Origin of the sequence: Teichococcus aestuarii, assembly GCF_042651065.1 — a bacterium.
In the GTDB taxonomy this organism is placed as follows: domain Bacteria; phylum Pseudomonadota; class Alphaproteobacteria; order Acetobacterales; family Acetobacteraceae; genus Pseudoroseomonas; species Pseudoroseomonas aestuarii.
Genome location: NZ_JBHSCH010000002.1, coordinates 54,931 through 109,431, shown reverse-complemented (window position 1 = coordinate 109,431; position 54,501 = coordinate 54,931). Strand labels below are relative to the sequence as shown.

General features: G+C 72.3%; 52 protein-coding genes (2 of these 52 cut by a window edge). 19 read left to right on the top strand and 33 right to left on the bottom strand.

Going from position 1 to position 54,501, the window contains the following annotated elements:
* The 4 genes from pgsA to ACFOY6_RS01735 all read right to left on the bottom strand — a co-directional run.
* On the bottom strand, positions 1-94 hold the beginning of the coding sequence (gene pgsA, locus ACFOY6_RS01750) for a CDP-diacylglycerol--glycerol-3-phosphate 3-phosphatidyltransferase (RefSeq protein ID WP_379648570.1). The gene continues 524 nt to the left of window position 1, outside the view; 94 of the gene's 618 nt are visible here — the first part of the coding sequence; the start codon lies at positions 92-94; the stop codon falls past the left edge of the window.
* Positions 95-113: 19 nt separating this feature from the next.
* Positions 114-2,378: an excinuclease ABC subunit UvrC gene (uvrC, locus tag ACFOY6_RS01745; protein ID WP_408904552.1), complete on the bottom strand. Its 2,265-nt coding sequence runs from the start codon at positions 2,376-2,378 to the stop codon at positions 114-116.
* A 658-nt stretch (positions 2,379-3,036) separates the two neighbouring features.
* Complete coding sequence (locus tag ACFOY6_RS01740) at positions 3,037-3,468, bottom strand: dihydroneopterin aldolase (protein ID WP_379633732.1); 432 nt, start codon at positions 3,466-3,468, stop codon at positions 3,037-3,039.
* Complete coding sequence (locus ACFOY6_RS01735) at positions 3,465-4,250, bottom strand: SDR family oxidoreductase (RefSeq protein ID WP_379633734.1); 786 nt, start codon at positions 4,248-4,250, stop codon at positions 3,465-3,467. Before ACFOY6_RS01735 ends, ACFOY6_RS01740 begins: the two co-directional genes overlap by 4 nt.
* Positions 4,251-4,393: 143 nt before the next feature.
* Here ACFOY6_RS01735 and ACFOY6_RS01730 point away from each other — a divergent pair, with 143 nt between their 5' ends.
* The gene (locus ACFOY6_RS01730) at positions 4,394-4,603 is read left to right on the top strand and encodes a DUF1289 domain-containing protein (RefSeq protein WP_379633736.1); all 210 of its coding nucleotides are present in this window, start codon (positions 4,394-4,396) and stop codon (positions 4,601-4,603) included.
* A 31-nt stretch (positions 4,604-4,634) separates the two neighbouring features.
* Here ACFOY6_RS01730 and ACFOY6_RS01725 read toward each other — a convergent pair whose 3' ends face one another.
* Positions 4,635-5,426 carry an ABC transporter ATP-binding protein gene (locus ACFOY6_RS01725; protein ID WP_379633738.1) on the bottom strand — a complete coding sequence of 264 codons (792 nt, stop codon included), beginning with the start codon at positions 5,424-5,426 and terminating at the stop codon, positions 4,635-4,637.
* 32 nt (positions 5,427-5,458) lie between these two features.
* On the bottom strand, positions 5,459-6,232 hold the full coding sequence (locus tag ACFOY6_RS01720; RefSeq protein WP_379633740.1) for an ABC transporter permease: 774 nt from the start codon (positions 6,230-6,232) through the stop codon (positions 5,459-5,461).
* A gap of 210 nt (positions 6,233-6,442) precedes the next feature.
* On the opposite strand from ACFOY6_RS01720, the gene ACFOY6_RS01715 reads away from it, so the two are divergent.
* Complete coding sequence (locus tag ACFOY6_RS01715) at positions 6,443-7,681, top strand: hypothetical protein (protein WP_181378188.1); 1,239 nt, start codon at positions 6,443-6,445, stop codon at positions 7,679-7,681.
* An 80-nt stretch (positions 7,682-7,761) separates the two neighbouring features.
* Here ACFOY6_RS01715 and ACFOY6_RS01710 read toward each other — a convergent pair whose 3' ends face one another.
* On the bottom strand, positions 7,762-8,712 hold the full coding sequence (locus ACFOY6_RS01710; protein ID WP_379633744.1) for an ABC transporter substrate-binding protein: 951 nt from the start codon (positions 8,710-8,712) through the stop codon (positions 7,762-7,764).
* An 81-nt stretch (positions 8,713-8,793) separates the two neighbouring features.
* Complete coding sequence (locus tag ACFOY6_RS01705; RefSeq protein ID WP_379633746.1) at positions 8,794-9,483, bottom strand: ABC transporter permease; 690 nt, start codon at positions 9,481-9,483, stop codon at positions 8,794-8,796.
* A 192-nt stretch (positions 9,484-9,675) separates the two neighbouring features.
* Here ACFOY6_RS01705 and ACFOY6_RS01700 point away from each other — a divergent pair, with 192 nt between their 5' ends.
* Entirely contained in the window at positions 9,676-10,185 is a 510-nt protein-coding gene (locus tag ACFOY6_RS01700) for a DUF4347 domain-containing protein (protein ID WP_379648567.1), read from the top strand.
* Positions 10,186-10,285: 100 nt separating this feature from the next.
* On the opposite strand, the gene ACFOY6_RS01695 is transcribed toward ACFOY6_RS01700, so the two are convergent.
* Positions 10,286-10,678 (bottom strand): PRC-barrel domain-containing protein, encoded by a 393-nt coding sequence (locus tag ACFOY6_RS01695; protein ID WP_109517839.1) that lies wholly within the window; start codon positions 10,676-10,678, stop codon positions 10,286-10,288.
* Between the two features lie 197 nt (positions 10,679-10,875).
* Between ACFOY6_RS01695 and ACFOY6_RS01690 the strand changes: the two genes are divergently transcribed.
* The 5 genes from ACFOY6_RS01690 to arsH all read left to right on the top strand — a co-directional run bounded on the left by ACFOY6_RS01690 (position 10,876) and on the right by arsH (position 15,041).
* Positions 10,876-11,229, top strand: a complete 354-nt coding sequence (locus ACFOY6_RS01690; protein ID WP_379633754.1) for an ArsR/SmtB family transcription factor — start codon at positions 10,876-10,878, stop codon at positions 11,227-11,229.
* A 121-nt stretch (positions 11,230-11,350) separates the two neighbouring features.
* On the top strand, positions 11,351-11,773 hold the full coding sequence (gene arsC, locus ACFOY6_RS01685) for an arsenate reductase (glutaredoxin) (RefSeq protein WP_379633756.1): 423 nt from the start codon (positions 11,351-11,353) through the stop codon (positions 11,771-11,773).
* Between the two features lie 105 nt (positions 11,774-11,878).
* The gene (locus ACFOY6_RS01680; protein ID WP_109517842.1) at positions 11,879-13,192 is read left to right on the top strand and encodes an arsenic transporter; all 1,314 of its coding nucleotides are present in this window, start codon (positions 11,879-11,881) and stop codon (positions 13,190-13,192) included.
* Complete coding sequence (locus ACFOY6_RS01675) at positions 13,189-14,259, top strand: ArsO family NAD(P)H-dependent flavin-containing monooxygenase (RefSeq protein ID WP_379648564.1); 1,071 nt, start codon at positions 13,189-13,191, stop codon at positions 14,257-14,259. The genes ACFOY6_RS01680 and ACFOY6_RS01675 overlap by 4 nt, the downstream gene beginning before the upstream one ends.
* A complete protein-coding gene (arsH, locus tag ACFOY6_RS01670) occupies positions 14,259-15,041 on the top strand; it encodes an arsenical resistance protein ArsH (RefSeq protein ID WP_379648562.1) in 783 nt (260 codons plus the stop codon). Before ACFOY6_RS01675 ends, arsH begins: the two co-directional genes overlap by 1 nt.
* A 12-nt stretch (positions 15,042-15,053) precedes the next feature.
* On the opposite strand, the gene parE is transcribed toward arsH, so the two are convergent.
* The 7 genes from parE to ACFOY6_RS01635 form a co-directional block, all read right to left on the bottom strand.
* Entirely contained in the window at positions 15,054-17,027 is a 1,974-nt protein-coding gene (gene parE / locus ACFOY6_RS01665; protein ID WP_379633758.1) for a DNA topoisomerase IV subunit B, read from the bottom strand.
* Positions 17,028-17,197: 170 nt separating this feature from the next.
* Positions 17,198-17,680: a DNA starvation/stationary phase protection protein Dps gene (gene dps / locus ACFOY6_RS01660; RefSeq protein WP_109518503.1), complete on the bottom strand. Its 483-nt coding sequence runs from the start codon at positions 17,678-17,680 to the stop codon at positions 17,198-17,200.
* 86 nt (positions 17,681-17,766) lie between these two features.
* Positions 17,767-19,380, bottom strand: a complete 1,614-nt coding sequence (locus ACFOY6_RS01655; RefSeq protein WP_379648560.1) for an MFS transporter — start codon at positions 19,378-19,380, stop codon at positions 17,767-17,769.
* A gap of 210 nt (positions 19,381-19,590) precedes the next feature.
* Positions 19,591-20,514 carry a ketopantoate reductase family protein gene (locus ACFOY6_RS01650; RefSeq protein ID WP_109518505.1) on the bottom strand — a complete coding sequence of 308 codons (924 nt, stop codon included), beginning with the start codon at positions 20,512-20,514 and terminating at the stop codon, positions 19,591-19,593.
* A 57-nt stretch (positions 20,515-20,571) separates the two neighbouring features.
* Positions 20,572-21,144 (bottom strand): nucleoside 2-deoxyribosyltransferase, encoded by a 573-nt coding sequence (locus tag ACFOY6_RS01645; RefSeq protein ID WP_379633761.1) that lies wholly within the window; start codon positions 21,142-21,144, stop codon positions 20,572-20,574.
* A gap of 49 nt (positions 21,145-21,193) precedes the next feature.
* The gene (gene otsA, locus ACFOY6_RS01640) at positions 21,194-22,612 is read right to left on the bottom strand and encodes an alpha,alpha-trehalose-phosphate synthase (UDP-forming) (RefSeq protein ID WP_379648559.1); all 1,419 of its coding nucleotides are present in this window, start codon (positions 22,610-22,612) and stop codon (positions 21,194-21,196) included.
* 12 nt (positions 22,613-22,624) lie between these two features.
* Positions 22,625-24,403, bottom strand: coding sequence for an ABC transporter ATP-binding protein (locus ACFOY6_RS01635; protein ID WP_379633762.1), 1,779 nt, complete (start codon positions 24,401-24,403; stop codon positions 22,625-22,627).
* A gap of 131 nt (positions 24,404-24,534) precedes the next feature.
* Here ACFOY6_RS01635 and ACFOY6_RS01630 point away from each other — a divergent pair, with 131 nt between their 5' ends.
* Entirely contained in the window at positions 24,535-25,593 is a 1,059-nt protein-coding gene (locus ACFOY6_RS01630) for a glycosyltransferase family 4 protein (RefSeq protein WP_109518509.1), read from the top strand.
* A gap of 84 nt (positions 25,594-25,677) precedes the next feature.
* Here the strand turns inward: ACFOY6_RS01630 and ACFOY6_RS01625 are convergent, their stop codons facing one another.
* The 4 genes from ACFOY6_RS01625 to ACFOY6_RS01610 form a co-directional block, all read right to left on the bottom strand.
* The gene (locus ACFOY6_RS01625; RefSeq protein WP_379648556.1) at positions 25,678-27,384 is read right to left on the bottom strand and encodes an ABC transporter permease; all 1,707 of its coding nucleotides are present in this window, start codon (positions 27,382-27,384) and stop codon (positions 25,678-25,680) included.
* 97 nt (positions 27,385-27,481) lie between these two features.
* Positions 27,482-28,135: a flavin reductase family protein gene (locus ACFOY6_RS01620; protein ID WP_379648554.1), complete on the bottom strand. Its 654-nt coding sequence runs from the start codon at positions 28,133-28,135 to the stop codon at positions 27,482-27,484.
* Positions 28,136-28,169: 34 nt separating this feature from the next.
* The gene (locus ACFOY6_RS01615; RefSeq protein WP_379648552.1) at positions 28,170-29,141 is read right to left on the bottom strand and encodes a 2-hydroxyacid dehydrogenase; all 972 of its coding nucleotides are present in this window, start codon (positions 29,139-29,141) and stop codon (positions 28,170-28,172) included.
* Positions 29,142-29,146: 5 nt separating this feature from the next.
* On the bottom strand, positions 29,147-30,157 hold the full coding sequence (locus ACFOY6_RS01610; protein ID WP_379648550.1) for a 2-hydroxyacid dehydrogenase: 1,011 nt from the start codon (positions 30,155-30,157) through the stop codon (positions 29,147-29,149).
* A gap of 146 nt (positions 30,158-30,303) precedes the next feature.
* Between ACFOY6_RS01610 and ACFOY6_RS01605 the strand changes: the two genes are divergently transcribed.
* Both ACFOY6_RS01605 and ACFOY6_RS01600 read left to right on the top strand, forming a co-directional pair.
* Positions 30,304-31,092 carry an SDR family oxidoreductase gene (locus ACFOY6_RS01605; protein ID WP_379648548.1) on the top strand — a complete coding sequence of 263 codons (789 nt, stop codon included), beginning with the start codon at positions 30,304-30,306 and terminating at the stop codon, positions 31,090-31,092.
* Complete coding sequence (locus ACFOY6_RS01600) at positions 31,085-32,365, top strand: hydantoinase/carbamoylase family amidase (protein ID WP_379648546.1); 1,281 nt, start codon at positions 31,085-31,087, stop codon at positions 32,363-32,365. The genes ACFOY6_RS01605 and ACFOY6_RS01600 overlap by 8 nt, the downstream gene beginning before the upstream one ends.
* A gap of 52 nt (positions 32,366-32,417) precedes the next feature.
* Here the strand turns inward: ACFOY6_RS01600 and ACFOY6_RS01595 are convergent, their stop codons facing one another.
* On the bottom strand, positions 32,418-34,973 hold the full coding sequence (locus tag ACFOY6_RS01595) for a VCBS domain-containing protein (RefSeq protein ID WP_379648544.1): 2,556 nt from the start codon (positions 34,971-34,973) through the stop codon (positions 32,418-32,420).
* A gap of 140 nt (positions 34,974-35,113) precedes the next feature.
* Here ACFOY6_RS01595 and ACFOY6_RS01590 point away from each other — a divergent pair, with 140 nt between their 5' ends.
* On the top strand, positions 35,114-35,635 hold the full coding sequence (locus ACFOY6_RS01590; RefSeq protein ID WP_109518575.1) for a YaiI/YqxD family protein: 522 nt from the start codon (positions 35,114-35,116) through the stop codon (positions 35,633-35,635).
* 46 nt (positions 35,636-35,681) lie between these two features.
* Here the strand turns inward: ACFOY6_RS01590 and ACFOY6_RS01585 are convergent, their stop codons facing one another.
* From ACFOY6_RS01585 to ACFOY6_RS01575, 3 genes are all read right to left on the bottom strand, one after another.
* The gene (locus tag ACFOY6_RS01585) at positions 35,682-36,659 is read right to left on the bottom strand and encodes an aldo/keto reductase (RefSeq protein WP_379633774.1); all 978 of its coding nucleotides are present in this window, start codon (positions 36,657-36,659) and stop codon (positions 35,682-35,684) included.
* A gap of 87 nt (positions 36,660-36,746) precedes the next feature.
* Entirely contained in the window at positions 36,747-39,122 is a 2,376-nt protein-coding gene (locus tag ACFOY6_RS01580; RefSeq protein WP_379648541.1) for a penicillin acylase family protein, read from the bottom strand.
* Positions 39,123-39,262: 140 nt separating this feature from the next.
* Positions 39,263-40,030, bottom strand: a complete 768-nt coding sequence (locus ACFOY6_RS01575; RefSeq protein ID WP_109518518.1) for an IclR family transcriptional regulator — start codon at positions 40,028-40,030, stop codon at positions 39,263-39,265.
* Positions 40,031-40,216: 186 nt separating this feature from the next.
* On the opposite strand from ACFOY6_RS01575, the gene ACFOY6_RS01570 reads away from it, so the two are divergent.
* From ACFOY6_RS01570 to ACFOY6_RS01550, 5 genes are all read left to right on the top strand, one after another.
* Positions 40,217-41,668: an N-acyl-D-amino-acid deacylase family protein gene (locus tag ACFOY6_RS01570; RefSeq protein WP_109518519.1), complete on the top strand. Its 1,452-nt coding sequence runs from the start codon at positions 40,217-40,219 to the stop codon at positions 41,666-41,668.
* Positions 41,669-41,737: 69 nt separating this feature from the next.
* Positions 41,738-42,325 (top strand): LysE family translocator, encoded by a 588-nt coding sequence (locus tag ACFOY6_RS01565; protein WP_379648538.1) that lies wholly within the window; start codon positions 41,738-41,740, stop codon positions 42,323-42,325.
* Between the two features lie 69 nt (positions 42,326-42,394).
* Positions 42,395-43,978 (top strand): alkaline phosphatase D family protein, encoded by a 1,584-nt coding sequence (locus ACFOY6_RS01560; RefSeq protein WP_379648536.1) that lies wholly within the window; start codon positions 42,395-42,397, stop codon positions 43,976-43,978.
* Positions 43,979-44,081: 103 nt separating this feature from the next.
* Positions 44,082-45,461, top strand: a complete 1,380-nt coding sequence (locus ACFOY6_RS01555; protein WP_109518522.1) for a class II 3-deoxy-7-phosphoheptulonate synthase — start codon at positions 44,082-44,084, stop codon at positions 45,459-45,461.
* A gap of 20 nt (positions 45,462-45,481) precedes the next feature.
* A complete protein-coding gene (locus tag ACFOY6_RS01550; protein ID WP_109518576.1) occupies positions 45,482-46,624 on the top strand; it encodes a beta/alpha barrel domain-containing protein in 1,143 nt (380 codons plus the stop codon).
* A gap of 35 nt (positions 46,625-46,659) precedes the next feature.
* Here ACFOY6_RS01550 and ACFOY6_RS01545 read toward each other — a convergent pair whose 3' ends face one another.
* The 4 genes from ACFOY6_RS01545 to ACFOY6_RS01530 form a co-directional block, all read right to left on the bottom strand.
* Positions 46,660-47,079, bottom strand: coding sequence for a DoxX family protein (locus tag ACFOY6_RS01545; protein ID WP_379648534.1), 420 nt, complete (start codon positions 47,077-47,079; stop codon positions 46,660-46,662).
* A complete protein-coding gene (locus ACFOY6_RS01540) occupies positions 47,076-47,885 on the bottom strand; it encodes an HvfC/BufC family peptide modification chaperone (protein WP_379648532.1) in 810 nt (269 codons plus the stop codon). Before ACFOY6_RS01540 ends, ACFOY6_RS01545 begins: the two co-directional genes overlap by 4 nt.
* The gene (gene bufB, locus ACFOY6_RS01535; protein ID WP_379633789.1) at positions 47,882-48,739 is read right to left on the bottom strand and encodes an MNIO family bufferin maturase; all 858 of its coding nucleotides are present in this window, start codon (positions 48,737-48,739) and stop codon (positions 47,882-47,884) included. The genes ACFOY6_RS01540 and bufB overlap by 4 nt, the downstream gene beginning before the upstream one ends.
* Positions 48,740-48,813: 74 nt before the next feature.
* Entirely contained in the window at positions 48,814-49,104 is a 291-nt protein-coding gene (locus ACFOY6_RS01530) for a BufA1 family periplasmic bufferin-type metallophore (RefSeq protein WP_109518526.1), read from the bottom strand.
* A 170-nt stretch (positions 49,105-49,274) separates the two neighbouring features.
* Here ACFOY6_RS01530 and ACFOY6_RS01525 point away from each other — a divergent pair, with 170 nt between their 5' ends.
* Both ACFOY6_RS01525 and ACFOY6_RS01520 read left to right on the top strand, forming a co-directional pair.
* Positions 49,275-49,823, top strand: a complete 549-nt coding sequence (locus ACFOY6_RS01525) for a sigma-70 family RNA polymerase sigma factor (RefSeq protein ID WP_281262112.1) — start codon at positions 49,275-49,277, stop codon at positions 49,821-49,823.
* A complete protein-coding gene (locus ACFOY6_RS01520) occupies positions 49,820-50,458 on the top strand; it encodes an NrsF family protein (RefSeq protein ID WP_379648530.1) in 639 nt (212 codons plus the stop codon). The genes ACFOY6_RS01525 and ACFOY6_RS01520 overlap by 4 nt, the downstream gene beginning before the upstream one ends.
* Before the next feature lie 19 nt (positions 50,459-50,477).
* Here the strand turns inward: ACFOY6_RS01520 and ACFOY6_RS01515 are convergent, their stop codons facing one another.
* The 5 genes from ACFOY6_RS01515 to ACFOY6_RS01495 all read right to left on the bottom strand — a co-directional run.
* The gene (locus ACFOY6_RS01515; protein ID WP_109518529.1) at positions 50,478-51,203 is read right to left on the bottom strand and encodes a prephenate dehydrogenase/arogenate dehydrogenase family protein; all 726 of its coding nucleotides are present in this window, start codon (positions 51,201-51,203) and stop codon (positions 50,478-50,480) included.
* 278 nt (positions 51,204-51,481) lie between these two features.
* Positions 51,482-52,894 carry a dipeptidase gene (locus ACFOY6_RS01510; protein WP_379648528.1) on the bottom strand — a complete coding sequence of 471 codons (1,413 nt, stop codon included), beginning with the start codon at positions 52,892-52,894 and terminating at the stop codon, positions 51,482-51,484.
* A 27-nt stretch (positions 52,895-52,921) separates the two neighbouring features.
* Positions 52,922-53,698 carry an N-acyl homoserine lactonase family protein gene (locus tag ACFOY6_RS01505; RefSeq protein WP_379633795.1) on the bottom strand — a complete coding sequence of 259 codons (777 nt, stop codon included), beginning with the start codon at positions 53,696-53,698 and terminating at the stop codon, positions 52,922-52,924.
* Positions 53,695-54,462, bottom strand: a complete 768-nt coding sequence (locus tag ACFOY6_RS01500) for an SDR family NAD(P)-dependent oxidoreductase (protein ID WP_379648526.1) — start codon at positions 54,460-54,462, stop codon at positions 53,695-53,697. The genes ACFOY6_RS01505 and ACFOY6_RS01500 overlap by 4 nt, the downstream gene beginning before the upstream one ends.
* A protein-coding gene (locus tag ACFOY6_RS01495) for an ABC transporter substrate-binding protein (protein WP_379648524.1) crosses the window boundary here: on the bottom strand, positions 54,462-54,501 show its end. It continues 1,574 nt past the right edge of the window; only the last 40 of its 1,614 coding nucleotides appear in the window; its start codon lies beyond the right edge, outside the window; its stop codon occupies positions 54,462-54,464. Before ACFOY6_RS01495 ends, ACFOY6_RS01500 begins: the two co-directional genes overlap by 1 nt.

Sequence of the window (54,501 nt, the reverse complement as noted above, 5' to 3'; positions counted from 1 at the left end):
CGCCCCATGGCGTCTGCAGCGCCGCCAGCAGCACCAGCAGCGGCACCGCCACGATGCGGGCGAGGGTCAACAGGTTCGGCAGGTCGGTCGGCACAGTGTTCTCTTCCCGAGCTTTATCCCGCGGGGCGCCCCGGCGGCTTGCCCGATGTGTGCTTTCCCAAATTCGCCCCGCCCGCGCCAGGGTGGAAATGCTCATGGATGCGCGCCGCCATCGATGGACCGACGCCCGGGCAGTTGCCGAGATCCTCGAGACCAGCCTGCCGCACCCCCCGCGCCGAGCCGAAATGGTTGAGCAGCCGCCGCTTCAGCGCGCTGCCCACGCCGGGAATTTCGTCCAGCTCGCTGCGGGTGATCGACTTGGAGCGGCCGGCCCGGTGGGTGGTGATGGCGAAGCGGTGCGCCTCGTCGCGCAGGCGTTGCAGGTAGTACAGCACCGGGTCGCGCGGCGGCAGCTGGAAGGGGGCGCGGCCGGCGCTGTGGAACCATTCCCGCCCCGCATCGCGGTCCGGCCCCTTGGCCACCGCGACCATCGGCAGATCCTCCAGCCCCAGCTCCGCCATCACCTCGCGCGCCGCCGAGAGCTGGCCGGCGCCGCCATCGATCAGCACCAGGTCGGGCCAACCCTCGCCCTGGCGCTCCGGGTCCTCCTTCAGGGCACGGCCGAAGCGGCGCTCGAACACCTCGCGCATCATGGCGAAGTCGTCGCCGCCGCCGCTGGCCACGCGGCTGCCGCCGCCGGGGCGCCGGTTGGCGGGGCGGGGAGAGGGGCGGGTATCGGCCAGGCCGCCCGGCACCTCGGCGGCGATCTCGGGCGGAATCCGCGGCGCCTCGACCGGCGCCTCGACCGGCGCGGCGGCGGGCGGGGAGGGAGCGCCCGGCGGATCGGCCGGCGCCGGCAGCGGGGACAGGGACGGGGGCGGGGGTGCGCCGTGGCGCAGCGCCGCGGCGCCGGCCAGGCCGGTGCCGCCCTGGATGGCGTATTTGCGGTAGGCGTTCTTCAGGAAGCCTTCGGGCCCGGCCACCACCATCACGCCATAGGCATGGCTGCCCTGGATGTGGCTGTTGTCGTAGATCTCGATGCGGCGCGGCGTCTCCGGCAGGTCGAACAGCGTGGCCACGCCCTCCAGCAGCGCGGCCTGGGCCGTGCCCTCGGCTAGGCGGCGCTCCAGCGCCTCGCGCGCATTGGTGCTGGCGTGGTCCACCGCCATCCGCTTCTCGCCGCGCTGCGGCGCGTGCAGCTCCACCTTGCGGCCCGCCTTCAGCGCCAGCGCCTCGGCGATCAGCCCGGCATCCGGCAGGGGATGGGAGAGCAGCACCAGCGGTGGCGGCGGCAAATCGTCATAGAGCTGGGTCAGGAAGGCGGAGAGCACCTCCTCCGGCTCGGCGTCGTCCTTCAGGTGGGAGGGGAAGAAGGAGCGGTTGCCGTTGTTCCGCCCGCCCCGGAAGAAGAACACCTGCACGCAGCTCTGCCCGGCGATCTGGTGCAGCGCCACCACATCGGCGTCGCCCACCCCCTCCAGGTTGATGGCGTTCTGCCCCTGCACATGGGTGAGGCCGCGGATACGGTCGCGGAGGGCGGCGGCGCGCTCGAACTCCAGCGCCTCGGCCGCCTGCTCCATCTCGGCCGCCAGCCGCTTCTGGATGGAGGGCGTCTCGCCGGAGAGGAAGCGTTTGGCGTCGCGCACCAGCCCGGCATACTCCTCCGGGCTGACGCGGCCGACGCAGGGCGCCGAGCAGCGCTTGATCTGGTGCAGCAGGCAGGGCCGGTCGCGGCTCTCGAACACCGTGTCGCGGCAGGAGCGGAGCAGGAACACCTTCTCCAGCGCGGTGATGGTCTGGTTCACCGCCCAGGCGCTGGCGAAGGGGCCCCAGTAGCTGGCGCCCTTGCGCTTCTCGCCCCGGTGCTTGCCGATCTGCGGGTAGGGGTGGTCCTCGGTCAGCACCAGCCAGGGGTAGGACTTGTCGTCCCGCAAGACGATGTTGAAGCGCGGCCGCAGCCGCTTGATGAGGTTGGCCTCCAGCAGCAGGGCCTCGGCCTCGCTGCCGGTGGTGATGATCTCCATCCGCCGCGTGCCGTGCACCATACGGCGCAGCCGCTCCGGCAGGCGGGCAAGCTGGGTGTAGGCCACCACGCGCTTCTTCAGGCTGCGCGCCTTGCCGACATAGAGCGCGTCGCCCTTGGCATCGAGCATGCGGTAGACGCCGGGCGAGAAGGGCATGGTGGCCAGCGCCGCCTCGATCACCGCGACGCCTTCCAGCACGGGCGCCTCGGAGCCGTCGCCCCCGGTGGCCGTTTCTGCGGGAGCAGGCTCGCCAGGGTCGGGCCTGTGGGGGTCTGGCGCGTCGGCGGCTGGCTCGTCCGGGCCGGTGTTCTGCATGGGGCGGATCAACCATGTCGGGCGGGCCGGCTCAAGGGCAGGAGCCGGAGGACTTGCCCACAGAAGCTGTGGAAAACCCTGTGGATGAACAGGGGGTGAATGCAGGGAAATGGCTGTCATCTGCGCTTCACACGACGATGCCTAGAGTTTGGGCAAAAATTCAAACTGTTGTTTTTAAATGATTTATATGAAAATCAGCAGCTTCCGGCCCGTCAAGAGGGAGAATGCCATTGACGCGGCGCCGCAAGCAGCGGGGTGCGCTGGGCGGTGGATGAAATCCCGTCCGCAGAGACGGCCAGTATCACGGAAGCGTGATATATACTCTTTGTGTTCTGTTTTGCCGGCGTGGCGACACGGAAACTTGTCCACCGCAGCGGTGGAAAAGCCTGTGGATTACGCCGCTCTCCCTGGAGCGAAACTTTGTCGTAACACGCATTTTCACGAAGTGCCTGAGAAGCGGGCAGAGCTCGGTACGGAACGGCAATGTGAAAACCATGCCGGCCGTGCATGGCGGTCATGCCGCAGAGCCGCGAATACCGCGGCGCGCTGTTCGCGCGGCCCGCGAGGCCCGCGAGGCCCGCGAGAGGGCCGGACACGCCCCGTCCGGCCCTCTCGGACGAGGACCGAGGCAGGAAGTGCCCAGCATCTGGGCACGGCTTCAGCCGCGCCGCCGCTCCACCGTGACGCCCACGCCTTCCGCATCGGCGATGATGTCCGGCTTCTCCACCGTGACCCTGGCGAGCCGGATGCGGCCGTCGCCCGCCAGCACGGCGCAGGCGATACGCTCGGCCAGCGTCTCGGCCAGACGGGTGTGGCCGGCCAGCGCCAGGCCGCGGGCGGTGTTGGCCACCGCCTCGTAATCCACCACCCGCTCCAGCCGGTCCTCTCCCACGCCATGGGGGGCGGCGTCGTCGGTCACCAGCAGCTCGATGTCGATCAGCACGCGCTGCGGCGCCGCCTCCTCCTCCGGATAGACGCCAAGGCGCGCCGCGACGCCGAGGCGGCGGATGAAGACGCGCCGTAGGCCCGGGGCCGCGTCCGGGGTGGCATCGGGGGTGGCATCGGGGGTGACATCGGGGGCGATGCTCATGGCGCGGCCCTCTCGCCGTTCTGGGGCGGCCTCTGGGGCGACCATTGCAGGTGCTGGCCGCCATCGAGGGCGATCATCTGCCCGGTCATCGCCGGCAGGGACAGGATGGCGAGCACGGCACGCGCCACCTCCTCCGGGCTGGTGCCGCGGCCGAGCGGGGTGCCCGCGCATTGCGCGGCGAAATGCTCGGGCGTCTGCCGCGGGCTCGGAATGGCGGGGCCAGGGCCGATGCCGTTGACCCGGATGCGCGGCGCCAGCGCCAAGGCGAGGCTCTGCGTCAGCGCCCACAGCCCGGCCTTGGAGACGCTGTAGCTGACGAAATGCGGGGTGAGGGACCAGACGCGCTGATCCAGCATGTTCAGCACCAGCCCCTCGGCCCGCTCCGGCAGGGCGGCGGCGAAGGCCTGGGCCAGCACGAAGGGGGCGCGCAGGTTGGGCTCGATATGCCGGTCCCAGCTCTCGCGCGTGGCGTCGTGCCATTCGTCGCGCTCGAAGGTGGCGGCGTTGTTCACCAGCACCCCCACCGGGCCGAGCGCCGCCTGCGCGGCGGGCAGCAGCCCCGCCACCTCCGTCTCGCGCTCCAGCGCGGCCTGCAAGGGGAGGGCGCGGCGGCCGAGGGCGCGGATCTCCGCCGCCGTCGCCTCGGCCGCATCGGCGCTGCCCCGGTAATGCAGGGCGATGTCGAACCCGGCCTCCGCCAGGGCCAGGGCAATGGCCCGCCCCAGCCGCCGGGCGCCGCCGGTCACCAGCGCGACGCGGGGGATGGTGTCTGAAATCTGCATGGCCGCACAGATGGCAAGGCGGCGCGCCAGCGTCCAGCACCCCGCGTCTGCCGTCCTGCATTGGCCGGGCATGGCCCAGGGGCCGGTCTGGCATTCGGCCCGGGCGGGATGCGCCGCCGCCGGGCATTCCCATCTGCGGGAGCATGGAACGCCCCTGCATCAAGGTCTGCGAATTCGACGAGGACACCGGATGGTGCCTCGGCTGCGGCATGACCAAGCCCGAGCGCAAGGCCTGGAAGCGCATGCCCGGCTATCGCGACGCCATTCTGGAGAATCTTCCGGCGCGGCTGGCGGCGCTGGCCGCCGAGGGCGCGGTGACCGGCGAGGCGGCGCGGCGGAAGAAGAAAGGCTGACGCGGCGAAGCGGCGGCTGCCCCCCTTGGGGTCAGGCCAGCGCCGCCTTGCGCACCTCCTCGCGGATCTCGGCCATCAGCCGGGCCTTCAGCGCGGCGAAATCCGGCGTGGTCTTCACCGTCCAGTCGCGCGGGTAGGGCAGGGGCACCGGCACCTCCGCCTTCACCCGGCCCGGACGGGCCGACATCACCAGCACCCGGTTGGCCAGGAACACTGCCTCGTCGATGTCGTGGGTAACGAACAGCACGGTCTTGCGGGTCTCCGGCGTGTCGGCGCCCCACACCTCCAGCAGCAGCTCCTGCATCAGCTCGCGCGTCTGGTGGTCGAGCGCGCCGAAGGGCTCGTCGAGCAGCAGGATCTCGGGGTCGTTGGCCAGGGCGCGGGCGAGGGCCGTGCGCTGCTGCATGCCGCCCGAGAGCTGGCGCGGCCAGTGCTCCTCGAATCCGCGTAGCCCGGTGCGGGCGATGAATTTCTCCGTGGTCTCGCGGATCTGCGCCTCCGGCAGGCGGCTCTCGCGCAGGCCGAAGGCGATGTTCTGCCGCACCGTCAGCCAGGGGAATAGGGTGTAGGACTGGAACACCATGCCGCGGTCCGGCCCCGGGCGCGTCACCTGCCGCCCGTTCAGCGTCACATGGCCGCCCGTGGGCCGGTCGAGCCCGGCCACGATGCGCAGCAGGGTGGACTTGCCGCAGCCCGAGGGGCCGAGGATGGAGACGAACTCGCCCGGCGCCACGTCGAGGTCGGTGGGCTGCAGCGCCAGCGTCGGCGCGGCGCGGCCCTGGCCGGGGAAGGTGCGGGTGAGGCCCCGGATGGACAGACCCATGGAAAGGCCCTGCATGGCCTGCGCGCCGCCGCTCACAGCGAGGCCCAGCGGAACAGGCGGCGGTTGAGCGCCTTGAACAGCAGGTCCGTCACCAGCCCGATCACGCCGATGACGACGATGCCGAAGATCATCTGCCCCGTGTCGAGCAGGCGCTGGCTGTCCATGATCATGTGGCCGATGCCGCTCTGCGCGCCGATCAGCTCGGCGACGATGACGTAGGTCCAGGCCCAGCCCAGCACGAGTCGCAGCGCCTCCATCACCTGCGGCGCCGCGGCGGGGATGATGACACGCCGCAGGATGCCGCCCTGCCGCGCCCCCAGCGTGTAGGCCGCCTCCACCAGGTCGATCCGCGTGGCGCCGGCGATGACGGCGACCATGATGACGATCTGGAACACGCTGCCGAGGATGATGACGGAGAGCTTCTGCGCCTCGCCCACGCCGGCCCAGAGAATCAGCAGCGGGATGAAGGCGGAGGCGGGCAGGTAGCGGGCGAAGGAGATGAAGGGCTCGAAGAAGGCCTCCACCGGCTTGTAGGCGCCCATCATCAGCCCGAGCGGCACGGCGAAGGCGGCCGCCACCAGGAAGCCGCCCAGCACGCGCCACACCGTCATGCCGATATCGCCGAGGAAGTTGTATTCGGTGAAGAGGGACCAGCCGGCGGCCAGCGCGCGCCCGGGCGAGGCCAGGAAGAGCGGCTGCACATAGCCCCCCAGCGTCACCAGCGTCCAGAGGCCGATGAACAGCGCGAAGAAGCCGATGCCGAGCAGGACCCGGACGGAGGCGGAAACAGGTTTCAGGGGTTCCACGGAGCCTCGTTCATCCAGCGTCAACACAGCGGTGAAGAACTGGTATGCAATTGACGGGCCGGCCGCAATGGCATCATTGGCCCAGTTCAAGCTGTGGCATGCAGAACACTATGCTCACGATTTCGTGCTACCCATTTAAATTGCGGGAAGATGACAGGCGCAATCTGGGGTAGTGGTGTCGGCCTCGCAATCATTGGCAGTCCCCTCTTCATGCGCTCCAGCCATCTCTCCGCCCTGCTGCTCGCAACCACCGCCCTGTGCGCCCTGCTCGCGCCCCGCGCCGGCCATGCCGCGGACAATTTCAACCTCGACCTGAATGTCGGCGGCCAGAGCTACAGCCGCAGCTACAGCACCCTGGACGACCTGCTGAGCGTGCTCGACCCAGGTGGCATCCAGGCCATCGCGCCGAACTACCGCCCCGGCGTGCCGGTCAGCGCCATGGTGAACCTGCGCGGCGTGCCGGCCCAGGTGGTCTCCACCCCCGGTAGCAGCGCCCTCCGACTCGTCGTTCCCGGCGCGGGCGTGGAGCGCACCTTCGATGCCGGCACCCTCGCCGCCTCGCGCCGCGAGCTGGAGAGCTTCGCCAAGGGCGACGCCCCGGGCGCGACCGAGGAGCTGCAGCGAATCGCCAAGGCCGTGGTCTCCACCACCACCGCCGATCCGGTGGCGGGCAATCCGGGCTCGCTGCTCGGCCAGTCCGTGATGGCCGACTACGCCGTCGCCACCCGCCTGCCCGGCGACCTCGGCGACATGACGCCGCGCGCCGCCGGCTGGCATTTCGGCGCTGGCGTCAACTTCAACAGCCAGAGCACGCGCGACTTCGACACCAATGTCTACCAGCTGCCGCTGACCGCCTCCTACGCCTTCCGCCAGGACGGGCCGGAGGTGTTCTTCAACCTGCCGCTCAGCATCACCGAGACGGGCGGCGCCGTGTCCTACATCGGCTCCGGCTCGCTCGGCGTGCGGCTGCCGGTGGTGACGACCCCGGAGCTGCGCTGGGCGGTGACGCCCGCCGCCCGCTGGGGCGCGGCCGGCTCCGAGGAGATCGGCGCCGTCGGCATGGTGTGGGGCGGCTCGATCACCAGCGACCTGCGCATCGGTCTGCCCGGCCAGCTGACCCTCGGCGTCGCCAACGGCTTCGGCTACTACATGACGCGGCCGCTGAAGGTCGGCGAGTACGACGTCAAGTACGACCTCAGCAACCCGTACTTCCGCAACGGCGTCTCGCTGACCAAGCCGGTGGGCGAGGTGTCCGGCCGCCCCGTCACGATTGGCGCCTCCTTCGTCGATACCCGCATGACGGGCAGCGACCTGGCGGTCTCCAACTGGCAGGAATACGGCGTGACGGCCACGGTGGGCCGCGTCATGCCGGTGCGCCTCAGCGCCACCTACATCGATGGCGAGCGCGGCTATGAGGGCTTCCGCTTCGGCCTGAGCATGGCCTTCTGAGAAAGGCGGCCGGGGGAGGATGCTCCCCCGGCCAGTGTTTCCCTGACTGGTGTTTCCCCGGCCTGCTGCCCTTCCGGCCCTCAGGCCAGGAAGCGTGTGTCCAGCAGCTTGCCGAGATCGGGGGACTGGCGCACCACCCCGGCCTCCTTCTGCACCTCCAGCGCCTTGGTCATGAACTGCGGCAGGCCATCGGCCACATAGGCGCGGTTCTTCACCGCATCCTGCCACTCGATGAACTGCGCGCTGGCCTTGAAGGCCTCGGCGCTCTGGTTCACCCGCTTGCCCATGATCTCGTAGGACCTGTCCGGCTCGCGCGCGATCATCGCCAGCGCGTCGTGCCAGCTCTTGACCACCCGCTTCACCGCCTCGGGGTTCTTCGCCACGAAGTCCGGGGTGAAGGCCAGCGTGTCCACCACGCAGGGGTGCTGGATGGTGGTGGCCAGGATGCGGCCCTTGTCCTCGCCCATCGCCCGCACCTGGGAGAGGTAGGGCTCGTAGGTGGAGCAGCCGTCGAACTGGCCGGCGACGAAGGCCTGGGCGGCGGGCTGCGGCGCCAGCGTCGCGGTCTGCACGTCCTTGATGGTCATGCCGTTCTCGCGCAGCATGTAGGCCAGCACGAAATAGGGCGTGGTGCCCGGCCCATCCACGGCGATGGTGCGGCCCTTGAGGCCCGCCCAGCCGCCGACCGAGGGGCGCACGGCGATGCCGTCGCCGCCCTTCGAGCGGTCGAGCACCAGCACCTGCACCAGCGGCATGGTGCTGCCCCACAGGATCATGGTGTCGACCGTGGTGACGACGCAGTTCAGCGCGCCGGCGGCCAGCGCCAGGTTGCGCTCGCGCTGCGGCACGAAGCGCGTCTCGACCTCGATGCCGTTCGCCTTGAACAGCCCGGCCTGCTCGGCCAGGGTCAGCGGCGCGAAGCCGGTCCAGCCGGACATGCCGATGGTGATCTTGGGCAGGGTCTGCGCCCGCAGCACGGATGGCAGGGCGAGCGCGCCGGCGGCGGCGCCCAGGAACAGGCGGCGATGCATGATGTGGTCTCTCCTCAGGGCCTGGCGGCCTTCCCCCATTGCCGCTGAGGGTAGCGCCGCCGCCGGGCCGCGGGGAAGGGCTCAGCGCCGCCGGTCGAGCAGCAGCGTGGCGGCACTGACCCCGAGGCAGACCAGCAGCAGGATGAAGCCGAGGGCGAGCGCCAGCGGCAGGTCGCCCTTCTGGGTTTCGAGCGCGATGGCGGTGGTCATGGTGCGCGTCTCGCCCCGGATGTTGCCGCCCACCACCAGGATGGCGCCGACCTCGGCGATGGCGCGGCCGAAGGCGGCGAGGAACACGGTGGCCAGGGCCGGCCGCGCCATCCGTATCAGCTCCAGCCCGCAGCGGAACGGGCCGGCGCCGTCGATGCGCAGCGGGTCGCGCACCTCCTCCCACTGCGGCGCCAGCGCGCGGTGGGCCAGCGCCGTGACGATGGGCAGCGCCAGGACGGTCTGCGCCATCACCATGGCCTGGGGGCGGAACAGCCAGCCGAGCGGCCCGAGCAACCCGCTGCGCGAGAGCAGCAGGTAGCAGACCAGGCCCACCACCACCGGCGGCAGGCCGAGCGCCGCATTGGCCAGCACCAGCATCATGCCACGGCTGCGGAACCGGCCGATGGTGAGCAGCGCCGCCAGCGGCAGGCCGAGCAGGAAGGCGAACAGCGCCGCGCTGCCCGAGACGCGCAGGGAAAGGCCGACGATGCGCGTCAGCTCCGGGTCGGCGCCGCCGATCAACCGCAGCGCCAGCAGAAAGGCTTCGGCCAGGTCAGTCATGGCGGGAGAAGGGCATGGTGCGGCCGGAATGCCCATTGCGGGGGGCGGGGGCAAGCCCGCCCCTGCCGCTCCTTGCCGGCATCTGCCAGGGTGCCTGCAGAGGCGAAAGCCGGGGGAAACCTGCTCTGCGTCAAGGAATTCTTCGGCGGATCGGGGCCATTCTGGAGTGGCCCGAGTTTGAGGATCCGAGACATGCCGCACGATGCCGCCACCCCGCGCCACCTCCTGGTGCTCGATCCGCGCCAGACGGCCTGGGGTGCGCTGCTGGCGGCCGCGGGCGAGGACGTGGCCGTGCTGGTGCTGGACATGGCGCGGGACGGGCTGGTGCAGGCGGCCGAGGTCGCCGCCGAGCTGGCGCCGCTGGAGAGCATCCGCCTGGTCGGGCCGGGCGGGGCCGGCCGCGTCACCCTGGGTATGGTGGTGCTGGAGCCGGAGACGGCGGAGGAGCGCGGCCGGGTGCTGGCGGCGCTGGGCGCCACGCTGCTGCCGCAGGGAAGGCTGGAACTGCTGGAAATGGCCGGCGCCGGCGCCAGCGGGGGCCGGCTGATGGCCATGCTGGGGCGCGCCCTGGGGCGGGACGTGATGACGGAGGAAAGCCGCTTCGGCGCGCCGGAGATGACGGTGCCCGCCGCCCTGAGCAGCCCGGCCTGGGTGTGGGCGCCGCGCGGCCATGCCACGGCCGAGGCTGCCGCCCTGCGCTGAAGGCCGCCGCCTCTCCGGTTCCGTGCGCCACGGCAAGGGCACGAGAGAAAATGCCCGCCGGAGAGGCGGGCATTTCCTTCATGCATCCGCGGACCGGAGATCAGTCCTCGTAGCGGAAGCCCTGCATCGCCTTGACCTGGTCGCGGGTCATGGAGAGCGTCATCCGGTCGCGGTTGTTGGCGGCGGGCGTCAGCTGGGAGACCGGCACGGCCACATACTTGTCGGTGAAGCCCAGGCGGGATTCGACCTCGATGACCGCGAGCACGACCTGGTTCTGGGCATTGAGGATCAGGTCCTCAACCTCGCCGATCTCCACATCGTCCGAGCTGTAGACATCGCGGTCGAGCATCGCCTTGGCGCGGGTCTGGCCGGACTCGATGCGCGTCTGCGCGGCGGCCGGGGCCTGGCCGGTGCTCTGCGCCTGGGCGGGCAACACGACACCGCCCAGCATGAAGGCCGTGGCGGCGCCAGCGAGCAGGATCTTGCGTGTCATGATGGCGTTCCTTCTTCCGAGTCTGGATACGCCGCTCTAACGCGCACGGGCAGCGCCAGGTTGATGAAGTATCCGCGGCAGAAACAAAGGCGTTCCCCCCATCCAGGGTTGGGCTAGATTCCCATAATCCTCGAAATGTCGTTGACTCCAGCCGCAGGCAGAGATATTTCGAATTTCATCGAAAGGTTAGGGGTGGCATGGAACCGAAGCAGGCTGTGGCGGCCCTGGGTGCCCTGGCCCATGAGCATCGGCTCGCGGCCTACCGCCTGCTCGTGGAGGCGGGCCCCGAGGGATTGCCCGCCGGCGTCATCGCCGAGCGGCTGGGCACGCCGTCCTCGACACTGACCTTCCACCTGCAGCAGCTCCTGCAGGCGGGGCTGGTCACGCAGCGCCGCGCCGGCCGCCAGCTTCTCTACGCCATGGCACCCGCATCCATGAACGCGCTGGTGGCCTACCTGACCGAGAATTGCTGCGGCGGCGAAGCCGTCTGCGCCCCTGCCTGCGGGCCGGCGGCCCAGGCCACCCGCCTTCGCAAGACCTCCGCAGCCTGAGGGCACGAGGATGCCCGGCAAGACCCGTGAGGCGCCCTGTCCGCGGCCTCGTCCAGCCCTCTGGCGCAGGCCGGGAGGCGGGGCGGCGCCGGGGATGCAACACAGCCAGAGGGAAGGCGTCGTGACCGTCACCATCTACCACAACCCGGCCTGCGGGACGTCCCGCAACACCCTGGCCCTCATCCGCAACAGCGGCGAGGAGCCGGAGGTCATCGAGTATCTGAAGACGCCGCCGACGCGGGAGGTGCTGGCCGGCCTCATCCGGCGCATGGGCGTCCCGGTGCGCGACGTGCTGCGCCAGAAGGGCACGCCCTATGCGGAACTCGGCCTCGGCGCTTCCTCGCTGACCGACGACGATCTGCTCGACGCCATGATAGCGCACCCGATCCTCATCAACCGGCCGATCGTGGTGACGCCGCTGGGCGTGAAGCTCTGCCGCCCGTCCGAGGCGGTGCTCGACATCCTGCCGAACCCGCAGCGGGGCGCCTTCGCCAAGGAGGATGGCGAACAGGTCGTCGACGCACAGGGCCACCGCCTGATCTGAGCCGGGCGCCCGCGCCTTTCCGTCCCTGAACGCGACGCGCGGCGCCGCTGCCATCCAAGGCAGCGGATGGGCCGGCGCCGCGCAATGCCCGAGAGAACATGCCCCATGCTGGCCCTCGCCATCTTTGTCCTCACCCTCGTGCTGGTCATCTGGCAGCCACGCGGCCTCGGCATCGGCTGGAGCGCCATGGGCGGCGCCGTGCTGGCGCTGCTGACCGGCGTCATCGGCTGGGCCGATGTGCCCGTGGTCTGGGGCATCGTGTGGGACGCCACCTTCACCTTCGTGGCGCTCATCATCATCTCGCTGCTGCTCGACGAGGCGGGCTTCTTCCAGTGGGCCGCGCTGCACGTGGCGCGCTGGGGCGCCGGCCGCGGGCGGCGGCTGTTTCCGCTCATCGTGCTCCTCGGCGCGCTCATCGCCGCCTTCTTCGCCAATGACGGCGCGGCGCTGCTGCTGACGCCCATCGTCATGGCCATCCTGCTGCGGCTGAATTTCTCCGCGGGCGCCACGCTGGCCTTCATCGTCGCCTGCGGCTTCGTGGCCGACACCACCAGCCTGCCGCTGGTGATCTCCAACCTCGTCAACATCGTCTCCGCCAACTACTTCGGCATCGGCTTCGACCGCTACGCCGCCGTCATGGTGCCGGTGAACCTGGTGGCGCTGGCGGCGACGCTCGCCGTGCTCTGGGCCTATTACGGGCGCCAGATCCCCGCGCGCTATCCGCTGGCGCAGCTGGAGGCGCCGCGCACCGCCATCCGCGATGCCCTCGTCTTCCGCGCCGCCTTCCCGCTGCTGGCTTTGTTGCTGCTGGCCTATTTCGTCCTGGCGCCGCTCGGCGTGCCGGTGGCCGTGGTGACCGGCGCCGCGGCCCTCATCCTGCTGGTGCTGGCCGGGCGCTGGCACCGGGGCGGGCAGGGCGGCGTCATCCCCATCCGCAGGGTGGTGGGCGAGGCGCCGTGGCAGATCGTCGTCTTCTCGCTCGGCATGTACCTCGTGGTCTACGGGCTGCGGAACGCCGGGCTGACCGGCCATCTGGCCGGGGTGCTGGAATGGCTGGCCGGGCATGGCCTCTGGGCCGCGGCCATCGGCACCGGCTTCGGCGCCGCGCTGCTCTCCTCGGTGATGAACAACATGCCGGGCGTGCTGGTCGGCGCCCTGGCCATCGAGCAGGCGCAGGGCATCCCGCCCGCCATCCGCGAGGCGATGATCTACGCCAACGTCATCGGCTGCGACCTCGGCCCCAAATTCACCCCCATCGGCAGCCTGGCGACGTTGCTGTGGCTGCACGTGCTGGCGCGCAAGGGCACCACCATCACCTGGGGGCAGTACATGAGGGTCGGCCTCGTCATCACGCCGCCTGTCCTCCTGGCGGTGCTGGCCGCCCTGGCGCTCTGGCTGCCCGTGGTGGGCGCGCCATGAGCGAGGGCGCCCTGCACGATGTGGTGGTCATCGGCGGCGGGCAGTCCGGGCTCGCCGCCGGATACTTCCTGCGCCGGAGCGGCATTTCCTTCGCCATCCTGGACGCCCATGACCGGCCGGGCGGCGCCTGGCCCGGGGCATGGGATTCGCTGCGGCTGTTCTCGCCCGCGGCGATGAGTTCGCTGCCCGGCTGGCCCATGCCGCCCTCGGAGGGGGGCTATCCGGGCCGCGACCATGTCGTGGATTACCTGGCCCGCTACGAGCAGCGATACGGCCTGCCCGTCCGGCGGCCCGTGCGCGCCGAAAGCGTCCTGCGCATGGAGGGCGGCCTGTCGGTGCGGACCGACCGTGGCACCCGGCGTGCCCGGGCCGTCATCAGCGCGACCGGCGGCGCCAGCCGGCCCTTCATCCCGTCCTGGCCCGGCGGTGCGCTGTTCCAGGGCAGGCAGATCCATTCCTCCGCCTACCGCTCACCGCAGGGCTTCGCGGGCCAGCGCGTGCTGGTGGTGGGCGGCGGCAATTCGGGCGCGCAGATCCTGGCCGAGCTTTCCCGGGTCGCCGAGACGACATGGGTCACGCTGGAGCCGCCCCGCTTCCTGCCGGATGAGGTGGATGGCCGCGTGCTGTTCGCGCGGGCCACCGAGCGGGTGCATGCCCAGATGCAGGGCCGGGAGCCGGCCGCGCCCGGGGGCGGGCTGGGCGACATCGTCATGGTGCCGCCGGTCCGCGAGGCCCGGGACCGGGACAGGCTCCACGCCGTCCGGCCATTCGCCCGTTTCGTGCCGGAGGGGGTGGTCTGGCAGGACGGGACGCAAAGCCCCGTGGACGCCGTCATCTGGTGCACGGGCTTCCGCCCGGATCTCGGCCACTTGGCGCCGCTCGGCGTGCTGGAGGCCGATGGGCGCGTGGCCGTCGAGAACGGCCGCTCCACGCGTGAGCCACGCCTCTGGCTGCTCGGCTACGGCGACTGGACCGGCGCCGCCTCCGCGACCCTGGCGGGCATCACCCGGTCCGCCCGCGGCACCGTCCATGCCATTCAGCACTTCCTGACGACGGAAAGATCCTGATGCCCGCTGACCTCGACCTCTCATTGCCCAACCTTTCCGAAGACCAGGTTGAGATGCCGGACCGTGGGAAGCTCGGCATTCCCGGCGCCAGCCGGCATCCGCCGCGCATCCTGCTGCTCTACGGCTCGCTGCGCGAGCGGTCCTACAGCCGCTTCCTGACGCTGGAGGCGGAGCGCCTCCTCCGCCGCTTCGGCGCCGAGACGCGGGTCTTCGATCCCCGCGACCTGCCCGTGGTGGACAGCGTGCCCGCCGACCATCTCAAGGTGGTGGAGCTGCGGGAACTCTCCCTCTGGTCCGAGGGCCAGGTCTGGTGCAGCCCGGAGCGGCATGGTGCCGTCACGGGAGTCCTGAAGAACCAGATCGATTGGCTGCCGCTGGAAAGCCGGGGCGTCCGGCCGACCCAGGGCAGGACGCTGGCGGTGATGCAGGTCTCCGGCGGCAGCCAGAGCTTCAACGCGGTCAACACCCTGCGCCTGCTCGGGCGCTGGATGCGGATGGTCACCATCCCCAACCAGTCTTCCGTGCCCAAGGCCTTCGAGCAGTTCGACGCGGCGGGCCGGATGCTGCCGGGGCCGCTCTACGACCGCGTCGTGGACGTCATGGAGGAGCTGGTGAAGTTCACCCTGCTCACCCGCGACATCTCGGCCCACATCACCGACCGCTACAGCGAGCGCAAGGAGCGGGCGGAGAAGCAGGCCAGGGAAGATCTGGCCAGGGAGGATCTGGCCAGGGAGGATCTGGCCAGGGAGGATCTGGCCAAACTCTCCGGCGCGGCCGGATGAGGGCGCCGATGCTCAGGCGTCCACCGCCTCCAGTTCCAGCCGGGCCGCGTTCTCCTGGATGAAGCGGAAGCGCAATTCCGGCTTGCGGCCCATCAGCGCCTCGATCAGCTCGGAGGTGGCGGCGCGTTCCTCGGGCGGCAGCACCACGCGCAGCAGGGTGCGCTTGCGCGGGTCCATGGTGGTCTCCTTCAGCGAGGCGGGCGGCATCTCGCCCAGACCCTTGAAGCGGCTGACCTCCACCTTCTGGTTGGGCTTGAAGGCCTTCTTCAGCAGCTTCTCGCGCTCGGCATCGTCCATCGCGTAGACGGTCTTGCCGGCGGTGGCGAGGCGGTAGAGCGGCGGCTGCGCCAGATAGACGCGGCCCTGCCGCACCAGCTCCGGCAGCTCCTTGTAGAAGAAGGTCATCAGCAGGGCCGCGATGTGCGCGCCGTCCACATCGGCATCGGTCATGATGACGACGCGGCCGTAGCGCAGCCGGGCGATGTCGAACTTCTCGCCCGCGCCGCAGCCGAGTGCCTCGATGAGGTCCTTCAGCTCCTGGTTCTGCCGCAGCTTATCGGCGCTGGCGGAGGCCACGTTCAGGATCTTGCCACGCAGCGGCAGCACGGCCTGGGTCTCGCGGTCGCGCGCCTGCTTGGCGGAGCCGCCGGCGGAATCGCCCTCCACCAGGAACAGCTCGGTGCCCTCGGCCGCCTCGCGCGCGCAGTCGGCCAGCTTGCCGGGCAGGCGCAGGCGGCGCGTGGCGCTCTTGCGCGGCGTGTCCTTCTGCTCGCGCCGGCGGATGCGGTCCTCGGCGCGCTCGATCGCCCAGGTGAGCAGGTTGCCGGCGGTGGCGGGGTCGCCCGCCAGCCAGTGGTCGAAATGGTCCCGCAGCCCCTGCTCGACGAGGCGGGCGGCCTCGGGGCTGGTCAGCCTGTCCTTGGTCTGGCCCTGGAACTGCGGCTCGCGCACGAAGACCGAGAGCATGCCCGCCAGCCCGCCGAACAGATCCTCGGCGGTGATGCTGGCGGCGCGCTTCTCCTTCTTCAGCTCGCCATAGGCGCGCAGGCCCTTCACCAGCGCGTTGCGCAGCCCGGCCTCGTGCGTGCCACCCAGCGGCGTCGGGATGGTGTTGGCATAGGTGTGCAGGAAGCCCTCGCCCTGCTCCAGCCAACTCACCGCCCATTCGGCGCGGCCGGCGCCCTGGGGGAAGGTGGCCTCGCCGGCCCAGGGAGCGGGGATGACGGGCGCGCGCCCCTCCAGCGCCGCGGCCAGGAAGTCCGACAGGCCGCCGGGGAAGTGCAGCGTGGCCTGGGACGGCGTGTCGTCCTTCACCAGGGACGGGTCGCAGGCCCAGCGGATCTCGACGCCGCGGAACAGGTAGGCCTTGGAGCGGCAGAGCCGGAACAGCCGCGCCGCCTGGAAGAGCTGCTGCCCGAAGATCTCCGGGTCCGGCTTGAAGCGGATGGTGGTGCCGCGCCGGTTGTGCACGGCGCCGGCGTTCTTCAGCTTGGTGAGCGGCTTGCCACGCGCATAGGCCTGGGTGAACAGGGTGCGGTCGCGCGCCACCTCCACCTCCAGCCGCTCCGCCAGGGCATTGACCACCGAGGAGCCGACGCCGTGCAGGCCGCCCGAGGTGTCATAGGCCTTGCCGGAGAACTTGCCGCCCGAATGCAGGGTGGTGAGGATCACCTCCAGCGCCGAGAGCTTGGGGAATTTCGGGTGCGGGTCGGTCGGGATGCCGCGCCCGTTGTCACGGATGGTGAGCCAGTTGTCCCGCTCCAGCGTCACCTCGATGCGGTCGGCATGGCCGGCCACCGCCTCGTCCATGGCGTTGTCGAGCACCTCGGCTGCCAGATGGTGCAGCGCGTTCTCGTCGGTGCCGCCGATATACATGCCGGGGCGCCGGCGGACGGGCTCCAGCCCCTCCAGCACCTCGATGTCCTTGGCCGAATAGGAAGCCCCTGCCGCTGCCTTGGGGCCACGGCCGCCGAAGAGATCGTTCATGTCTTGTTCACACCCTCAGCCGGCAAACTAGCCAAGGGAGGGGGTCGGCCGCAACCCTCTGTTCCGTTTTGCCGGGCCGGGGCGGCCGGCTGGCCCCGCGCCGGGCAGGCTGGGCGGGGCAGCCAGGGAGGCAGCCAGGGGGCGCGGCGGCCCCCTGGCGTTTCAGGTGCTTACTTGTCGAGATGCGCTTCCAGCATCCACAGCTTCTTGTCCAGGTCGCGGGACAGGCCGGTCAGCAGGTCGGCCGTGTCGGCATCGCCCGCCTCGTCGGTGGCGTCGATCCCCTCGCGCACGGACTTGGCGAGGTTGGCGAAGCGGTCGGCCAGCTCCTTCACATGCTCCATGCTGGCCGTGGTGTGCTGCGGGTAGGCCGGCAGGCGGGTCTTCTCGCCCACCAGCTGGCTGGTGCCGTCCGGCGTGCCGCCGATCTGCACCAGGCGCTCGGCCACCTCGTCGGCGGTGGCGAAGAGCTCGTTGTAGAAGCCCTCCAGCATGGTGTGCAGGCCAATGAAGTTGGAGCCGCGCAGGGTCCAGTGCGCCATGCGCACGCAGTTGGTCAGGTCGATGGTGTCGACCAGCGTGCCGTTCAGCACGTTCACGGACACCTTCTTGGCGTTCTCGCCCAGATCATTGCGGGTGGCGCGCAGGCTCATGGTTTGGTTCTCCTGTTCGGCGCGGGTAACGCTGAAGCTTGTGTGGGGTTGCCGGGGGCGGCTGTCAGCCCCGCCTCCCGCCAATTCTAGAGGGACTGGTGGATATAGCGCGCGCTCTCGGGGCCGGTTTCACCCCGGTGCAGAACCGCGGCGCGGGCGATGGCGGCATGGTCGGCCGGCTGCAGGCGGTCATTCTCGCGCAGATGTTCCGTCCAGCTGCCCACCGACCACACCTCCACCCACAACTCGGGGTGCGCGACATCCTCGTAGAGCCGCCAGGAGAGCGCCCCGCTGCGCAGCCGGGCGCGGCGCAGATCGGCCATGGCGGCGAGGAAGGCGGCCCGGTCGGCGGGGTCGATGCGGTAGCGGACCATCTCCAGCACCTGGCCGCGGTCCTGCGCCAGGAGGGGCGCCAGCTCGGCGGCCGGCGCCTCGGGCTGCGGCATGGCGGGGCTGGCCACCTCGGCGGGGCCGGGCTGGTCCAGCCGCCAGCGGCGCATCGCCAGCGCCGCCGCGGCGCCACAGGCGCCGAAGCCCCACAGCGCCCAGCCCACCCCGACCAGCGTGCCCACCCAGCCTGCGAGCGCCGAGCCGAAGGCCAGCGCGCCGAAGAAGGAGAGCTGGTAGATGCCGATGGCGCGCGCCCGCACCCAGGCGGGCGATGAGAGCTGCGCCGCCGCCTGCAGGGTGCTGGCGGCGCCGATCCAGGCGGCGCCGTAGAGCAGCATGCCGAGCCCCGCCGCCGCCCAGCCGCCCAGGGCCAGGCGCGGCGCGAGGCCGAGCAGCAGCAGCGCACCGGAGGCGAGCAGCGAGGCCGCCATCACCAGCCCGCCACGGTCCAGCCGGGCGCGGGCGCGCGGCAGCAGCAGCCCGCCGCCCACGGCGCCGATGCCCATGGCCGCCAGCAGCAGGCCGAAGGCCTCGGGCCCCAGCCCCAGCCCCTCGCGCACCAGCAGCGGCAGCAGCCCCCACATGGCGGCGCCGAAGAAGAAGAACACCACCGCCCGCAGGATGATGACCCGCAGCGCCGGCGAGGCGCCGACGAAGCGCACCCCGGCGCGCATGGCGGAGAGGAAGTGCTCCTTGGGCAGCCGGCTGGCCGGCGCCTCCCGCCGCCACAGCACCAGCGCCACGATGAGGATGAGGAAGCAGAAGGCGTTGAAGGCGAAGGCCGCCTGGGTGCCGGCGAGGCCGATGATGAAGCCGCCCAGTGCCGGCCCCACGGCGCGCGCCAGGTTGAAGCCGATGCCGTTGAGCACGATGGCCTGGGTGAGGTCGGCGCGCGGCACCAGCTCCGGCGTGGTGGCGGCCCAGGCGGGGAAGTTCATCGCGCTGCCGGCGCCGATGGCGAAGGTGAGCGCCAGCAGCCCCCACGGCCCCAGCACGCCCAGCGCCGTGAGGATGCAGAGGAGCAGGCCCATGGCGCACATCCAGGCCTGGGCGAATATCAGGTAGCGGCGGCGGTCCACGATGTCGGCCATGGCGCCCGATGGCAGCGCCAGCAGGAAGACCGGCAGCATCGAGGCCGCCTGCACCAGGCTGACCATGATGGGCGAGGGGGCGAGGCTGGTCATCAGCCAGCCGGCGCCGGTGTTCTGCACCCACATGCCGGTGTTGCTGGCCAGGTTGGCCAGCCAGAGCAGCCGGAAGGCCGGGTGGCGGAGCGGCGTGAAGGCGGAGGGCGGAGTCGGTTGGGGCATGGTGGGGGGCAAGCTGCCTCAATACCCCCCGGGGGGGCGTGACTGTTTGGTCATCTGCGCGCGACCGGCGGGATACACGAGGAAACGTTCATTTCCGGAAAAGGGCTCCGAGAAATCATCGCCGGCCTGGCGGCGCCCCGGCGGGGAGCGCCATGCCAGGCTGGCAAGGCCTCCCGGCTTCGTTTTTCCCGGACCGGAGGACGCTTTCCGTCAGGCGAAGTCCCGCTCGCGCTGGCGCACCAGGGCGGTGATGGTGGCGTTCACCGGCGCCGCGCGCCCGGCCAGCGCCGCCTCCCGCGGGATGGCGCCGTTGATGGCGTCGATCTCGCTGCGGCGGCGGGCCCGGTGGTCGAGCAGCAGGGAAGGGCGGGCATTGGGGATCTTGCGGCCGAAGGCGGTGATGTGCGCCACCGGGTCCTCCACCGAGAGGCGAACGCCGCGCGCCTTCGCCACTTCCCATGCCTCCACCCCGCAGGCGCGGGCGGTGGGCCACAGGTCCTCGTCCGCCATCACCTCGCCGATGGTCAGGCCGGTCAGCGCGCAGATCCCGGAGAAGGTGACGTTGCAGATCAGCTTCTCCCAGGTGAGGGCCTGGATGTCGTCGCAGGCCTCGGCGCGGAAGCCGGCGCCGCGCCACATCGCGGCGATGGCCGCGAGGCGCGGCGTCGCCGGCCCGTCCAGCTCGCCGATGCGCACCACCTCCATGCCGTTGTGGTGGGCATGGCCCGGCCCCTTCAGCGAGGCGCCGAAGCCCCCGGCGATGCCCGCCACCACCCGGTCCTGCCCCAGCGCCCCGGCCAGCACGGCGCTGCTGCCGAGGCCGTTCTGGATGGTCAGCACCGTGGTCTCCGGCCCCAGCAGGGGCGGGATGGCGCGGGCGGCGGTGGCCACGTCCCGCGCCTTGGTGGCGAGGATCACCAGATCCACCGGCGCTTGGCCCTCAGTGGAGGTGGCGGCGGCGAGGCGCACGGTGCGCTCGCCCGAGGCGCCCTCCAGCCGCAGCCCGTCGCGGTTCATCGCGTCGACATGCGCGCCCCAGGAATCGATGGCCAGCACATCGTGCCCCGCGGCGGCGAACAGGCCGGCATAGACCGAGCCCATGGCGCCGCAGCCCAGGATGGCGATTCGTGACATGCATTCCCTCCGTCGCGGCGCCTCTGCCACGCCGGAGGTCCGGTCATGCGGGTGCCGTCAGGGGGCAAGCCTCCCCCGCATCAGCGCCGCCACGCAAGCCTCGAAGCCCTCAAGCTCCTGCCAGCGGCGCGCCTCCGGCACCTCCCGCGCGACGAGGATGCCGCCCGCGGCGGCGATGCCGCCATCGATCATCAGGTTGTCGTGGCAGCCGAAATCCTCCAGCGCCAGCCCCTCGGCATCGGCCCAGCCGCCCCCGGGGCCCGGCCGCAGCCCGGCGCCCAGGAAGTGCCGCGTGCGCTGGGTGAAGCCCTGGCCGCTGTTGCTGTAGCCCGCCACCGGCCGCCCCAGCGCCCGCATGAAGCCCAGCTCGTACACCGTGCCGGCATCGGCCGAGGGGCCGCGGAAGGGGGTGAGGTTGGCCACCAGCGCGTCGCAGGCGCGGATATGCGCCTCGTTGCGGAGATAGATCTCCAGCCAGCGGCTCTCCGCCGCGTCGGCGGCGGCGCTCTCGATGGGGTCGGTCGGGAAGACGCCCTCCGCGCCGTGCCGGGCGCAGATGGCCTTCTTGGCGGCGGCGATGGCGGCGGCGTCGGGGAGGAAGACATCGGGTCCGGCGAGGTAGATGCGCATGGCGCGCAATCTGCCCCGGCCGGGCCCGGCTGGCCAGGAGCGGCGCGCCTCAGGCGGCGTCCAGCGCCCGGGGCGGCAAAGCGTGCAGGTCGCCCACGAAGCGGTCGCGCCAGCGCTCCAGGCTGTTGTGGCGCATCACCTTCAGCATGGCGGCGTGGCGCTCGCGCCGCTCCGCCAGCGGCATGGCCAGCGCCCGGGCCAGGGCATCGGCCACGCCAGCCTCGTCATGCGGGTTCACCAGCAGGGCGGCATCCAACTCCCGCGCGGCCCCGGCGAATTGCGAGAGCACCAGCACGCCCGGATCGGCCGGGTCCTGCGCCGAGACGTATTCCTTGGCGACGAGGTTCATGCCGTCCCGCAGCGGCGTCACCAGCCCGACGCGGGCGGCGGCGTAGAGCGGCATCAGGGCGCGGCGGGGGAAGGAGCGGTTCAGGTAGCGAAGCGGCGTCCAGTCGAGGTCGGCGAAGCGGCCGTTGATGCGGCCCGCCTCGCCCTCCAGCTCGCGCCGGATGGCCTGGTAGGCCTCCACATCGGTGCGGGAGGGCGGCGCGATCTGCAAATACTCCACCTGCCGGTGCCATTCCGGGTGCTTCGCCAGGAAGCGCTCATAGGCGGCGAAGCGCTGGCGCAGCCCCTTGGAGTAGTCGAGCCGCTCCACGCTCATCATCAGCGCCCGCCCGGCGAGGCCGGAGCGGAGTGCCGCGAGCTGCGGCTGGTCCGCGCCCGCCACCGCCTCGGCCCGCAGCGCATCGACATCCACGCCGATCGGGTAGACGCCGGTGCGGATCCGGCGGCCCTCGGCGGCCAGCAGCCCGCCCTCCAGCGCCGTGCCGCCCAGCTCGCGGCAGACATAGTCGGCGAAGGCGGTGCGGTCGGCCTCGGTCTGGAAGCCGATCAGGTCGTACTGGCAGAGGGCGCGCACCAGCTCGGCATGGACCGGCACGGTCATCAGCACGGAGGGCGCCGGGAAGGGGGTGTGCAGGAAGATGCCGATGCTGTTGCGCAGGCCGAGCGCCCGCAGCGCCCCGGCCAGGCAGAGCAGGTGGAAGTCGTGCGCCCAGATGACGTCGTCCGGCGCCACGAGGTCGGCCAGGTGGCGGGCGAAATGGGCGTTGACGCGGCGGTAGCCCTCGAACTCCGACCAGTCGAAGCGGGCGAGGCCGGTCTGGTTGTGCAGGATCGGCCAGAGCGTGCCGTTGGCGAAGCCGCGGTAGTAGTCGTCGTAGTCCCGCTGCGTCAGGTCGGTGGTGTAGAGGGTGACGGGGCCGCTGCGCGCCACGGCGGGCGGCAGGCCGGGCGGCAGGCTCTCGGGCGGCACCACATCCGGCACCGTCTGGCCGGACCAGCCGAACCACAGCCCGCCGGTGTGGCGCAGCGCGTCCATCACGCCGGCCGCCAGGCCGCCGGCGGTGGCCTCGCCCTCGTTGATCGGGGCGACACGGTTGGAAACCACGACCAGTCGCGACATGCGCGCTTCCCCTCACGCCGCCTCCGGCAGCTCCGGCAGGTTCCCGGAGTGCTGCTGGCGCAGCAATTCGCGATACGGTCCGTGGCGGCGGGCCAGCTCCGACGGAGGGCCGTCCTCCACGATCCGGCCGTGATTCATCACGATGATTCTGTCGAAATTTTGCAGGGTCGAAAGGCGGTGCGCGATGGCGATGACGGTGCGGCCGCGCATCAGGCTGTCGAGCGCCGCCTGGATGGCGCGCTCGCTCTCGCTGTCCAGCGCCGAGGTGGCCTCGTCGAGCAGCAGGATGGGCGTGTCCTTCAGCAGCGCGCGGGCGATGGCCAGGCGCTGCCGCTGCCCGCCCGAGAGCTTGACGCCACGGTTGCCCACCACCGTGTCGAACCCCTCCGGCAGCGCCTCGATGAAGGCGCGGCAATGCGCCATCTCGGCGGCGCGCAGCACCTCCTCGTCCGTCGCGTCGGGGCGGCCGTAGCGGATGTTCTCCCGCACCGTGCGGTGGAACAGGGCGGTGTCCTGCGGCACCACGGCCAGCGCCGTGTGCAGGCTCTCCAGCGTGACGTCGCGCAGATCCTGCCCGTCGATCAGCACGCGGCCGGAATCGGGGTCGTAGAAGCGTTGCAGCAGGGCCAGCACGGTGGACTTGCCGGCGCCCGAGAAGCCCACCAGCCCGACGCGCTGGCCGGGCGGCACGGTGAGGTCCAGCCCGTCCAGCACCGTCGGGCGGTCGGGATAGGCGAAGTGCACCGATTCGAGCCGCACCTCCCCCGTGCCGGGGATAAGGGGGACGGCGCCGGGGCGGTCCTCCAGCGCGTGCGGCACGAGGAGGGCGCCGGTCGCCTCCTCCAGCCGGGCGAGCTGCTGGGTCAGTTCCACCAGCGCCACCGCGATGTCCCGCGTGCCGTGCAGGATGGTCAGCGACAGGGTGGCGAGCAGCGCCACGTCCCCCACCGAGGCCTGGCCGCGCTGCCAGAGCAGCAGGGCGGCGGCCAGCACGGCGCCCGCCATCAGCACGGTGAGCACGGCGTGGATCGTCCGCAGCTTCTCCATGTAGAGCAGGCTGCGCCGGTGGGCGCCGATCTCCTCGCCCACGGCCCCGGCGATGCGCGCCCGCTCGCGCAGCGTGGCGCCGAAGGCGCGCATGACGCCAATATTGCCCACCACGTCCACCAGCTCGCCATCGATGGCGGCGGCGCTGTTGGCGTGCCGGCGGTGCAGTGCGGCGCCACGTCGCGCCAGCCGGTGCATCAGCAGGCCGATGGCCAGTGCCACGGCGGCCAGCGCCAGTGCCAGCGGCGGGTGGATGGCGCCGGTGAACAGGATGGCGCCGATCACCGCCGCGCTGGGCGGCACCACGTTCCAGGCGAGCGTGTTCTCCACCGTGAAGGCGGCCTGGGCGGTGGCGGAGACGCGGGCGGCGAGCGCCCCTGGCAGGCGGTCCGCGAAGTAGCCTGGGGTGTGGCCGGCGAGATGGGCGAAAAGATCCTGCCGGATGTCGCCGGTGACGGCGGTGAAGCTGCGCGCCGCCGCCCAGCCGCCGACGCGCCAGAGCAGGTTGTCGGCCGCGATGATGGCGCAGAGCAGCGCGAAGGCCGGCCAGACGCTGCGCGCCGCCGCCTCCGGCCCCATCGCCACGATGTCGATGAGGTGCTTCAGCCCGTATTGCGTGGAGATGGAGCACAGCACCGCCAGCAGCACGGCGCCGAACACCACGGCATGGCCCAGTGGCCGGCGGCGTGCATAGCGGAACAGGAAGCGGAAGGCGGAGGGTCGCGGCGCGCTCGGTGCGGTCAAGGCAGCCTACTTTTCGCCATAATGGATTTGTATAACGCCAATGAAGTAAAGGCGCCGATAAATATTTTCAATGTTTTCGCGCCTGAACTCAAATAGAAGCTGTGATCTGCCTGAGAAAAGGGATCGCGTTCATGCGTATCGCGCAAATCTCGCCGCTGTTCGAGGCGGTGCCGCCCAAGTTGTATGGCGGCACGGAACGCGTCGTCTCCTCCCTCACCGAGGAACTGGTGGCCATGGGCCACGATGTCACCCTCTTCGCCAGCGGCGATTCCGTCACCGCCGCGAAGCTTGCCGCGATGCGCGACCAGGCGCTGCGCCTCGACCCCACCGTGAAGGACTGGGTGGCGCACTACTACAAGATGGTCGAGCAGATCGCCCAGCGCGCCGGCGAGTTCGACGTCATCCACTCCCATATCGACTACTTCCCGCTCGGCCTGCTGGACCGGCAGCGCACGCCGTTCCTGACCACCCTGCATGGTCGGCTCGACCTGCCGGAATTCAAGATGATCTACGAGACCTACGGGCACACGCCCTTCGTCTCGATCTCCGACAACCAGCGCCTGCCGATCCCGAAGCTGAACTGGGCGCGCACCGTGCTGCACGGCATGCCGGCCGACCGGCTGACGCCGCAGCCGGTGGAGCAGAAATACTTCGCCTTCCTCGGCCGCGTCTCGCCGGAGAAGGGGCTGGACCGCGCCATCCGCATCGCCGCCCGCGCCGGGGTCAAGCTGAAGGTTGCCGCCAAGATCGACGACGCCGACCGCGCCTACTACAACCGCGAGATCTCGCCGCTGATGAACCAGTCGCATGTCGAGTACATCGGCGAGATCAACGACAGCCAGAAGCCCGAGTTCCTCTCCGGCGCCCATGCCCTGCTCTTCCCGATCGACTGGCCGGAGCCCTTCGGCCTCGTCATGATCGAGGCGATGGCCTGCGGCACGCCCGTCATCGCCATGCGCCGCGGCTCCGTGCCGGAGGTGATGGAGAACGGGCTGACCGGCTTCATCGTCGAGAACGAGGATGAGGCGGTGGCGGCCGTCGCGCGCATTCCGGAGCTGGACCGCGCCCGCATCCGCCAGCGCTTCGAGCAGCGCTTCACCGCCCGCCGCATGGCCGAGGACTATGTCTCGGTCTACGAGCAGCTGATCGAGGCGAACAAGAAGCCCCGCCTGCGGGCGGTCAACGTCTGACAGAAAAAAGAAACCTGGGGGAAGGAATTCCCCCAGGCCCCCATCTTCTTTCTGCAAGGGCCGGCGGACGATGTCCGCCGGCCTTCAATCCTTCCGGTGCATCGCCTTCACCAGCACCAGGACGGGGACCAGGCCCACCGCCACGATCAGCAGCGCCGCCGTCGAGGCCTCGGCCAGCCGCTCGTCGGAGGCCAGGTTGTGCACCCGCACAGCCAGGGTATCGAGGTCGAAGGGGCGGACGATGAGGGTGGCGGGCAGCTCCTTCATCGTGTCCACGAACACCAGCACGGCGGCGGTGAGCAGCGCGCCGCGCGCCAGCGGCGCCTCCACCCGGCGGATCGCCTCGCCCGGGCCACAGCCCAGCGTGCGGGCGGCCTGGAACAGGCTGGGCTTGAGGCGGGCCAGACCGCTCTCCACCGCCGACTGCCCCACGGCCAGGAAGCGCACCACATAGGCGAAGACCAGCGCCACCATGGTGCCCGAGAGCAGCAGCCCGGTGGAGAGGCCGAACTGCGCCCGCATCCAGCCATCCAGCGCGTTGTCGGCCAGCCCGAAGGGCACCAGCGTGCCGACGGCGATGACCGAGCCCGGCACCGCGTAGCCCAGCCCCGCCACCCGGTTGGCGATGCGGGAGAGGCGCGAGGGATAGAGCCGCAGCCCCCAGCCCAGCAGCGCCGCCAGCGCCACGCCGATCAGCGCCGTGGTGCCGGCCAGCAGCAGCGAGTTGCGGGCGAAGGGCAGGTAGCGGTGCGGCGCCAGCGCGTCGCCCTGCTCCACCATCAGCCAGAGCAGCCCGCCCGCCGGGATGGCGAAGCCCACCAGCACCGGCAGGGTGCAGAAGGCGGTGGCCGCCCAGGCCTTCACGCCATGCAGCGCCACCGGCCGCAGCGGCGGCTGGCGGGTGGTGGTGGGGTGGTAGCGGCGCCCGCCGCGCGAGGCGTGCTCGGCCAGCAGCAGCAGCGCCACCACGCCCATCAGGCAGGCGGCGAGCTGGCTGGCGGCGCCGCGGTCGCCCATGCCGAACCAGGCCTCGTAGATGCCGGTGGTGAAGGTGCGGACGGCGAAGTAGTCCACCGTGCCGAAATCGGCCAGCGTCTCCATCAGCACTAGGCCGGTGCCGGCGGCCAGCGCCGGCCGCGCCAGCGGCAGCGCCACCCGCAGGAAGGTGCGCGGCAGGGAGAGGCCGAGCGTGCGGCTGGCCTCGATCAGGCAGGTGCTCTGCTGCAGGAAGGCGGCGCGGCAGAGCAGGTACACGTAAGGGTAGAGCACGGCGGCCAGCATCAGCGCGGCGCCGGGCAGGCTGCGGATCTCGGGGAACCAGTATTCGCCCCAGCGCAGCCCGGTGGCGTCGCGAATGGCGGTCTGCACCGGGCCGGCGCCATCCAGCAGCCAGGTGTAGAGATAGCCGCAGACATAGGCCGGCATGGCCACCGGCAGCAGCAGCGCCACCTCCAGCGACTTGCGGCCGGGGAAGCGGCAGGCGGTGACCAGCCAGGCGCAGACCACGCCCGTGCCCGCCGCCATCACCGCCACCAGCGCGCCCAGCTGCAGCGAGTTGCCCAGATAGGGCAGCAGGTTGGTCCGGGCGATATGGTGCCAGACCTGGTTGTCGCCGCCGCCGAGCAGGGGGGCGGCGGCGCTGGCCAGCACCGCCAGCACGGGCAGCGCCACCAGCAGGGCGACGAGCCAGCCGGCGCGCGCCCAGAGCGGCACGCGCCGCCGGGGCGGCTGCCGCGCCGGGGCGCCGGCCTGGGTGACGGGATGGGGGGAGGGGAGAGTTGTGATTGACACGCGACTGCGACTGCTTTTCAGCCGCGTTAGCACCGGCCCCCCGCCGGTGCAAAGGCAATCCCGCCCCGCGGTGCCCCAGGGAGGCGGCGTGGGGCGGCTACTCGGCGGCGCCGGCCTTCCGGGCCTGCCACTCCGCCAGGGTGGTGCGCGGGATGTCCACCCGGTCCCGCGTGCGGGTGTACCAGCCGCGGCCGTGCATGCGCCCCAGCAGGTCCAGCTTCGGGGTGTCGATGTAGTATTTCTCGGCGTTCAGCACGCAGTCGTCGCGGACATGCAGCGCCAGCACCCGGCCCAGCACCAGCGTGTGGTGGCCGACGGGCACGAGCTGGAAGGTCTCGCACTCCATCGCCACCGGGCTCTGGGCGATGCGCGGCGGCGCCACGCGGGTGCTGGCGGCCTTTTCCAGCCCCACCTCCTCCAGCTCGTCCACCCCGGGGGGGAAGTCGGTGGCGGTGGCGCTCATCGCCGGCCCCATCGCCTCGTTCACCAGGCAGACGACGAACTGGCCGGTGGCGCGGATATTGGCCAGCGTGTCCTTGGCCGGGGCGTCGGCGCCCTCGGGGCGCGGGCCGCAGGAGAAGCCCACCACCGGCGGATTGTCGCCGAAGGCGTTGAAGAAGGAATAGGGCGCGGCGTTCACCACGCCCCCCTGGTCCTGCGACACCACCCAGGCGATCGGGCGCGGCACGATGGTCGAGACCATCAGCTTGTAGGCCTCGCGGGTCGGGATCGTCTCGAAGTCGAACAGCATGCGGGGCGTCGTCCTGGCGGAAGGAGGAAAGGGGTCAGCCGACCTTGTGCGGCGCGGGCTCGCCGCGCAGCAGCACGGCGTCGAGGTTGTCGAGGCAGCGGAAGCCCATGGCGTCGCGCGTCTCCACCGTGGCGCTGCCGAGATGCGGCAGCAGCACCACGTTGGGCGCCGTGTGGTAGCCCTCGAAGATCTTCGGCTCGCCGTCGAACACGTCGAGCCCGGCGGCGCGGAGATGGCCGGATTGCAGCGCCGCGCAGAGCGCCTGGTCGTCCACCGTGGTGCCGCGCCCGGTGTTGACCACGATGGCGCCGGGGCGGAGCTGGGCGATGCGCCGGGCATCGAGCCAGTGGCGCGTCGCGGCGCCGCCGGGGATGTGCATCGACAGCACGTCGATGGCGCCGAGGAAGGCGGTGTCGTCGCCATGGTAGGTCGCGCCCTGCTCCTCGGCGGGCGGGAGGCGGTTGCGGTTGCGGTAGTGGATCTCCATGCCGAAGCCGCGCGCCATCTGCGCCAGGGCCTGGCCGATGCGCCCCATGCCGAGGATGCCGAGGCGCTTGCCCTCCAGCGTCACCCCCATCAGCTGGGTGGGCGCCCAGCCGGTCCAGGCGCGGGCGCGCACCAGCCGCTCCGCCTCGCCGCCGCGCCGGGCGGCGGTCAGGATCAGCAGCATGGCGATCTCGGCGGTGGCCACGCTCAGCACGTCCGGCGTGTTGCTCACCACGATGCCGCGCGCCGCCGCCGCTTCCAGGTCGATATGGTCGGTGCCGACGCTGAAGGTGGCGATGATCTTCACGCTCTCCGGCAGGGCGGCGATGGTCTCGGCCCTCAGCGCGTCGCCGGCGGCGCAGAGGATGCCCACCGCCTCACCCTCCGCCGCCGCCCTGGCGATCTGGCTGCCCGACATCGGCACGTCGGCCGGGTTGGGGATGGTGGTGTAGTCCCGCTGCGCGCGGGCCTCCACGGCATCCGGGAAGCGGCGGGTCAGCAGGAGGACGGGCTTGCTCATGCGGCTCAGCTCCAGATCGGGTCGATGGGGGGGTGGCCGGCCAGCACGGCCGCGATGTTGTCCAGGCTGCGGTGGCCCATGGCGTCGCGCGTCTCCACCGTGCCGCTGCCGATATGCGGCGCCAGCGCCACGTTGGGCAGGCCGATGAAGCGCCGGTCGAAGCGCGGCTCGCCCTCGAACACGTCGAGCCCGGCGGCGGCGATGTGGCCATCCTGCAGCCGGGCGATCAGCGCCTCCTCGTCGATCAGCCCGCCACGCGCGGCGTTCACCACCACCGCGCCGCGCGGCAGCAGGGCCAGGGTCTCGTTGTTCAGCACATGGCGGGTGGCGGGGGTGAGGGGGCAGTGGAGGGAGAGGAAGTTGCTCTGCGCCAGCAGGGCGGGCAGCGACTCCACGTAGTGCGCGCCTTCCTCCAGCGCCGGCGGCAGCGGCGCCACGTCGTGATAGAGCACGCGCATGTCGAAGCCGCGGGCGCGCCGCGCCACCGCGCGCCCGATCCGCCCCATGCCGAGGATGCCGAGCGTCTTGCCCCAGACGCGCACGCCGAGGAAATCGCCCATGCTGCGCGGCCCCCAGGCGTCGCGCCGCATCAGCGCGTCGGCCTCGGGCAGGCGGCGGGCGGCGGAGAGCAGCAGGGAAAAGGCGAGGTCGGCGGTGCAGCCGGTCAGCACGTCCGGCGTGTTGGTGACGATGAGGCCGCGCGCCTTGGCCGCCGCCACGTCGACATGGTCGAAGCCCACCGAGCAGGTGGCGGCCACCTTCACCTGGGGCGGCATGGCGGCGATGTAGCCGGCATCCAGCTTGAAGCTGGAGCTGAACAGCAGCGCCTCCGCCGCGTGGTCGCGCAGCAGCGCCAGCGATTCCTCGCGCCCGATGTCGTGCTCCACCGCCAGGACGCCGTCATACTCCGCCGCGGCCCGCGCCGTGACGGCGGGTGGCAGGCGCCGCACCGAGACGAGGCGGTGGCGCGATGCCCCTCCCGAGGGGGGGCTGGGGGGAACGCTGGCTGCGGACATGGCTTTCCGGACTCCCAATTCTTTGGAGGTAGCTTAACCACGTCCCCGGCCCTGGCCAGACCCTCCCTTTCCGCGCCCCCCCGTCTTGCCAGGGGCGGGGGAAGCGTTCACCGTCCGCGCCCAATTCTTTCGGGAGAGTCAGGACCATGGATCTCGGTCTGAGCGGGCGTCGCGCCCTGGTGATGGGGGCCTCGAAGGGCCTCGGCCGTTCGATCGCCGATGCGCTGGCGGCGGAGGGGGTGGCGGTGGCCGTCTCCGGCCGCAGCCAGGAGAGCCTCGACCGCGTGGCGGCCGAGCTGCAGGCGCTCGGCGCGCCGAAGGCGGTGGGCATCCCGGCCGACGTGGCCGAGGGCGCGCAGATGGACCGGCTGGCCGACGCCGCCGTGGCGGCGCTGGGCGGCGTGGACATCCTGGTGCTGAACCATGGCGGCCCGCCGACCTGCTCGGCGCTGGAGATGAAGCAGGAGGACCTGATCACCTGGTTCCAGCGCATCGTCCTCTCGCCCATCCGCATCGCCAACCGGCTGATCCCGGCGATGCGCGAGCAGAAGTGGGGCCGCATCCTGGCGGTGGGCTCCACCGGCATGGTGCAGCCGCTGCCGGGCCTGGCGCTCTCCAACACGCTGCGCGCCTCGATCGTCGGCTGGAACAAGACCCTCTCGGCCGAGCTGGCGGGCGAGGGCATCACCTGCAACATCCTGGCCCCCGGCGCCTTCGCCACCGACCGCACGGCGGAGACGCTGGCCGCCGTGGCCGCCAAGACCGGCAAGAGCATCGAGGCGCTGGTGGCCGAGCGCTCCGCCGCCATCCCCGCCGGCCGCTATGGCGAGCCGCCGGAGTTCGGCCCGATGGCCGCCTTCCTCGCCTCCGACAAGGCCGCCTATACCACGGGCCGCATCCACATCATGGATGGCGGGGCCGTCCGCTGTGTCTGATACGGCTGCCCGACTGAACCTGGTGCCGGATGTCGACCTCGCCGCCCGCATGTTCGACGAGCTGCGGGAGAAGAGCCGCGACGGCGAGGGCGTGACGCGTGAGGCCTATGGCCCCGGCGAGCGCATGGCCCATGCGCTGGCCCGGCGCGAGGCGGAGGCGCTGGGGCTGGAGGTGACCGCCGACCCGGTGGGCAACCTCTACATGACCCTGCCGGGGCGGGACCGGGCGGCGCCGCGCGTGCTGCTCGGCAGCCATCTCGATTCCGTGCCGAATGGCGGCAACTTCGATGGCGCGGCGGGTGTGCTCGCCGGCCTCGCCGCCGTCTCCGGGCTGAAGCGCGCGGGCTTCGTGCCCGAGCGGGACATCGTGGTGATGGCGACGCGGGCGGAGGAGGCGGGGGCCTGGTTCCCCACCTCCTACCCCGGCAGTCGCGGCGCGCTGGGCCGGCTGAAGCCCGAGGAGCTTCAGGTGAAGCGCCAGGACAGCGGCCGGACGCTCGCCGAGCATATGCGCGAGGAAGGCTTCGACCCCGACTTCGCCGCGCGCGGCGAGCGCGTGCTGACGCCGGAGAACACCGCCGCCTTCCTCGAGCTGCACATCGAGCAGGGGCCGGTGCTGGATGCGGAGCGCATCCCGGTGGCCATCGTCACCGGCATCCCCGGCAGCCGGCGGCTGCGCCAGGGGCGGGTGCTCGGCGAGTACAACCATTCGGGCGGCACGCCGCGCCGCTACCGGCGGGACGCGGCCATCGCGCTCGCCGAGCTGGCGGTGGCGCTCGACGAGGAGTGGGCGCTGCTGGAGGCGCGGGGCCACACCCTCGTCGTCACCTTCTGCACCCTGGCCACCACGGCGGAGGCAGGCTTCACCAAGATTCCCGGCGAGGCCACCTTCATGCTGGACGTGCGCAGCGTGAACCCGGCCAGCGTGGACGCCATCTTCGCGGCGCTCGCCCGCAAGGTGCCGGAGATCGAGGCCCGCCGCGGCGTGCGCTTCGAGCTGGGGGCCGAGACCGGCTCGCTGGCCTCGCCCATGGATGCCGGCATCCGCGCCGGCCTGGCCCGCGCGGCGGAGGCGGCCGGCGTGCGCCACCGCGAGATGGCCTCGGGCGGCGGGCATGACGCGGCGGCCTTCGGCGCCGCCGGCATCCCGGCGGCCATGCTGTTTGTGCGCAACCAGAATGGCAGCCACAATCCGCACGAGGCAATGCGGATGGAGGATTTCGCCGAAGGCTGCGCCGTGGTGGCGCACTGGCTGCGCGAGGCCGCCGGCTGAACCGGCGGGGCCGGGAAAATGGCCTCCCGGCCCCGCCTTGCTCCGCAACCGCTCAGAGCGGATCGGAGAAGCGGACGTTGTCCAGCCAGAGATCGGCGAGGCCGAAGGCCGGCTCTTCCTGGTCGGAATAGAGCAGCGCGGCGAAGCCAAGCTGGTAGGTCCCGCTCTCCTCCACCGTGAAGTAGATGTTGCTCCACTGCTGCCCGGTGTCGCTGAAGCCGTAGATCTGGGCGTGCGCCTCGTTCTGCAGCGAGATCAGCGCCAGGCACTCATAGCCTTCCGGCGCCCCGGCCAGCTCGTTCACCAGCCACATGTCGAAGGAGACGACCTGGCCCGCCTCGAGCTGCACCGTCGTCCGGATGCCCGACGCCTCCGAATGCAGCGGCATGGGCAGGCCGATCTCGGCGCCGCCGAAGAAGGCGGTCAGCCCGGCCAGGTCGTTCTCCGGCGCCGCGTCCGGCAGGGCCGACATGAGCACCTCGGCCACGCTGAGGTCGTTGACGTCGAACACCGTGCCGAAGCTCTCCCAGCCCTGCAGCCCGTCCTCGAAGGTGAAGTCGATGCCCGGCTGCTCGTCCGCGCCGGCGATGGTGACGGTGATCTGCGTCTCCGTCCCGTCGGCCGACTGGACGGTGAGGACATCCAGCAGGCTCTCGCCCGCCTTCAGCGCCTGCACCTCGGGCCGGTCGTGGCCGTCGAAGATGTAGATCCAGTCGCCCTCCCGGTCGATGGAGAGGGTGCCATAGGCGCTCTCCAGGACCGCCTCGCGGAAGGAGGACTGGCCGGCATCGGGGTCGGTGACGGTCAGCCTGCCATAGGTGATGGATTCGTCGTCCTCGATGACCGTCCCGGTGCCGGTGCCGCCGAAGACGGGGGCTTCCGGCACGTCGCACACGGTGAGGGTGAAGGGGGTGGTGACGGAAAGCCCCTGGCCGTCATGGTCGGTGGCGGTGACCCGCAGGTGCAGTGTGGCGGCGGCCTCGTGGTCCAGCGCGATGCCGTCCTTCAGCTTCAGCAGGTTGCCGGCCACCTCGAAGCGCTCGTCATCGACGCGGAAGCGGTGCGTGTCGCCGGCATCGGGGTCGACCGCCGTCAGCGTGCCGACCACCGCGCCGGCCTCGTTCTCGCGCAGCGAGAAGCCGCTCAGGCGGATGTCGCGGGGCGAGTCGTTGGCGTCCAGCACCGGCACGGCGAGGCTGCGCTCCGTCCACAGCCCGTGGCTGTCCGTCGCCCGCACCAGCACGGCAATCCCGGCCTCGGTCTCGAAGTCGAGGGAGACGCCCTCCCGCAGCCGCAGCAGGTTGCCGTCCACCACCTCGAAGCGCTCATCCGCCGTGCTGAAGCAGAGGCTGTCGCCCGCATCCGGGTCGGCGGCGGAGAGCCGGCCCAGATTGGCGCCGGGCAGGTTCTCGTAGAGCGGCACAGGGGAGAGGGTGGGGGCGGCGGGGGCCTCGTTGACGTCGCGCACCGCCAGCTCGAAGCGGCGGGTGACGGACAGGCCGCTGGAATCGGTGGCGGTCAAAGCGAGGCACAGCACCGGCTCGGCCTCGAAATCGACAGCGATGCCATCCTTCAGCTTCAGCAGGGTTCCGGCCACCTCGAAGCGGTCGTCATCCACGCTGTAGGTGAGGCCGTCGCCATCGGGGTCCCGCGCACAGACGGTGCCCACCGCCGCGCCCGGCCGCGCCTCCTCCAGCGCCAGCGCGGAGAGGCTGAGGTCGGCCGGCGCCTCGTGCACCGGCCGCGCGGCGCGCGCCTCGCCCAGGCCGTGCATCAGGTAGTGCAGCATCGGGTTCACGCCGGCCTCGGCCACGTCCAGGTTGTCGGCCAGATACTTGCCGCCGTCGAACCCGGCCGAGGGGCTGCGCTGCTCGCGCCAGCCGAAGCGCAGGTAATGCTCCAGCGGGTCCATCCCGCTGGCGGCGACGTCGGGGTTCTGCGCCAGGTAGTGGTCGCGGTCGAACACCGCGTTGGCGGCACGGCCCTCGGCGCGGCCGAACAGCACGTAGTGCTCCTGCGGGTTCATGCCGGAGCGGGCGACGTCGGGGTTCTGCTCCAGGTAGAACGCCGCGTCGAAGCCCAGCACCTCCAGCGCGCCCGGCGTGGCGGAGCGCCCCTCGAAGCGGCCGAAGGCGATGTAGTGCTCCAGCGGGTCGATGCCGGCGGCGGCGACATCGGGGTTGGCGGCGAGATAGGCGGCGGTGTCGAAGAAGGGGGAGGGGTCGCGCCCCTCGCGCCAGCCGAAGACGCGGTAATGCGTCAGCGGGTCGATGCCCGAGGCGGCCACGTCGGGGTTGGCGGCCAGATAGGCCTGGGCGTCGAACAGCCCGCCGGTGGCGCGGCCCTCCTGCCAGCCCTGGCTGGCATAATGCGTATCGGCATCGGCGCCGGAGAGCCAGACATCATGGTTGCGGCTGTAGTACAGGAGGTCCTCGACCAGCAGGTCGCCATCAGCGTCGTCCACCGTGCCATCGGTGAACACATAGCGCCCGCCGGCCGCGGCCCGCACCGGCTCGCCCTCGGGCCCCCACACGGTCACCACGCCGCCATTCCGCTGGATCGTGGCCTCGGTGAGACGGAAATTGAAGGTTGTGGTGTTGATGGACATGCTTTCCCCCGGACCCGCCGGCGTTTCCAGAAAAACCGCCGGCTTTGCCATTTTTTATACAGGGGATATTAATTTATTGTCCGATCAAAATAATGTTTCCAGGACGTCCAATGTGAGACAATGTAAGAATGGTGGGCACCATGACTGAGCCGGATGCCAAGGCGCCGGAGATCTGGATCGACGGCGATGCCTGCCCGGTGCGCGAGGAGGTGTTCCGCGTCGCCGGGCGGCTGGGCCTGGTGGTGCATGTCGTCTCCAACGGCGCGCGGGGCATCCGCCTGCCGGAGGTGCCCTGGATCCGCCGCGTCATCGTGGCCGAGGGCGCCGATGCCGCCGATGACTGGATCGCCGAGCGCATCCGCGGGCAGGATCTCTGCATCACCGCCGATATCCCGCTGGCCTCGCGCTGCCTGGCGCGCGGCGCGCGGGCGCTCTCGCCCAATGGCCGCGTCTGGACCACCGACAACATCGGCAGCGCCCTGGCGGGGCGCGAGGTGGCGCGCCACCTGCGGGAGATCGGCGCCACCACGCGCGGCCCGGCGCCGATGGCGGCCGCTGACAAGTCCCGCTTCCTCTCGGCGCTGGAGACGGAGGTGCAGGCGGCGATCCGGGGCGTGAGCAACCCGGCGCCGGTGCTGTGGCGGCCGGGGCTCGACATCTGAGGCGGCGGGGGAGGCGGGGCTCTCCTCCCGCTTCCCGCCCGCCGGCTCAGGGCGTGGGCGCGTCCGGCGGCAGCAGGGCCTGCTCCTTCAGCGCGGCCCAGAAGGCGGCGGGGATCTCCTGCTTCATCAGCGCGGCGTTCTGACGCACCCGGTCAGGGTGCTTGGCGCCGGGGATCACCGACGCCACCACCGGGTGCGCGGCGCAGAACTGCAGGGCGGCGGCCTTGAGGTCCACCCCATGCTCGGCCGCCACGGCGGCCATGCGGTCGCGCGCCGCCACCTGCTCGGGGCCGGCTTCCTGGTAGTCGAAGTTGCGGCCGCCGGCGAGCAGGCCGGAATTGTAGGGGCCGCCCACCACGATGTGCGCGCCGCGCCCGGCGCAGAGCGGGAACAGCTCCTCCAGCCCCGAGAGGTCCAGCAGGCTGTAGCGGCCGGCGAGCAGGAACACGTCGGGGTCGGATTCCTTCAGGGCGCGAACGCAGGGCTCGGTCAGGTTCACGCCGAGGCCCCAGGCGCGGATCAGCCCCTCCTCCCGCATCCTGGTCAGCTCGCGGAAGGCGCCATCGCGCGCGGTGCGGAAGGCCTCGTCATAGCCGTCGCCCAGGTGGTCGGGGGCGAGGTCGTGCACATAGGCGATGTCGATGCGCCCCACCGCCATGCGCTGCAGGCTGTCCTCCACCGAGCGGCGGGCGGCGGCGGCGGAATAGTCCACCTGCCGGCGGAACATCAGCCCGCTGACGAAGGGCTCGCCGATCTCCGGCTCGACGCTCGGCACCAGCAGCCGGCCGACCTTGGTGGAGAGCACGTAGTCGTCGCGCGGCTTCTCCCGCAGCACGGCGCCGAAGCGGTGCTCGGAGAGGCCGGCGCCATAATGCGGGGCGGTGTCGTAGTAGCGGATGCCGCTTTCCCAGGCGGCCTCCAGGCTGGCCTCGGCGGTGGCCTCGTCCACGCGGTCGAACATGTCGCCGAGGGGCGCGCCGCCGAAGCCGAGCGGGCCGGGCGGGGCGAAGCGTTGGCTGGGCATCGGGCATCTCTCCTGCTGGCGGGGCGGCGCCCGGGCAGGGCGCCGCGCTCAACGGAGAGACGCCGCCCGGCGCCCCGGGTTGCCGGCTCAGCCGGCGGGGACCAGCTCGATGCGCTGCATCTCCATCGCGTCCACCGCCGCGCGCGAATAGAGCAGGGGCACATACTCGCCCCGCGCCCAGTGGGGCGCGAGATCGGCGTAATGCGGCGAGGCCGGGTCGCCCGACTGGCCCGGCGCGTTGATGCAGAGGCTGTTGTCCCATTCGCCGACATCCATCACCAGCCGGACCGAGGCGCCGTAGGTGCAGCGGAAATCGGAGGGGCGGTAGCCGGTGTGCATCGGCGTCGAGGCGCTGCCGCCGACGGGGAAGGGGCCGACATCGAGGTTGCCCGCCTCCGGCGCCACGCCCATCAGCGCGTGGCTGAAATAGCCCTGGTGCAGCCGGCCCCACTGCCACTCGGCCGGGGAGACGCCCATGCGCGCCTCGCAGTCGCGGAAGGCGGCGAGCAGACATTCGGTCAGCAGCGCGTCGCGCGCGCGGGCCGGGTCGGGGCCGAGCCGGGCATCGGGCTGCTCCACGGCGCGCAGCAGGCTCTCCATGTCCTGCGGCAGCAGCAGCGGGCGCAGCGTGGCATCCGGCACCAGCGCCGCCAGCAGGCGCGGCTTCAGGTGCTTGGTGACGAACACCTCGAACAGCGCGGCGGCGGCGCTGTCCGCCTCCAGCCGGTGGTCCCATTCCTCCAGCAGGGCACGCGCGGCCCACAGCTCCGGCTCGCGCCCGCGCGGCAGGGAGAGCAGCAGGGCGCAGAGGCGGCGGGCGGGCAGGGAGGTGACATCCGTCTGCAGGTCGGTGGAATCGGCCAGCGTCAGCAGCGGGCCGCGCGTCAGCGCCTCGCGGATGCGGCGGGCGCGGGAGGCCTCGGTCCACTCATAGCCGAAGGTCTTCCGCGCATGCGGCCAGTCGGCGGGCATGTTCTGCTCGTTGGCGCTGTGCACGAAGCCCTCCAGCGGGTCCACCCGCCAGGGGTATTCCGCCGGGTCCAGCAGGCCGGACCATTCGTGGCTGCCATCGCCCGGCACGGGCAGCAGCCCGTCCCAGTTCGGCCGCTGCGGCGCGAAGCCGGCCGGCGCCCAGGCTACCGTGCCCCCGACATCGGCATAGACCTTGTTGACCGAGGGCGTGCCCCAGCGGCGCAGCGCCTCGCGGAACTCCGCCAGGCTGCGCGCCCGCATCGAGGAGAGGCTGCCGAGATAGGGCGCCGCGCCGGGCTGCGACCAGACGGTGCGGATGGCCACCGCCCGCCGCGCCGCGCGGTCCTCGGCGATGACGGGGCCGTGCCGGGTGAAGCACAGCTCCAGCACCTGCTCCGCCTCGCCCTTCACCGCGAAGCGTTCCTCCACCACCTCCATCGGTTCGAAGCCGCCGGCGTGGCGATAGTGGCGCGGCAGGTCGGCGGCCGTCTCGTAGACATAGACATCCTCCTGGTCCGCGCCATGGATGGTCAGCGCGAAGGCCGCCGTGCCGTTGTGGCCGATGGAGATGCCCGGCACCCCCGGCTCGCCGGCGCCGATGGCGTTGAAGCCCGGCGCCTCCAGATGGACGATGTAGCGCAGCGAGGGCGCGGCATGGGCGCGGTGCGGGTCGGAGGCCAGGATCGGCCGGCCGCTCTCGGTGCGGCTGCCATGGATGGCCCAGTTGTTGGAGCCTTCCATCTCGGCGCCCTGCACCACCTCGCCGAGGTCGCTCACGCCCGTCCAGCGGCGCCAATCCTCCAGCGGCGCGGCGAGGCGCTCGGCCGAGAAGGTGACGCCGGCGGTGGCCAGCTTGAACTGCGTCAGCACCTCGACCCCGAGGGTGGAGAGGTCCAGCCCCTCCGCCCGCACCGGCTCCTTCATCGGCTCCAGGTTCTTGCGCAGCAGGTCGGTGGCGAGGTCGGCGCGGGAGAGGATGATGGCGCGGATCACCTCCGAGAGGGCGTTGCGCGTCAGGCTGTGGCTGCGGATGCGCACCACATCCTCCGCCGCCCAGCGCTGCGGCCGCGTGCCCATGGCGCGGAACTCGGGTGGCAGGCGGGCGGGCTCGGCCTCCACCAGCGCCACATAGGCGTTGATGCCGGCCACGAAGGCCTCGCAGATGGCGCGTGCATCCGGCGCATAGGCGGCGAATTCCGCCTCGATGTCGCCGCGGTAGAGGAACAGGCGGGAGGCGCGGTCCTGCGCCAGGTAGCCGGGGCCGAAATCGGCGGCGAGCAGGCCGAGGCCGCGCTTGCGCCAGAGGTCGATCTGCCAGAGCCGGTCGCGCGCCGCGTTGAAGCCCTGCGCCAGGAACAGGTCGTGCTCGTTCTCCGCCCGCAGGTGCGGGATGCCCCAGCGGTCCACATGGATCGAGGCCGGTTGCCGAAGCCCGGCCACGGCGATGCGCTCATGCGGCGGCAATGTGTCTTTGGGGGTGGTCTCGGTCATCGGTCACGGCGTCCCTGGCAGCGCGAGGGCGGGAGGCTAGAAGCCCGCGCCGCGGGGCGCAATCCGGGGAAAAGCCGTGGCGGGACAAGGCGATATCGGCATGCGATTGCCGCCCCGCCATCCCCGCCGCGCAACGGCCTTCAGCGGCCGCTGCCGCCGCTCAGGGCGCGCGCCGCCTCCAGCGCCAGCGGCGCGAAGCGGGCGGCGAAGCGCGCCGCCGGCCACTCGGCCAGCGAGCCGGCCACATGGATCGCCCCCACCGGCCGCCCCTGCTGGTCGAGGATGGCGGCGCCGATCACCACCTCGCCGATCAGCATCTCCTCCTGCGCCAGGCAGTAGCCCTCGCGCCGGGCCAGGTCGATGCGGGCGGTGATGGCGTCGGGGTCGAGCAGCGTCTTGGGCGTCACCGGGCGCAGATCGGCGCGGTTGAGCAGCGCGGCCACCTCCTCGCGCGGCAGGTGGGCCAGGCAGGCGCGGCCGCCGGCGGCGGTGAAGCTCGGCAGGCGGCGGCCCACCAGCGTGGCGAAGAAGGTCTCCCGCTTGGTCTGCCGGCGCAGCGCGTAGACGATGGTGGTGCCGTCGAACAGGCTGAGGTCGACGCGCTCGCCGGTGCTGCGCTGCAGGTCGATCACCACCGGGGTGGCGCGCTCCACCAGCGGCCGGCTGCGCAGGAAGTCGAAGCTGCGGTCGAGGATCTTGCGGCCTGGCGTGTAGCCGCGCCCGTTGTTGCCGCGCTCCAGGTAGCCGAGCTTGAGCAGTGTGTGGGCCATGCGCTGGGCGGAGCTGCGGTCGATGCCGGAGAGGGCGGCCAGCTCGTTCAGGCTCAGCTCGCCCGGCTGCCGTGAGAAGGCCTCCAGCAGCGCCAGACCCTTCTGCAAGGATTGCACGAACAGCCTGTCGTCCGCCATTTCCGGCCCCTCCCGTTGTGCCGGGCGTCTTGGGGCCATGGCGGCCATGGTGCAAGAGCGAAGGGGAAAAACCCGCCGCTTTCCGCCCTGCCGCCCTGGATCACCGCGCCGGACGGGGGCATGATCCGCGGCCCTGCCGTCCGTTGTTCCCGCGGCTCCGCCGCCTGCCAAGAGGATCTGTCCGCCATGGCGCTCCGCTGCGACCTCATCATCCGCGATGCCACGATCTACGACGGCACGGGGGGGCCGCGCCGGGTGGGCGATGTCGGCGTCAGCGGCGACCGCATCGTGGGGGTCGGCGACCTCGGCGGCATGAGTGCCGACCGCGAGGTGATCGGCACCGGCAAGGCCATCGCGCCGGGCTTCATCGACGCGCACACGCATGACGACCGCGCCGTGCTCTGCGGCCCGGCCTGCACGCTGTGCAAGATCAGCCAGGGCGTCACCACCGTGGTGGTGGGCAATTGCGGCATCAGCCTCTCGCCCATGCGCCACACCGCCAAGCGCCCGCCCGCGCCGCTCGACCTGCTGGGCGACGAGCAGTGGTGGACCTTCGACAGCTTCGGCGACTACGCCCACGCGCTGAAGACGAAGGGCAGCGAGGTGAACACCTACGCGCTGATCGGCCACCAGACGCTGCGCGTCGAGGCGATGGGCGGCGATCCCTACCGCGCCGCGACGGACGCCGAGATCCTGCGCATGCAGACGCGGCTGAAGCAGGCGCTGGCCGAGGGCGGCTCCGGCTTCTCCACCGGCCTCTACTACGCGCCGAATGCCCAGGCCTCCACCGAGGAGGTGATCGCGGTGGGCGAGGCGATGCGCACCATGGGCGGCCTCTACGTCACCCACATGCGCGACGAGGCGGACAAGATCTGCGCCTCGATCGAGGAGACGCTGAAGATCGCCCGCCGCCTCGGCGTGCCGGCGCATATCAGCCACCACAAGTGCTCGATGCCGGAGAATTACGGCCGCTCGGTGCAGACCCTGGCGCTGATCCAGGCCGCCGCCTCGATGCAGGAGGTGGCCTATGACGTCTATCCCTACCCCGCCGGCTCCACCGTGCTGATGCCCGACCGGGTGCGCGACGACCTGCGCACCATCATCACCTGGTCCGTCCCCTATCCGGAGATGGCGGGAAAGGATCTCTCCGAGATTGCGCGCGGCTGGAACACCGACCTGCGCGCCGCCGCCGAGCGGCTGACGCCGGCCGGCGCCGTCACCTTCCAGATGGACGAGGAGGATGTGCGCCGCATCATGCGCCACCCGCTCTCGATGATCGGCTCCGACGGACTGCCGCATGACGAGAAGCCGCACCCGCGCCTGTGGGGCACCTTCCCGCGTGTGCTGGGCTTCTACACCCGCCAGCTCGGCCTGTTCGACATGGAGACGGCCATCCACAAGATGACCGGCCGCGCCGCGCAGGTCTTCGGCATGGTCGACCGCGGCGTGCTGCGCGAGGGCGCCTATGCCGACCTCGTGCTGTTCGACCCCAACACGGTGATGGACAACGCCACCTTCGAGAACCCGGTGCAGATGAGCGTCGGCATCGAGCAGGTCTGGGCCAATGGCGTGGCCACCTTCGCGGGCGGCAAGGAGACCGGCGAGAAGCCGGGCCGGCTGGTCACCCGCAACCGCTGAGGCCTGCAGAGCAGAATCAGAAAGGTCAGTATCATTGACCTTGATGCTGTTTCGCGCTTCGTTGCGGGCATGGAAACGCTGCTGCCGCTGCTGGGCTTCGCCATCGCCGCCTCGGTCACGCCGGGGCCGAACACGCTGATGGTGGCGGCCATGGCCGCGCGCGGCGGGGCGCGGGCGCCACTGCCGGCCATGCTCGGCATCTCGGCCGGCTTCGTGGTCCTGCTGCTGGTGGTGGCGCTGGGGCTGGCGGCGCCGCTGGCGGCCAGCCCCGCGGCGCAATCCGCCATGCGCTGGGTGGGGGCGGGGTGGCTGCTCTGGCTGGCCTTCCGCATCGGCACCGCGCCGCCGCCGGCGCCCGGCGCGCCCGCGCGGGTGATGGGCTTCTGGGCCGCCGCCGCCTTCCAGTGGGTGAACCCCAAGGCCTGGCTGGTGGGGCTGGCGGCCATGGCCGCCTTCTCGGTGCCGGGGGAAGGGGCGCTGGCCGGCGGGCTGCGCATCGCCCTGGCCTTCGGGGTGGTCTCGCTGCCCTGCCTCGCCGTGTGGGTGGCGCTCGGCCTTGGCGCCGGGCGGGCGCTGCGCACGCCGCGCGCCTGGCGCGTGTTCAACGCCGCGATGGGCCTGCTGCTGGCCGCCAGCCTGCTGCCGCTGCTCGGCTGAGGGGCGTCATCCGCCGGTCATGGCCGGCATGGCATGCTGCGCGCCCGCCGACTCCGCCCGAGGCCCGCTATGGACAGCACCGCCCGCCACATCCTGGAGCTTTCCCGCCGTGGCCTGCTGCGCGGTGCCGCGGGGCTCACGGCGCTGGCCGCGCTGCAGCCGCCCGCCGCCCGCCACGCCTGGGCGCAGCCGCGCTTCACGGCCGACCCCTTCACCCTTGGCGTCGCCTCCGGCGAGCCCTGGCCGGATGGCGTGGTGCTCTGGACCCGGCTGGCGCCGGAGCCGCTGGCGGGGGGCGGCATGCCGAGGCGCGCCGTGCCGGTCTCCTGGCAGGTGGCGGAGGAGCCGGAGATGCGGACCATCGCCGCCGAGGGGGTGGCGCTGGCGCGGCCGGAGCTGGGCCATGCCGTGCATGTGGAGGTCTCCGGGCTGCGGCCGGGGCGGCCCTACTGGTACCGCTTCCGCGCCGGCGAGTCGCTCTCGCTCGTGGGCCGCACCCGCACCGCGCCGGCGCCGGGGGCGATGCCGGGGCGGCTGCGCTTCGCCCAGGCCGGCTGCCAGCACTACGAGCACGGCCACTTCACCGCCTGGCGGCACATCGCGGAGGAGCCGGAACTCGACTTCGTGTTCCACTATGGCGACTACATCTACGAGGGCGCCCCGCGCGGCGGCCAGCCACGCCGGCACAATTCCGACGAGCTGTATTCGCTCGACGACTACCGCAACCGCTACGCCCAGTACCGCCTCGACCCCCACCTCGCGGCGGCGCATGCGGCGCACCCCTTCCTACCCTCCTTCGACGACCACGAGGTGCACAATGACTGGGCCGGCGCCTTCTCGGCCGATGACGGCACACGGCATGGCCGGCCCGCCGTGCCGCCCGAGATCTTCGCGCTGCGCAGGCAGGCCGCCTTCCAGGCCTGGTACGAGCACATGCCGCTGCGCGCCGCGCAACTGCCGCGCGGGCCGGAGATCACCGCCTGGCGCGGCTTCCGCTTCGGGCGGCTGCTGGAGGTCTCGGTGCTGGACACCCGCAGCTTCCGCACCGACCAGCCCTGCGGCGACGGCACCGTGGCGCCCTGCGCTGCCTGGGACGACCCGGCGGCGCAGATGCTGGGGCCGGCGCAGGAGGCCTGGCTGGCGGAGCGCCTCCGCCCCGGCCGGGCACGCTGGACGCTGCTGGCCCAGCAGGTGCCGATGCTGCGCCGCGCCTTCGGCGGTGAGCCGCCGCGCCTGTCGATGGACAAGTGGGACGGCTACCCGGCGGCGCGGGAGCGGCTGCTGGCCGGCGCCGAGGCCGCCGGGCTGCGCGACCTGCTGGTGCTCTCGGGCGACGTGCACAGTGCCTGGGCCGGAACGCTGCACCGCGACGCCGCGGAGGGGCCGGCGCTGGGGGTGGAATACGTCGCCACCTCCATCTCCTCGGGTGGCGACGGCTCGGAGCAGCTTGGCACCACGCCGGCGATGCTGGCGCGCAACCCGCACCTCCGCTTCTTCAACAACCGGCGCGGCTACACCCTGCACGAGGCGCGGGAAGGGCGGGTGGAGAGCGCCTTCGTGGCCGTCGCCGCCGTCACCCGGCCCGGCGCGGCGCGGGAGGAGCGGGGGCGCTTCGTGGTGGAGGCGGGAAATCCGGCCCTGCTGCCGGGCTGAGACACGGCTTCCATGCGCTGCGCGGGTGCTTCGGCCGTAGCACTCGGGGGCGTGCTGGGTTTATCCTGCCCGGCCAAGAAATAGTCTGAGGACGCTAAGTGTCATGACGGTGCGCGGGTGGCAGCCCGGAAGCTGGCGAGAAATGCCGATCCGGCAGGTTCCGGACTATCCGGACCAGGCCAGGCTGAATGCGATGGAAGCCAGGCTCGCGAGCTTTCCCCCGCTGGTGTTTGCAGGCGAGGCCCGCAGGCTGCAGCAGGCCCTGGCCCTCGCCGGGCAGGGCCGGGCCTTCGTGCTGCAGGGCGGCGACTGCGCCGAGAGCTTCGCCGACTTCAAGGCCAACCCGATCCGCGACACCTTCCGGGTGCTGCTGCAGATGGCGGTGGTGCTCACCTTCGGCGCCTCGCTGCCGGTGGTGAAGCTCGGCCGCATGGCCGGGCAGTTCGCCAAGCCGCGCTCCTCGGACACCGAGACGCAGGATGGGGTCACGCTGCCCTCCTACCGCGGCGACATCATCAACGGCCCCGAATTCACCCCCGAGGCGCGCATCCCCGATCCCGGGCGGATGGAATTCGCCTACATGCAGTCGGCCGGCACGCTGAACCTGCTGCGCGCCTTCGCCACCGGCGGCTATGCCGACCTGCACGAGGTGCACCGCTGGAACCTGGGCTTCGTCGCCCGCTCGCCGCTGGCCGAGCGCTACCAGGACCTGGCCAACCGCATCGACGAGACGCTGCGCTTCATGGCCGCCTGCGGCGTGGCCTCGGCGCCGCAGATGCGCGAGACGGAGTTCTACACCAGCCACGAGGCGCTGCTGCTGCCCTATGAGGAGGCGCTGACCCGCGTCGATTCGACCACGGGCGACTGGTATGCCTGCTCGGCGCACTTCCTCTGGATCGGCGACCGCACGCGGCAGCCGGATGGCGCGCATGTGGAGTTCCTGCGCGGGGTGAAGAACCCACTCGGCCTGAAGGTCGGCCCGACCACGGATGCCGACGAGCTGGTGCGCCTGACCGAGATCCTGAACCCCGAGAACATCCCCGGGCGGCTGACGCTGATCAGCCGCATGGGGGCGCAGAAGGTGGGCGAGAAGCTGCCGCCGCTGCTGCGCGCCATCCAGCGCGCGGGGCGCGAGGTGGTGTGGTTGTGCGACCCGATGCACGGCAACACCCACACCGCCGGCAGCTACAAGACCCGCTCCTTCGATTCCATCCTGGCCGAGCTGCGCGGCTTCTTCGACGCGCACCAGGAGGTGGGCACCTGGCCCGGCGGCGTGCATGTCGAGATGACCGGCAGCAACGTGACGGAGTGCGTGGGCGGCGCCCACCGCCTGACGGAGGCCGACCTCTCCGCCAACTACGCCACCTTCTGCGACCCGCGCCTGAACGCCGAGCAGGCGCTGGAGCTGGCCTTCCTGGTGGCGGAGGAGCTGAAGGCCCGCCGGCCGGAGGGCGCGGCGCTGCCGCTGATCGCGGCGCAGTGACGCAGGGCCACAACTCGGCGATGGTGGAGGACACCGCCATCGCCCGCCAGACGGACGCCTATTTCAACCGCACCAAGGCCATCGTCGGCCGGTTTGGGGATGCGCGGGTCACCTACGCGGTGTTCATGCGCCGCCCCGTGGTCTCCGCGCCAAGGCTGATGATCGACTGGCTGGAGCGGGTCTCGGCGGCGCGTGGCACGCCCTTCGAGATCGAGCTGGTGCACAAGGAAGGCGAGTGGGTCGGCGCGGGCGACCCGATGGTCTATCTCACCGGCTCCTTCCATGCGCTGGCCGATCTGGAGACGCTCTATCTCCAGAAGCTCGGCCCCGCCTGCGTGGCGGCGCACAACGCCTTCCAGATGGCGCTGGAACTGCCCCGCGCCAGCTTCCTGGCCATGGATGCCCGCCACTGCGCCGGCGCCGAGATGCAGGAGATGATGGCCTATGCCGCCTCGGTCGGCAGCGCCGCGGCGCAGCGCGAGGGGGCGAAGGGCTTCATCGGCAACGCCAACGACGCCACGGCCCACTGGTTCGGCAAGAGCCATGGCTACGGCACCATGCCGCACGCGCTGATCGGCTACGCCCGCAGCACGGTGCGCGCCGCCGAGATGTTCCACGAGACCTACCCGGACGAGCCGCTGACGGTGCTGGTGGACTATTTCGGCCGCGAGGTGACGGACAGCCTCGGCGTCTGCCAGCGCTTCCCCGAGCTGGCGGAGAGCGGGCGGCTGGCGGTGCGGCTGGACACCCATGGCGGCCGCTTCCTGGAAGGGCTGGACCCGGCGGAATCCTACGCCGTGCTGGAACGCCATGTGCCCGGCGCCATCCGCCGCTACCGCTCGGAGACGGAACTGCGGCATCTGGTGGGCACCGGCGTCTCCGCCGCCGCCATCTGGCGCATCCGCGAGGCGCTGGACGAGGCGGGCTTCCCGAAGGTGCGGATCGTCGCCTCCTCCGGCTTCGGCGTGACCAAGTGCCGGGTGATGAACGAGGCGCGCGCGCCGATCGACGTGGTCGGCACCGGCAGCTTCATCCCCAACACCTGGAGCGAGACCTACGCCACGGCCGACATCGTCTCCTATGACGGCGTGGCGCGGGTCAAGCTGGGGCGCGAGTTCCTCCTGCACCGCAACGGCGCCCGCCGGAAGCAGCCGGCCAACTGAGCGGTGCGGGGCCGCACGGCCCCGCACCTCTTTCGTCACCGCGTTGCGGGGCGCGGCGGCACCGGCAGCCAGGCCTCCAGCGCCAGCCGCCCGCCGCCGCGCACCGCCACCCAGAGCAGGCAGGCCGCCCAGACGCCATGCGTCGGCCAGGCGCCCGGGTAGACGAAGAACTGGATCACCAGCGTCATCCCCAGCAGCGCCAGCGCCGCCAGCCGGCTGCCCAGCCCCAGCACCAGCAGCAGCGGGAAGGCGTGCTCGGCCGCCGCCGCCAGCACCGCCGCCACGCCGGGGTCCAGCAGCGGCAGGGCGTATTCGTCGCGGAACAGCTCCACCGTGCCGGGCGCCAGGGCGAAGCCCTCCACCTTGGTGCGGCCGGACTGCCAGAAGATGGCGGCGGGGAAGACGCGGCTGGCCAGCAGCAGGCCATCCTCCAGGGTCAGGGCGGGGCGGTTCATGCGGGGGCTCCATGGCTGCGCGGGCCGCGTTCCTGACGGAAGGCGCCCTGGCCGATGAGGATGGAAAGCACCGAGGGCAGGTCGAGGCCGGGATGCCCGGCGAGGGCCTGCCCGGCGGCCTCACCCAGCGGCCGGCCCGCCGCCAGGGCACGGGCGAGGGCCACCCCCCCGGGCGGCAGGCGGTGCACCAGCACGGCCTGGTGCGGCCGTGTCACCAGCGCCGCCTCCGGCTGCCAGGCGGAGAGGGGCCCGAGCGGCATCTCGCCCACCTGCATCGCCCAGATCGTCACCACCGGCTGCGCCGAGGCCAGCAGCCGCAGCGCCGGGTGGGGCCGCAGCACCCGCCGCTCCAGCCCCGCATCGGCGGTGGCGAGGGCGGCGAGGGAGAGCGGCGGCGCATCGGCGGCATGGAAGGCGCGGGCGCGCGCATCCTCCAGCCGCAGCAGGTCCGGCAGGTAGGGCAGCGCGGCGGCGGGCGGGAAGCCGGCCACGAAGCGCGGGAAGCCGCCGCCATAGGCCAGCATCACCGGCGAGCGCGGCGGGTGGCAGCGGGCATAGGCGGCGGCCATGGCGGCGAAGAAAGCCTCGCCCACCACGGCCTGCCCGGCCGGGTAGCGCGCGGCCAGCGCCGCCACCAGCCCGGATACCACGTTGTTGCGGTGGACGGCGAAGCGCCGCTCCGGCGCCTCGCCCGGCAGGGGGCGCAGCGGCGCTGGCAGCGGCGCCGCCGGGTCCAGCAGCGCGGCGGCGAGCGGCGCCGTCGAGGCGTCGGCCGGCAGCGGCGGGCGGGGGGCGGGGGCGATCATGCCGCCCGCCGTGTCTGGGCCGGTTGCAGCAGCGCCTCGGCCCGCGCTGCCTCGCGCAGCAGCACCGGCCAGGGCGGCACGTCATTGTCCCATTCGATCAGCGTCGGCAGCGGGCCGGTCGCCTCCAGCAGGCGGGCGTAGAGCGCCCAGACCGGGTCGGCCACCGGTGCGCCATGGTCGTCGATCAGCAGCGGCGGCCCCGCCTCCGGGCCGGTGGCGGCGGCATGGCCGGCGAGATGGACCTGCCGCACGGCGTGCAGCGGGAAGCATGCCAGCTCGGCCACCGGGTCGGCGCCGCGGTTGCGCGCGGCGACGTAGAGGTTGTTGACATCGAGCAGCAGGAAGCAGCCGGTGCGGCGGGCGACCTCGGCCAGGAACGCGCCCTCCGGCATGGTCTCGCCGGCGAAGGCGACGTAGCTGGCCGGGTTCTCCAGCAGCATCGGTCGGCCGAGCGCCGCCTGCACCGCGTCCACATGGCGGGCCACCCGCGCCAGGGTCTCGGGCGTGTAGGGCAGCGGCAGCAGGTCGTTGTAGTAGATCCCGTCATGGCGGGACCAGGCGAGGTGCTCGGAGAAGCTCTCCGGCGCGTAGCGGGCGCAGAGCCGGCGCAGCCGCGCCAGATGCGCCCGGTCCGGCGGCGCCATGCCGCCGATCGAGAGGCCGACGCCGTGCAGGGAGAGCGCATGGTCCTGGCGCAGCCGGGCGAGCTGGGCGTGCGGCGCGCCGCCCTGGCCCATGTAGTTCTCGGCATGCACCTCCAGGAAGCCCACCGCCGGCGGCGGGGCGATGATCGCTTCGAAATGCGCCGGCTTGAAGCCGAGCCCGGCGCGGGGAGGAAGGCGGGGTTCGGGCATGGCGGTGCTCCCGGCAGGGGGGCGCAAGGGGGGAAGGGCGGCGGGCTGGCCCGCCGCCACGGGGCCGGCCGGTGTCAGGCCGGGCGCTTGATCGGCGTCAGCGAGCCGGGGCCGTGCGGGGTGCCCATGGTGGTGCAGGTGCCGGCGGGCACCAGCTTCCAGGCATTGCCCTGGTAGTCGACCTTGGAGGTGCCGGCGCAGGTGGTGCCGGGGCCGGCGGCGCAGCCATTCTGCCCGGCCAGGGCAACGCCGTAGCATTTCTCGGTGGCGGCCTGCTGCGCGGCGGCCGGGGCGGCGCCCAGCGCCAGGGCCGTGCCGAGCGAGCCGAACAGCGCGAGGGCGAGGGTGGAGGAGGTGGAAGCCATGGGTCTGTCTCCGTGGTCGGCGGGGCCGGAAGCGGCCCACGGAGGCGGTTACGGCCTGGCGAACCCCGGCATTACACGGCACGGCGGCGGAATATTTTCCCGGCGCCGCGTAACGTCCCGCCCCTGGGCGCCGAACGGAGGCAGGCGCATGCAGCACAGGGGAGGCCGGGCTGACGGAGGATGAGGAATGGTCCGGCTGGATGCAGGCCGGCCTGGCCGGCGACGCCGCGGCCTACCGGCGCCTGCTGGAGGCGCTGACGCCGGTGCTGCGGGCGCGGGCGCGGCGCGGCTTCCAGCGCGCCGGCCTGCCGCCGGCCGAGGCGGAGGACGTGGTGCAGGAGGCGCTGCTGGCCATCCACCTGAAGCGCCACAGCTGGGACAGCGCGCGGCCGCTCGGGCCGTGGCTGGCCGCCATCCTGCGGCACAAGCTGGTCGATGCGCTGCGCCGCCGGCCCGCCGCGGCGCATGTGCCGATCGACGACCTGCTGGAGATCCTGCCCGCCGAGGCACCACCCGAGCCGGTGCGCGGACACGAGCTGGACCGGCTGCTGGCGCAGCTCGGCGCCCGCCAGCGGGACATCGTCCAGGCCCTCACGGTCGAGGGGCTTTCCGCGCGGGAGGCGGCGCAGCGCCTCCGCATGTCCGAGGGCGCGGTGCGCGTCGCCCTGCACCGGGCGCTGAAGACCCTGGCCCTGCTCACCGGAAGGCAAGCCGCATGAACACCACGGAACTCATCAACGCCCTGGTGCAGGACCAGGCAGCGCCGCGCTGGCGCCTGCCCGCCGCGCTGCGCATCGGGCTGGCGGCGGGGGCGGTGCCGGCCGCGCTGGCCGTGCTGCTGTGGCTGGGGCCGCGCGCCGGGCTGCTGGCGCTGCTGCCCGCCGCGCCGCTGCTGCTGAAATTCGCCACCACCCTGGGCCTGGCCCTCTGCGCCCTGGCGCTGACGCTGCGCCTGGCGCGGCCCGACGGCACGCCCGGCGCCTGGCCCTGGGGCCTCGCGACGGTGGCGCTGCTGCGGGCGGGCGGCGCCGCGCTGGAGCGGGCCCTGGCGCCGCCCGCCGAATGGGGCGCCCGGCTGCGCGGACAGAACGCCCTGGCCTGCCTGATCCTGGTCCCGCTGCTGGCCCTGCCGCTGCTGGCCGGGCTGGTGCTGGCGCTGCGCCAGGGCGCGCCGCGCCGGCCGGGGCTGAGCGGCACCCTGGCCGGGCTGGCGGCCGGCGGCGTGGCCGCCGCGCTCTACGCCCTGCACTGCGTCGACGACAGCCCGCTCTTCCTGGCGATGTGGTACGGGCTGGGCATCGGATTCACCGGCCTGCTGGGCGGGCTGGCCGGCCGGATCTGGCTGCGCTGGTAGCGGGCGCCGCGCGGCGGGCTCAGGCGGCCAGCGCCGCCGGCGGCGCGCCGAGCACCGCCGCCATCCGCTCCCGGAGCTGCGCCTTCACCTCCTCCACGAAGGGGTTGTCCTCGGTGATGGTGCGGAACAGCGCCTCGGAATCCTGCGAGACCATGGCGGTGGCACGCATCAGCTGATCGAAGCTGCTGGTGGTGTGGGGCAGGGGCGGCATCTCCAGCCCCGCCACGACGCGGCCGAGCAGATGCGTCAGCCCCTGCACCCAGGCCATCTGCCGGTCATGCGCCTCCGGCGTCATCACCACCACCTCCAGCCCGAGGCGGCGCAGCATCCGCCCCGCCAGCCGCCCGCGCGCGCCGGTGCCGGGGCAGAGCACCAGCCGCAGCCCGGCGATGCCCTCCCTCCCGCTCTGCGGCCCGAACAGGGGATGGGTGCCGAGGATCTCCACATGCGCCGGCAGCAGGGCGCGCAGCGTGGCGAGCGGCCGCACCTTCAGCGAGCAGACCTCCACCACCAGCGCGCCGGGGCGCAGATGCGGGGCGATGGCACGCGCCGCCTCGGCCAGCCGCGCCACCGGCACGGCCAGCACCACCACGGGCTGGCCGGCGGCCTCCGCCAGTGTGGCGCCGCCGGGCCGGGCCGGATCGTGCCCGTGAACGGTGAAAAGCTTTTCGAGATGCGGCCGGGCGAAGGCGCCGAAGGCACCGAGGCCGATCAGGCCGAGAGACGGAAGCGGGGAGGGAGACATGAAAACCTCGGGCTGGGCTGGGCGCCGACGCCGAGGGGATGCTCCTGAAACACACATGCCGCCCGGCGGCGGCATGGTTCGATCTGGCAGGGTCGACCGGGCCGCTCTCTATGGAGAGAGCGGATAATAGGATCGCAGCGAGGGCGCGGCCTTGGTCATGGGCCGACCTTGCGCCCCCGCCGCGAGGCCTGTCAAGCGGCGGGCGGTTTGCGCCGGGGGATCAGATAACTGGCGCCTTGCGCCGGGGGATCAGATAACTGGCGCCTTGCGCCAGGGGATCAGATGACTGGCGCCCTGCGCCAGGGCGCGAAGGATGCCGCCTCCTGCTCGCCGAGGCGGGAGAGCAGGGCGGGCCAGCCGCGCAGCCCCTCTTCCAGCGAGGCGAGGCGGAAGAACTCGTTGGGCGCGTGCACATCCTCGTCCGGCATGGCGTAGCCGAACATCAGCGTGTCGATGCCCAGCATCTCCTGGAAGATGCCGGTGATGGGCAAGGTGCCGCCGATGCGCGCCCGCGCCGGGGCACGGCCCGCGGCCTCGCGCACCACCGCCTCGGCCGCCACGAGCAGCGGGTGCCCATCGGGCAGGGTGGAGGAGGGGGAGTTGCCGCCGGGCGGGCTGAATTCCAGCACCACCCCCTCCGGGCAATGCGCCTGGAGATGGTCCACGATACGCTGCCGCGCCGCGTCCGGGTCCTGCCCCGGCACCAGGCGGGCGGTGATCTTGGCATGGGCCTCGGCGGCGATGACGGTCTTGCTGCCGGCCCCGGTGTAGCCGCCCCACATGCCGTTCACGTCGATCGAGGGGCGGAGGGTGGTGCGCTCCCGCACGCTGTAGAGCGGGTCGCCATGCGGCAGGGCCTGCGGGCCGGCGTAGAAGGCGGCCTCGTCTCCGGCCAGCTCCGCGGCATCCGCCCGGTCGCGGTTGGTCAGCGGCGTGGCGTCGCTGTCGAAGCCAGGCACCTGGATGCGGCCCTCGGCGTCGTGCAGCGTGGCGACGAGGCGGGCCAGCTCATGGATGGCGTTGCGCACGGCACCGCCATAGCGGCCGGAATGCATGTCCTTCCCCGCCGAGCGCAGCGTCACCTCCAGCTTGCACAGCCCGCGCGAGCCGGTGTTCAGCGTCGGGATCGTGGTGCTGGCGCGGCCGCCATCGGCCGAGAGCACGGCATCGGCCGCGAGCAGCTCCCGGTGCGCCTCGATGATGCGGCGGATGCTGGGGCTGCCCGTCTCCTCCTCGCCCTCCAGGAAGAACTTCACGTTGACCGGGCAGCCGCCCTCCACCGCCAGGAAGGCGCCGATCGTCTCCACCGCGATGAGGGTGGAGCCCTTCACGTCCGAGGCGCCGCGGGCATAGAGCCGGCCGTCGCGGATGCTGGGCTCGAAGGGCGGCGTCACCCAAAGGTCGAGAGGGTCCGGCGGCTGCACGTCGTAATGGCCATAGACGACGATCGTCGGCTTGCCGGGCGCGCCGAGCCATTCGCCATAGACCGCCGGCTGGCCGCCGCCATCGAGCAGCCGGACATTCTGCAGCCCCAGCGCCTCCAGGCGTTGCAGCAGGAATTCCCGCGTGGCGCGCATCCCCTCGGCATAGGCCGGGTCGGTGCTGACGCTGGGCAGGCGCAGCAGCGCCATCAGGCGGTCGAGGATCGCATCCTTCTGCGAGACCAGATGGTCGGCGACGGCTTGGCTCATCGTGTCACTCTTCTTCGTTGCTGTCGGTCACAGGGGCGCCACGAAGCCCTCGGCGCCGTCGCTCACGGCCGGGTCGTGCGAGGGGATGACCAGCTCCGGCGCGTCGGCCAGGGCCAGCACGCGCTCGAAGGCGGCCAGCGCGTCGCCCACATGCCAGAGGGCGGGGAAGGGCACGCGCCGCTCCAGATGCGCGCGCAGCGCCACCGTGTCGCTGGCCAGCACCATCCAGCCGCGCGCCGTGCGGAGGCGGACGAATTGCAGCCCGTCCGTGTGGCCGCCCGCATGGTGCAGCTCGAGGCCGGGGAGCAGCTCCACCACCCCGTCATGCAGCGCCAGGCGACCGGCATGGAGCAGCGCGGTGTGGGCGGCGATGTCCTCCGCCCGGTAGCCGGCGCGCAGCACGGCGTGGCGCATGGCGGGGCCGTTCACATAGGCCATTTCCCGCGCCTGCATGTGGAAGGTGGCGGCGGGGAAGAGGCCGGGCTGCCCGGCATGGTCCCAGTGCAGATGCGTCTGCACCACATGCCGCACCGCGCCCGGCTCCACGCCGAGCCGCGCCATGGCGGCGGGCAGGGTGCCGTCGGTGGGCTTGCCGAAGGCGGCGCAGGTCTCGGGGCTGGCGGCGGTGTCCATCGCCACCCAGCCCTGCGGGCCGCGCAGCAGGTAGGCATGGTAGGCAAAGGGCGTCGGCGCTTCCCCGCCCCCGGGGCCTGGATTGGCACCGCCGAGGAAGGTCTGCGCCGCGCGCCGCGCCGGGTCGCTGGCGAAGCGGATGGCATAGGCCTGCCACACCGCGCCGCTCATGGCCGCTGCCCCATCAGCGAGAGCCCGCCATCCACGGTGACGGTGCTGCCGGTGACATAGGCCGCGAGGCCGCTGGCGAGGTAGAGGATGGCGCCCGCCACATCCTCCGGCGTGCCGGTGCGGCCGGCGGGGATGAGGGCGAGCTTCGCCGGGCGCCAGGCCGGGTCCTGCCGGGCGGCGCGGTTGAAGTCGGTCTCGATGGTGCCGGGAGCGACGAGGTTCACCGTGATGCCATCGGGCGCCAGTTCCAGCGCCATCTGCCGGGCCAGCTGCATCAGCCCGCCCTTGGAACTGCCATAGGCCACGAGGCCGGGATTGGGCATCCACTGGTTCACCGAGGAGGTGAAGACGATGCGCCCGCCCTGGCCCGCCGCCCGCATCAGCCCCGCCGCCTCCCGGGCGAGGGCGAAGGCGCCGCCGAGATTGACAGCGTGGACGCGGGCGAACTCGGCGTCCGTCGTCTCGGCGAGCGGCTTGCGCAGCAGCATCCCGGCATTGCTCACCAGGATGTCGAGGCCCCCCAGCGCCTCGGCCGCGCGGTGGGCGAGGCCGGCGGCCTGCGCCGTATCGCCGAGATCCGCCTGCAGCGCGGGGCCGCCGGTCCGTTCGGCAAGGGCGGCGGCGGCCTCCGGCTCGGCATGGTGGTGGATGGCCACGCGCGCGCCGGCCCCGGCCAGCAGCAGCGCCGCCGCGCGGCCGATGCCCTCCGTGCCCGCGCCGGTGACGAGAGCGCGCCGGCCCGAGAGATCGATGGCGAGCGGCATCAGCGCGCCGGGGTGATTTCGATGGCGAGCGTCTCCTCG

Excerpts from the sequence above, each read along its gene's own strand:
- uvrC (WP_408904552.1), bottom strand. The coding sequence starts at position 2,378 with ATGCAGAACACCGGCCCGGACGAGCCAGCCGCCGACGCGCCAGACCCC.
- ACFOY6_RS01740 (WP_379633732.1), bottom strand. The coding sequence starts at position 3,468 with ATGAGCATCGCCCCCGATGTCACCCCCGATGCCACCCCCGATGCCACC.
- ACFOY6_RS01735 (WP_379633734.1), bottom strand. The coding sequence starts at position 4,250 with ATGCAGATTTCAGACACCATCCCCCGCGTCGCGCTGGTGACCGGCGGC.
- ACFOY6_RS01730 (WP_379633736.1), top strand. The coding sequence starts at position 4,394 with ATGGAACGCCCCTGCATCAAGGTCTGCGAATTCGACGAGGACACCGGA.
- ACFOY6_RS01725 (WP_379633738.1), bottom strand. The coding sequence starts at position 5,426 with ATGGGTCTGTCCATCCGGGGCCTCACCCGCACCTTCCCCGGCCAGGGC.
- ACFOY6_RS01715 (WP_181378188.1), top strand. The coding sequence starts at position 6,443 with ATGCGCTCCAGCCATCTCTCCGCCCTGCTGCTCGCAACCACCGCCCTG.
- ACFOY6_RS01710 (WP_379633744.1), bottom strand. The coding sequence starts at position 8,712 with ATGCATCGCCGCCTGTTCCTGGGCGCCGCCGCCGGCGCGCTCGCCCTG.
- ACFOY6_RS01705 (WP_379633746.1), bottom strand. The coding sequence starts at position 9,483 with ATGACTGACCTGGCCGAAGCCTTTCTGCTGGCGCTGCGGTTGATCGGC.
- ACFOY6_RS01700 (WP_379648567.1), top strand. The coding sequence starts at position 9,676 with ATGCCGCACGATGCCGCCACCCCGCGCCACCTCCTGGTGCTCGATCCG.
- ACFOY6_RS01695 (WP_109517839.1), bottom strand. The coding sequence starts at position 10,678 with ATGACACGCAAGATCCTGCTCGCTGGCGCCGCCACGGCCTTCATGCTG.
- ACFOY6_RS01690 (WP_379633754.1), top strand. The coding sequence starts at position 10,876 with ATGGAACCGAAGCAGGCTGTGGCGGCCCTGGGTGCCCTGGCCCATGAG.
- ACFOY6_RS01680 (WP_109517842.1), top strand. The coding sequence starts at position 11,879 with ATGCTGGCCCTCGCCATCTTTGTCCTCACCCTCGTGCTGGTCATCTGG.
- ACFOY6_RS01675 (WP_379648564.1), top strand. The coding sequence starts at position 13,189 with ATGAGCGAGGGCGCCCTGCACGATGTGGTGGTCATCGGCGGCGGGCAG.
- arsH (WP_379648562.1), top strand. The coding sequence starts at position 14,259 with ATGCCCGCTGACCTCGACCTCTCATTGCCCAACCTTTCCGAAGACCAG.
- parE (WP_379633758.1), bottom strand. The coding sequence starts at position 17,027 with ATGAACGATCTCTTCGGCGGCCGTGGCCCCAAGGCAGCGGCAGGGGCT.
- dps (WP_109518503.1), bottom strand. The coding sequence starts at position 17,680 with ATGAGCCTGCGCGCCACCCGCAATGATCTGGGCGAGAACGCCAAGAAG.
- ACFOY6_RS01655 (WP_379648560.1), bottom strand. The coding sequence starts at position 19,380 with ATGCCCCAACCGACTCCGCCCTCCGCCTTCACGCCGCTCCGCCACCCG.
- ACFOY6_RS01650 (WP_109518505.1), bottom strand. The coding sequence starts at position 20,514 with ATGTCACGAATCGCCATCCTGGGCTGCGGCGCCATGGGCTCGGTCTAT.
- ACFOY6_RS01645 (WP_379633761.1), bottom strand. The coding sequence starts at position 21,144 with ATGCGCATCTACCTCGCCGGACCCGATGTCTTCCTCCCCGACGCCGCC.
- otsA (WP_379648559.1), bottom strand. The coding sequence starts at position 22,612 with ATGTCGCGACTGGTCGTGGTTTCCAACCGTGTCGCCCCGATCAACGAG.
- ACFOY6_RS01630 (WP_109518509.1), top strand. The coding sequence starts at position 24,535 with ATGCGTATCGCGCAAATCTCGCCGCTGTTCGAGGCGGTGCCGCCCAAG.
- ACFOY6_RS01620 (WP_379648554.1), bottom strand. The coding sequence starts at position 28,135 with ATGCTGTTCGACTTCGAGACGATCCCGACCCGCGAGGCCTACAAGCTG.
- ACFOY6_RS01615 (WP_379648552.1), bottom strand. The coding sequence starts at position 29,141 with ATGAGCAAGCCCGTCCTCCTGCTGACCCGCCGCTTCCCGGATGCCGTG.
- ACFOY6_RS01610 (WP_379648550.1), bottom strand. The coding sequence starts at position 30,157 with ATGTCCGCAGCCAGCGTTCCCCCCAGCCCCCCCTCGGGAGGGGCATCG.
- ACFOY6_RS01605 (WP_379648548.1), top strand. The coding sequence starts at position 30,304 with ATGGATCTCGGTCTGAGCGGGCGTCGCGCCCTGGTGATGGGGGCCTCG.
- ACFOY6_RS01595 (WP_379648544.1), bottom strand. The coding sequence starts at position 34,973 with ATGTCCATCAACACCACAACCTTCAATTTCCGTCTCACCGAGGCCACG.
- ACFOY6_RS01590 (WP_109518575.1), top strand. The coding sequence starts at position 35,114 with ATGACTGAGCCGGATGCCAAGGCGCCGGAGATCTGGATCGACGGCGAT.
- ACFOY6_RS01585 (WP_379633774.1), bottom strand. The coding sequence starts at position 36,659 with ATGCCCAGCCAACGCTTCGCCCCGCCCGGCCCGCTCGGCTTCGGCGGC.
- ACFOY6_RS01580 (WP_379648541.1), bottom strand. The coding sequence starts at position 39,122 with ATGACCGAGACCACCCCCAAAGACACATTGCCGCCGCATGAGCGCATC.
- ACFOY6_RS01575 (WP_109518518.1), bottom strand. The coding sequence starts at position 40,030 with ATGGCGGACGACAGGCTGTTCGTGCAATCCTTGCAGAAGGGTCTGGCG.
- ACFOY6_RS01570 (WP_109518519.1), top strand. The coding sequence starts at position 40,217 with ATGGCGCTCCGCTGCGACCTCATCATCCGCGATGCCACGATCTACGAC.
- ACFOY6_RS01565 (WP_379648538.1), top strand. The coding sequence starts at position 41,738 with ATGGAAACGCTGCTGCCGCTGCTGGGCTTCGCCATCGCCGCCTCGGTC.
- ACFOY6_RS01560 (WP_379648536.1), top strand. The coding sequence starts at position 42,395 with ATGGACAGCACCGCCCGCCACATCCTGGAGCTTTCCCGCCGTGGCCTG.
- ACFOY6_RS01555 (WP_109518522.1), top strand. The coding sequence starts at position 44,082 with ATGACGGTGCGCGGGTGGCAGCCCGGAAGCTGGCGAGAAATGCCGATC.
- ACFOY6_RS01550 (WP_109518576.1), top strand. The coding sequence starts at position 45,482 with ATGGTGGAGGACACCGCCATCGCCCGCCAGACGGACGCCTATTTCAAC.
- ACFOY6_RS01545 (WP_379648534.1), bottom strand. The coding sequence starts at position 47,079 with ATGAACCGCCCCGCCCTGACCCTGGAGGATGGCCTGCTGCTGGCCAGC.
- ACFOY6_RS01540 (WP_379648532.1), bottom strand. The coding sequence starts at position 47,885 with ATGATCGCCCCCGCCCCCCGCCCGCCGCTGCCGGCCGACGCCTCGACG.
- bufB (WP_379633789.1), bottom strand. The coding sequence starts at position 48,739 with ATGCCCGAACCCCGCCTTCCTCCCCGCGCCGGGCTCGGCTTCAAGCCG.
- ACFOY6_RS01530 (WP_109518526.1), bottom strand. The coding sequence starts at position 49,104 with ATGGCTTCCACCTCCTCCACCCTCGCCCTCGCGCTGTTCGGCTCGCTC.
- ACFOY6_RS01520 (WP_379648530.1), top strand. The coding sequence starts at position 49,820 with ATGAACACCACGGAACTCATCAACGCCCTGGTGCAGGACCAGGCAGCG.
- ACFOY6_RS01515 (WP_109518529.1), bottom strand. The coding sequence starts at position 51,203 with ATGTCTCCCTCCCCGCTTCCGTCTCTCGGCCTGATCGGCCTCGGTGCC.
- ACFOY6_RS01510 (WP_379648528.1), bottom strand. The coding sequence starts at position 52,894 with ATGAGCCAAGCCGTCGCCGACCATCTGGTCTCGCAGAAGGATGCGATC.
- ACFOY6_RS01505 (WP_379633795.1), bottom strand. The coding sequence starts at position 53,698 with ATGAGCGGCGCGGTGTGGCAGGCCTATGCCATCCGCTTCGCCAGCGAC.
- ACFOY6_RS01500 (WP_379648526.1), bottom strand. The coding sequence starts at position 54,462 with ATGCCGCTCGCCATCGATCTCTCGGGCCGGCGCGCTCTCGTCACCGGC.